The sequence below is a fragment of the Pseudomonas sp. SG-MS2 genome, assembly GCF_009933855.1.
Taxonomy (GTDB): domain Bacteria; phylum Pseudomonadota; class Gammaproteobacteria; order Pseudomonadales; family Pseudomonadaceae; genus Aquipseudomonas; species Aquipseudomonas putida_E.
Window position 1 is genome coordinate 1 of the sequence record NZ_MOMO01000162.1, and the last position, 42208, is coordinate 42208.

Consider the following 42208-nt stretch of genomic DNA (forward strand, 5'->3'; position numbering starts at 1 on the left):
CGAACACATCGTGCACCCGCCACATGGCCCACATGCCTTGGGCGAAGTGCGGATAGAAGTGGCAATGGTAGATGGCATCACCCGCCACACGGTTACGGTTGCCCGAGCCGCCGTTGGCGATCTCGTAGGTGTACCCAACACCTGGGCCTATGCCCTGGGCGTCGATGTAGTCGGAGTTGTCGTCATTGGGGTTGAACAGCCACTGGTGGCCATGCAGGTGGAAAATGTGTTGCTCATGGCCGTTGTGGGTGTTGCGGAACTTGGTGAAGTCGCCAATGTAGCTGTGGTGCACGTTGGCCGGCTCCGACGGGTACAGCGCCATGTTGGCCTTGACCCCAATGGCGCTGGCCGGCGGGGTTTCGCCTGGGCGAATGTGTTCCAGGCCGATGTTGGCCGGCACATCCACCAGGGTGCCGATATCACCCACGGTGTGTGCGCTGAGGAAGAACTCTTCATAGGCGCAGGACAAGCAATCGTGCATCGGCCCGACCCCCAGGCGGTTGGCCACGACTTCCGCGCCCATGCCCCCCGAGCCGTAGTTGATCATGAACGAGTCGCGCGTAGGCTCCAGCACATGCCCCATCACCGGGTCCGCCCAGTAGCCGGGGAAGGCCTGGGTGGCCGCCACTTCATCAGCGAACTGCGAGGCGAAATCGCGGAACGCCTCCAGGCGGTTGGGCAAGGCCGGGTTGCGCTTGTTGATGCTTTCCAGCGGGTAGGTGGAACGCGGGAAGCTGCCGTCCGGGTTGGGCCCCATGACAATGGCGTCGGTTTCACTGCTGAGGATTTCGTTGCCGTCGACCATGGCGATGATCGGCTTGCCGGCCTTGCCTTCGGCTATCCACGGCTCAACCTGTGGGTAGCGGGCCTCGTAGTCGACCACGGGCTGGCCGGTGGCGGCACGGCCGGTACTGGCCAGGCGCATTTCCTCTTCGGTCAGGGTGTTTCGATAGGTGCGCCCACCTTTGGGCACCACCACCACCTGGCCGAACAGGCCATTGGCGACGTTGCCGGCGTTACCTTGGCCGCCGAACGTGGCACCCTGGCTGGTGGCGGCGAAGGCACCTTCGCGCTCGGCGTAGAGGGTGTAGCTGCGGGTAGCGCCCGGGGCGATCAGGAAGTTGCCATTGCGGCCGGTGTTGGCGGCAATGTCGCCGATGCTGTTGACGGCCTGAAGGCCGTTGACCTGAAAGCCGACGTGGCGATCAGTGACCTGCTCGTCGGCGACGAAGTGCTCGCCCCCGTCATTCTCCACTTCTGCAGCTTCTTCGGCTTCTTCGGCTTCTTCGGCTTCATCGCCTTCTTCGGCTTCTTCTCCCTCTACACCTTCGAACTCGTTCTCATCATGGTCGATACCGTGTTTGTTGGGATTGGCCTGATAAGCCAACAGGTTGGTCAGGTTGACCGTCAGGCAATCACCGGCGGCAACCCGCAGCACGATGGGACGTGGGCGTTTGTCCGGGCGCAGGGTCACCTTGCCCGGCACTGCGGCGCCCCCCTTGCTCAAGGGTACCAGGTGCTCGTCCACCACATCCTGACGCAGGGCGAACATCATGCCGTTGGCGTTTTGCGCGCCAAGGCGGTTGAACATCAGGGGCTGGTCCAGGGCGATCACGTTGGCCACCAAGGTGCGCTGGCATTGCACAGCCGCCTCGCTGGTCGCTGTCCAGCCCAGCAGGGCCAGTACAAGTGATGTGAGGACGGGGCCTTTGTTGGGGGTCGACATGCTGCACCTCCGGGACACAGGAACTGTGCAAGAGGGTCAGCAAGGTGTATGCCAGAAGCAAATATCCTTTTTATTCAATGGTTTGGGCGATCAATCGAACCGGATTGGGGTGGATTCCCCGCTGCGCCCCCCACATCAGGGGATGGTATTCGTTGTCATTGCGGGGGGTGTGGGTCACCAGAAAATGGGGTATTCATGGTTTGCCGCAGGGGTGGGTAAACGACCTGTAAACAGGCCCCATAAAAAGTTGAACGTCCGCACTCAGTTGCTTTCCACATGCTGATCGACGTCAACTTCCAGGAGCCCCGCAACGATGAAGATGCCCGGCCGTGCCCCCAACGCCAACGTGCAACTGGACTATGTGCGCGACACGCTGTTCGGCCCGATTGCCATGAGCGTTGAATGCCAGTGCCAACTCGCTGCACTGAACGTGCAGGGGCGCCCTGCCCTGCGCCTGCACATCTGCCCGCCGCTTCCGGACAAAGTCGAGCGGGCGCACAGCGTGGCCTTCGTGTGGGATGGCCGCAGTTACCATGGTGTGGTCCGTGACCAAGGCAAGTGTGGTGATGGCGGGCTGAACCTGCTGGTGGAGCTGCAATGAGCCGATCAACGACGGCGAGGTGGGCTGACGGCAGAATATGGCGCCCGGCCAGCTTCGGCTGACCGGTGCCCCTGGGTCGTCAGGCGATCGCCTTCAGCGACGCTGGCTGGCTGTCACGCAGCGCATGCAACTGGTCAACCAGTTTCACCACGTCACGGCAACTGTTCAGGTTCTGCAATGGAACGCCTGTAAGCGTCACACCCTGCTCCATGTTTGGCCCCTGACCCAAGCGAATGGTCAGGCTTGTGCCATCCAGGCAACTCACTTCACAAAGATCAGGCAGGCAGGCCTGTTCGATCAGTTGGCGCATTTCCAGCATCGAAACACCTATCAACGACATGTTAAGACCCTCTCTTGAGTGGATGGCCTGTTTATCGGAGTACGCCTTTGGCAGGCAGGGTGCCAATTGATAATGCCCATGCCCAGGCGGCCGTCCATGCGCCGGGGCAATTGATGATGCGCAAGATCAACTAGCACCTTAGTGGAAGAACCGGCAAGCCCTCTTACCGTTCGATCCAATCGAGGCACTTCACGACAGGCGGTCAGCGCTGGCGACCGCGTGGCGGGTAGCGCATAAACAGTGCCAATGACGTCGAGCGCCCCCGCCCATGTGATCGTTGCTCAGCCTTTGAGGTGCTCCAGTACCTGTTGCGCCGCCGCGGCCGGATCCTCCTGCATGAAGCAGTGACCTCCGGCGACCTGACGAGCCTGGACCCTGGGGTTGATCGCGGCCAGCCGCTGCACCGAATGCGGCACGAAAGGATAGGTCTGTTCGCCATACAACACACGGGTGGGAACCTGGATGGCGGCGAGATGCGCCCACATGCGCGCAGGGAAGGAGCTGAAAATCTCAACTTCACGGCTGGGCCGGCACTTGAGCACCACGCCCTCACCGCAATCGCCGATGGCATGTTCGATGTAGGCCTGCAGCGCTGCATCGCTCCAGCCCTTGAAGATGCCCCGCCCCTGCAGCGAAGCCGTTGCCGCTTCGCGGTCGGGCCAATGGCTGCGGCGGTTGGCGGCCTTGCGCGCCAGGGCATGCCGGCGGTGCAGGCCCACCAGCGCAGCAGCCCCCATGACCCCGATCATGCGCCGGCTGAACAATACCGGGTCAAGCAATACGGCGCGCTCGAACAACCCAGGCCTGATGGCCAGGATCAGCCCGGTGAGCACGCCACCAAAACTGTGCCCCAGTGCATAGCGAGGTACCTCGCCATACTCGCCACGGCCCGCTTCGAACGCCTCCACTGCCAACTCAGCCGTGCGGTTCCAGCCGCGGAACACCCCGCCATGGTCACTGTCGCCGTGCCCCTGAACATCACTGAGCCACAGGTCGAACTGCTCGCCGAGGCGCGCCAGCATCGGCTGGTAGGCCAGGCAGCAAAAGCCATTGCCGTGCAAAAAATGCAGCAGCGGCTTGCCGCTGGCCGGCGAGCGCCAGCCGCGCAGGGTGAAACCTTCGGAGCATTGGTGAGACCAGGGGATCAACTGCATGGGTTTGCCGTACTCGACGCGTTACCAAAACGCCGATTCTACAAATAGCAGCGGGTAAAGCGATATCACCAGCAGCAAGGCCATCAGGACATTGAACAGCATCAGCCAGCGCGGTTTCTGCAGCAGGTTGCGCAGCGCACTGCCAAACATCACCCACACGCCGACGCTGGGCAGGTTGACCAGGGCGAACACGGCCGCGATGACGATCACGTTCAGCACATAGCCCTGGGCCGGTGTGTAGGTGGTGATCGCCCCTACCGCCATCACCCACGCTTTGGGGTTGACCCACTGGAACGCGGCTGCCCCCCAGAAGCCCAGCGGCTTGCGGGCATTGGACGAATCGGCGCTCAAAGGGCCGGAGGTGGCGATCTTCCAGGCCAGGTAGAGCAAATAGGCGGCGCCCACGTAACGCAGCACGGTGTACAACGCAGGCCAGGCCTTGAACACCTCGCCAAGGCCCAGACCAACGGCCAGCACCAGGACCATGAAACCGATGCTGATGCCCAGGGCGTGAGGGATGGAGCGACGCACGCCAAAGTTCACCCCAGAGGCCAGCAGCATGGTGTTGTTGGGGCCTGGGGTTATCGAGGAAACGAAGGCAAACAGCACAAAGGCCATCAGCAGGTCGAAAGAGGCAAGCATGGCAGGCATTCCAGAATGGTAATGAGTGCTGTCACACTACGGCAGTCGCCTTCCGTACAACCGGTACAGTTACCTTAAATTACGCAGATACACATGACTGTATCGATACGACGCATTGCTTATCAAGGAAGCCCAGCATGAGCCTTACCATTCGCCCCGCAGTACGCACTGACGCCGCACAGATTCTTGCATTCATCACCGAACTGGCCGAGTACGAGCGTGCGCGCCATGAAGTGGTCGCCACCCTTGCCGATATCGAGCACAGCCTGTTCGATGAGGGCAGCACGGTGCACAGCCTGATCTGCGAACGCGATGGCCAGGCAGTGGGGTTTGCCGTGTATTTCTACAGCTATTCGACGTGGCTGGGGCGCAACGGTATTTACCTGGAAGACCTGTATATCACGCCTGAACAGCGCGGCGGTGGCGCGGGCCGCGACCTGCTGCGGCACATTGCCCGCGAAGCCGTAGAGAACCGCTGCGGGCGGTTGGAATGGAGTGTGCTGGACTGGAATGAACCGGCGATCGGGTTCTACAAATCGCTGGGGGCCGAGCCGCAGGATGAGTGGGTGCGGTACCGGCTGGATGGGGACAGGCTGCTGCAGTTTGCCCGCGGTTGATCAGTAACCTGTGTGGGCTTGCCGGCGATGCAGGCGCTGCGGCGCAGGGCACCGGCTTTGCCGGTGATCGCCGGCAAGCCGGCTCCTACAGGTACCCCGCTGCTCTCAAGCTCAGCGCTAACCCAGTGGGAGCCGGCCGTCACGCGCCGCTGCGCACACGATGCATCACCACCCCCACCAGCACCACATTGACCAGCGCCAACAGGCACAAGGTCACCAGCACCCCCATCGCGCCAAAGTGCTCGAACAGGTAGCCCCCCACCACCGGCGTCAACGCTTGGCCGATCAGCGACGGCCGCGACATGCGCCCCATCAACAGCACGTATTGCGCAGGCGGCATCATCGCCAAGGGCAACAGCCCGCGCACGATCGCCCGCAAGCCATTGCCGCAACCGAACACCAGCAGGCCCACGGCCGTGGCCGCCGGCACCAGCGTGACCAGCAGCAGACCGACCAGCACCAGGCTGACCCAAGCCAAGGCTGTCCAGATCGGATGGCGCTGGCCGGCCAGAATCTGCAACACCCTGGAGGCCACCTGGCTGGGACCGAGCATCGCCGCCAGGCCAATTGCCACCGGCAGCGAGTGCCCAAGGCCCTGGAGCACGGCTACCAGTTGCACGGCAATTGCCGTCATGATGATCGCGCCAATAGCGAACATGCTGGTCAACAGCAGGTAAAGCTGGCGGTCGGCCCCGGTCGCGGTGCCTTGATCCTGAGCCTTGCGTACCTCAATCCGCCCTCCGGCCGGCAACACGCGCCAATACAGAGGCGCCACCACCAACAGCAACACGAGCGCATAGCAGCCGCAAGTGGTGCGCCAGCCCAGGTGTTCGATGGCCAAGGCCACGGTCGGCCAAGACAGGGTCGAGGCGAAGCCGGCGATCAGGGTGATGCCCGTGATTGCCTTGCCCGCACCCTCGCCATACAACCCGCCAAGGGTGGCGAACAGTGCCTCGTACAGCCCCATCGCCATGCCGACGCCGATCACCACCCAGGCCAGCAAAAACAGCCCCAGGCCCTGGCTGGCGGCCATGATCAGCAAGCCCACCGCGACCACGGCGCCACTGGCGGCCATCTGCGGACGGCCACCGTAGCGTGCAACAAGGCGGCTGGACAGCGGGGCAAACAGCGCCGAGACCATCAAGCTCAGCGATAGCGCACCGTACACCCACTGGCTGGGCCAGCCGGTGTCGCGGCTGATCGGCTCGGCCATCACCGCCATGAGGAAGAACGAACCGCCCCAGACCAGTATTTGCAGGATGCCCAGGCAGACGATGCCGAGGGGCCCGGGTAGTTGCGGGGAGCTGTTCACGATCGGGCCTTGGTTCACATACGGGGGAGGATCAGAGCCGGCACCCTACCATGCTCGCCATCGATGAAATATCCCGACATATCATTGGGCGTGATAATAACCTTCGCTGCGTTCGATTCGTGCGTCACGCGCAAGGCACTCACACTCCGCCCACTACTAATACTTTGGCGGAGTTCTCCATGGACCACTCACTCAAACCCTTGCGCTTCCCCCTCGCTGCCCTGGCAGTGGTGGTGCTCAGCGCTTGTGGCCGCACCCCAGATGCCGTGCAGGCTCCCGCCGCGCCCAAGGTCACCGTCGCCAAGGTGATCGAGCAGCCGATCAACGAATGGGACGAATTCACTGGCCGCCTCGAAGCCCCGGAAACCGTCGAAGTGCGCCCGCGCGTGTCCGGCCAGATCGACCTGGTGGGCTTCACCGAAGGCGCCCAGGTCAAGAAAGGCGACCTGCTGTTCCAGATCGATCCACGCCCGTTCCAGGCTGAAGTGCGCCGCCTCGAAGCCCAGTTGCAACAGGCCAAGGCCACCGCCATCCGCAGCGCCAATGAAGCTCGCCGTGGCGAGCGTCTGCGTGACAGCAACGCCATCTCCGCCGAGCTTGCCGAGTCGCGCAGCAGCGCTGCCGCCGAGGCCCGCGCCGGTGTCGATGCGATCCAGGCCCAGCTTGACCTGGCCCGCCTGAACCTCAGCTTCACCCGCGTCACCGCGCCGATCAGCGGCCGCGTCAGCCGCGCCCAGTACACCGCCGGCAACATCGTCACTGCCGATGTCACGCCACTGACCAGCGTGGTCTCCACCGACAAGGTCTATGCCTACTTCGACGCCGACGAGCGCGTGTACCTCAAGTACACCCAGCTGGCGCGTGAAGGCCAGCGCGGCCAGGCGACCCCGGTCTACCTGGGCCTGACCAACGAAACCGGCAACCCGCACCTGGGCCACATGAACTTCGTCGACAACCAGGTCAACCCGCGCACCGGCACCATCCGTGGCCGCGCCGTGTTCGACAACCGCGACGGCCAGTTCACCCCTGGCCTGTATGCCCGCCTGAAGCTGGTGGGCAGCGCCCAGTACGACGCGGTACTGATCAACGACGAAGCCGTGGGCACCGACCTTGGCAAGAAGTTCGTACTGGTCATGGACAAGGACAACAAGGCGACCTACCGCACCGTGGAACTGGGGCCCAAGCTCGAAGGCCTGCGTATCGTGCGCAGCGGCCTGGGCAAGGATGACCGCATCGTGGTCAAGGGCCTGCAGCGGGTACGCCCTGGCTCGCCAGTCACCCCGCAAGAAACACCCATGGCCAGCGAGCAGACCCTCGCCGCCCTCGCCCAGCAGCGCCAGGCTCTGGAAGCCAGCAACCCGGCGCCGAAGGTTGCCGGCACCCATGCAAAAGTCGCCAGCGCCCAAGCGCCGCGCGGTTAAGGGACAACACCGATGAACTTTTCGAAATTCTTCATTACCCGGCCGATCTTCGCCGCGGTGCTGTCGCTGGTGCTGCTGATCGCGGGTTCCATCTCGCTGTTCCAGTTGCCGATCAGTGAATACCCGGAAGTGGTGCCGCCTACCGTGGTGGTGCGCGCCAACTTCCCGGGTGCCAACCCCAAGGTGATCGGCGAAACCGTCGCCGCACCGCTGGAGCAGGCCATCACCGGTGTCGAGAACATGTTGTACATGTCCTCGCAATCCACTGCCGATGGCAAGCTCACCCTGACCATCACCTTCGCCCTGGGCACCGACCTGGACAACGCGCAGGTGCAGGTACAGAACCGTGTCACGCGCACCCAGCCCAAGCTGCCGGAAGAAGTGACCCGTATCGGTATCACCGTCGACAAGGCTTCGCCCGACCTGACCATGGTGGTGCACCTGACTTCGCCGGACAACCGCTACGACATGCTCTACCTGTCCAACTACGCCATCCTCAACATCAAGGATGAACTGGCGCGCCTGGGCGGCGTGGGTGATGTGCAACTGTTCGGCATGGGCGACTACTCGCTGCGGGTGTGGCTCGACCCGAACAAGACCGCTTCGCGCAACCTGACCGCCGGTGACGTGGTCGCGGCCATCCGCGAGCAGAACCGCCAGGTTGCCGCGGGCCAACTGGGTGCCCCGCCCGCCCCCGGCTCGACCAGCTTCCAGCTGTCGATCAACACCCAAGGCCGGCTGGTGAACGAGGAAGAGTTCGAGAACATCATCATCCGCGCCGGTGCCGATGGCGAAATCACTCGCCTGAAGGACATCGCCCGGGTCGAGCTGGGCTCCAGCCAGTACGCCCTGCGCTCGCTGCTGAACAACCAGCCGGCGGTGGCCATTCCGATCTTCCAGCGCCCCGGTTCCAACGCCATCGAGATCTCCGACGAAGTGCGGGCGAAGATGGCCGAGCTGAAGAAAGACTTCCCTGAAGGCATGGACTACAGCATCGTCTATGACCCGACCATCTTCGTGCGCGGCTCCATCGAAGCGGTGGTGCACACCCTGTTCGAAGCGCTGGTGCTGGTGGTGCTGGTGGTGATCCTGTTCCTGCAGACCTGGCGCGCCTCGATCATCCCGCTGCTGGCTGTGCCGGTATCGCTGATCGGTACCTTCGCGGTGATGCACCTGTTCGGCTTCTCGCTCAACGCCCTGTCGCTGTTCGGGCTGGTATTGGCCATCGGTATCGTGGTGGACGACGCCATCGTCGTGGTGGAGAACGTCGAACGCAACATCGGGCTGGGCCTCAAGCCGCTGGAGGCCACGCAAAAGGCAATGGGCGAAGTGACCGGGCCGATCATCGCCACCGCCCTGGTGCTGTGCGCAGTGTTCGTGCCCGCCGCGTTCATCTCCGGGCTTACCGGGCAGTTCTACAAACAGTTCGCCCTGACCATCGCCATCTCGACCGTGATTTCGGCGTTCAACTCGCTGACCCTGTCGCCGGCCCTGGCCGCCGTGCTGCTCAAGGACCACCACGCACCCAAGGACCGTTTCTCGCGGCTGCTGGAAAAACTGCTGGGCAGCTGGCTGTTCGCCCCGTTCAACCGCTTCTTCGACCGCGCCAGCCACAGTTACGTCGGTGGCGTGCGCCGGGTCATCCGCTCCAGCGGCATCGCCCTGTTCGTCTATGCCGGCCTGATGGGCCTGACCTACCTGGGTTTCTCGTCCACCCCGACCGGTTTCGTGCCAGCGCAGGACAAGCAGTACCTGGTGGCGTTCGCCCAGTTGCCTGACGCCGCCAGCCTCGACCGCACCGAGGCGGTGATCAAGCGCATGAGCGAAATCGCCCTGAAGCAACCCGGCGTGGCCGACTCGGTAGCCTTCCCAGGCCTGTCGATCAACGGTTTCACCAACAGCCCCAACAGCGGCATCGTGTTCACCCCGCTCAAGCCGTTCGATGAGCGCAAGGACCCGAGCCAGTCGGCAGCGGCCATCGCTGCGGCGTTGAACGCCCAGTTCGCCGACATCCAGGATGCCTACATCGCGATCTTCCCCCCACCGCCAGTACAAGGTCTGGGCACCATCGGCGGCTTCCGCCTGCAGATCGAAGACCGTGGCAACCTGGGCTACGAAGCGCTGTACAAGGAAACCCAGAACATCATCGCCAAGAGCCACAACGTGCCGGAGCTGGCTGGCCTGTTCACCAGTTACCAGGTGAACGTGCCGCAGGTCGATGCGGCCATCGACCGGGAAAAGGCCAAGACCCACGGCGTGGCGATCACCGACATCTTCGACACCCTGCAGGTTTACCTGGGCTCGCTGTACACCAACGACTTCAACCGCTTCGGCCGCACATACCAGGTCAACGTCCAGGCTGAGCAGCAGTTCCGCCTCGATGCCGAGCAGATCGGCCAGTTGAAGGTGCGCAACAACCTGGGCGAGATGATCCCGCTGGCGACCTTCCTGAAGGTCAGCGACACCTCCGGGCCTGATCGCGTGATGCACTACAACGGCTTTATCACCGCGGAAATCAACGGTGCGGCAGCCCCGGGGTACAGTTCCGGCCAGGCCGAAGCGGCCATCGAGAAACTGCTGAACGAGGAACTGCCCAACGGCATGACCTTCGAGTGGACCGACCTGACCTACCAGCAGATCCTCTCCGGCAACACCGCGCTGCTGGTGTTCCCGCTGTGCGTGCTGCTGGCGTTCCTGGTGCTGGCAGCCCAATACGAAAGCTGGAGCCTGCCGCTGGCGGTGATCCTGATCGTGCCGATGACCTTGCTGTCGGCGATTACCGGAGTGATCGTCTCCGGTGGCGACAACAACATCTTCACCCAGATCGGTTTGATCGTACTGGTGGGCCTGGCGTGCAAGAACGCCATCCTGATCGTCGAGTTCGCCAAGGACGAGCAAGCCAAGGGCCTCGACCCGCTGGCTGCGGTGCTGGAAGCCTGCCGCCTGCGCCTGCGGCCGATCCTGATGACCTCGATTGCGTTCATCATGGGCGTGGTACCGCTGGTGTTCTCCTCCGGTGCCGGCTCGGAAATGCGCCATGCGATGGGTGTCGCGGTGTTCTCGGGGATGATCGGCGTGACCGTGTTCGGCCTGTTCCTGACCCCGGTGTTCTTCTTCCTGATTCGCCGTTTCGTCGAACGTCGCCAGGCCCGCAAGGCCGAACGCGTTCAATCGCTGGAGAACCACGCATGAAGCTGCTCAAACCCCTGACCCCGAGCCTGCTGGCCCTGGCCCTGGCGGCCTGCGCGGTAGGCCCGGACTACAAAGCGCCGAACACTGAGCCTGCGCGTTTGGCCAGCGACGTGCAGGCCAAGGCCTTCGACCGTAGCCGCTTCGAAAGCGTGTGGTGGAAGCAGTTCGATGACCCGGTACTCAACCAGTTGGTGCAGGCTTCGCTGGACGGCAACCGCGACCTGCGCGTGGCCTTTGCACGGCTCAAGTCGGCGCGGGCGATCCGCGATGATGCCGCCAATGACCAGTTGCCGGTGGTCACCAGCCGCGCCAGCAGTGAGATCGGCAAGGGCCAGGTACCCGGCCAGACCGATCAACGGGTCAACAGCGAGCGTTACGACCTGGGCCTGGACATGGCCTGGGAGCTCGACCTGTTCGGCCGTATCCAGCGCCAGATCGAGGCCAGCGACGCTCAGGCAGCGGCCGCCCAGGCCGACCTGCAACAGCTGCAGGTCAGCCTGATCGCCGAACTGGTCGATGCCTATGGCCAACTGCGTGGTGCACAACTGCGCGAGAAGATCGCCGTGGCCAACCTCAAGACCCAGCAGGAGTCGCGCAGCATCACGGTGACCCTGCGCGACGCCGGGGTCGGCAACGAGCTCGATGTGGTGCGCGCCGACGCCCGCCTGGCCGGGGTCGAAGCCACCGTGCCACAACTGCAGGCCGAGCAGGCACGGGCTCGCCACCGGATTGCCACCCTGCTCGGCCAGCGCCCGGATGCCCTGAGCGTGGACCTCTCGCCCAAGGCCTTGCCGGCTATCGCCAAGGCCCTGCCGGTGGGCGACCCGGGTGAGCTGCTGCGCCGCCGCCCGGATATCCGCAGTGCCGAGCGCCAACTGGCCGCAGCCACCGCCAATGTGGGCGTGGCGACTGCCGACCTGTTCCCGCGGGTGAGCCTGAGCGGCTTTTTAGGCTTTACCGCCGCGCGCGGTTCGCAGATCGGTTCGTCGGCAGCCAACGCCTGGGGGCTGGGGCCAAGCATCACTTGGGCTGCGTTCGATCTGGGCAGCGTGCGGGCCCGACTGCGCGGTGCCAAAGCCGATGCCGAAGGGGCCTTGGCCAACTATGAGCAACAGGTACTGCTGGCCTTGGAAGAGTCGGCCAACGCCTTTAGCGACTATGACAAGACCCAGCAGCGGCTGCTGTCGCTGATGCGCCAGAGCGAGGCCAGCCGCAAGGCGGCTGACCTGGCTTCGGTGCGTTACCGCGAAGGTACGGTGGATTATCTGGTGCTGCTCGATGCCGAGCGTGAGCGGCTGAGCGCCGAAGATGCACAGGCGCAGGGCGAGGTTGACCTGTATCGCGGCATTGTCTCGATCTACAAGGCGCTGGGCGGTGGCTGGCAGCCGGACTCGGTGGCCAGCGTGCGCTGAGTTCCCACTTTTTAAACGACTCCTTTGGTTGGCTCCTCCCCCAACCGTTTGCCCCGCTGGCCTTGGCTTGCGGGGCTTTTTTTGGTTTGTTTACAGGTCGCTGATGGTGCGGCCGGGCACATGCCTTGATTGCTGTGCTGCCCTTGCAGCCCACGCCAATCTGCCCCAAGCTTCCACTTCCCCCGCCATGGCCCCCTCCGATGCCCACACGCCACCGCTACCTGATCGCTGCTTTACTGCTGATTCTGGTATCAGTCGGCATCGCCTACCTGCGCCGCGATACCCCGCCAGCACAACCGACACTACCCCCGCACAGCTACGCCAAAGCCCTGCGCCAGGCGCATGAAGGCCAACCGGGCGCCGCGCGGGTGCTCTACCAGCAACTGCAACGCAACGACCTGGCGCCGATCCGCCGCGCAGCCCTGTACGCAGAGCTGCCCAACTACCCCTCGCCACAAGCGCTGAAACTGGCCCGCATGGACCTGGAAAACGATGAGCCCTTGGTCCGTCGAGCAGCCATCGCCAGCATCCGCCGCCTGCTGCCCGCCGCACAACGCAGCCTGGTTCTTGGCCCCCTGCTCGATGATGACGAGCAAAGCGTACGCTTTGCCGCCGTCGATGCCTTGCTTGGCCTGGACCCCGACGCCATTGGCCTGTACTTCGGCCCACTGCAGGCGGCACTGGAGCAATACCAGCAAACGCTGGAAAAACAACCTGAGGATGCGGCGGCCCAGGTGCACCTGGCACGCCTGTATCTGCATGAGAATGACTACACCGAGGCCGCAGCCGCCCTGCACCGCAGCCTTGCATCAAACCCGGACAACCTCGACGCCCTGGCGACCCAGGTACGCTTGCTCGAACGTCAAGGCCACCACGACCAGTCCCGGCAGGTACTGGCCCAGGCACTGGCGCTACGGCCGGATTCGGCCTTCCTGCAACACGAACTGGGGCGCTGGCTGATCCGCCATGGCCAGCGCGAGTTCGCCCTGCTCGCGTTGTCCCGCGCGGTCGAGCTGGAGCCGGACAATGCCGACTATCGCTATAACCTGGCAGTGACCCTGCACGACCTGGAACAGTCCGATGCAGCGCAAAAGCAGCTTGAAACCCTGCTCAACCGGCAACCGGCCAATCGGCGGGCACGGGTGTTGCTGATTCGATACTGGAAAGAAACAGGTCAATTGCAGAACGTTCAGGTGCTGCTTGCCGAACTGGAGCGGCAAAACCCGGATGACCCATTTCTGCAGCAAGGACTTTAGATACGTTGAACCCTGGGGGTTTGCCTGTGGTCCAGTGGGTAACGGACCACTCACGGCTTGGCCAGGCATGGCCGCCCTTAAGGAGAATCACATTGGCCAGCTCGCTGTCGCTGGACGAACGTGCCTTGATTCTGGCACCCAGGCAACTTGCCACGCACACCTCGACGTTTCTGACGAGCGCTGGCATCGATTGCGTGTGTTCGCGCGACATCACCCACCTGCGGGGCGGGCTGGACAGAGGCGCAGGCTTGCTGGTCGTCGACGAACACACGCTCAACAGCAGCCAAAACGAACTGCTGCAGGCTTTTATCGACCAGCAACCGCCCTGGTCGGACCTCCCCATCGTGCTGCTCACGCAAACCCCACAAGCCTCAGCCAGCCCCTGTACGCCCGCGGACCATCCACTGGGTAACCTGACACTGCTGGCTATTCCGTTCGAAGATGAACAGTTGCTTGAACTGATCAAGTTGGCGCTGCGTCAGCGTCGCCGGCAATACCTGGCTCGCGACCAGTTAGTCGATCTGCAGCAACGCCTGGATGGACACAGCGAGGCACAGCACAGCACCGAGCAGGCTATGCACCAGACCCGCAAGATGGACGCCATCGGGCAATTGGCCGGGGGGGTGGCTCACGATTTCAATAATCTGCTGACCAGTATCGGGGGGAGCTTCGAACTGATCGACAGGCGGTTGAAACAAGGCAGCACCAAAGGGTTGGAAGGCCTGCTCAGCAGGGGGCAGGAGGCCGTTTCGCGTGCAGCGCGCCTCACCCATCGGCTGTTGGCGTTTTCGTCCCGACAATCGCTGCACAGCCGTCGCATCGACTTACGGGCACTGCTGCAGCCACAACGGCTGGAGGCCGTACTGCAGCATGGCGTATTACTGCAACTGCAAATACCTGAACACACCTGGCCAGTGGCCGGCGACGACACACAGTTGCAAGAAGCCGTGGACAACCTGCTGCTCAATGCCTGCGAAGCCATGCCCAACGGTGGCAAGGTGCGTGTCGAAGCCAGCAATCGAGAGGTAGCAGCGACGCAGTTCGCCGATGGCAGCCTGGCGGTGGGCGACTATACGTGCCTGAGCGTCACTGACGAAGGCCAAGGCATGTCGCAGAGCACGCTCGAACATGCCTTCGAGCCGTTCTTCAGCACAAAGCCGGTGGGCCAAGGTATCGGCCTGGGCCTTTCGATGGTCTACGGCTTCAGCAAACAGTCCCAGGGGCATGTGGTACTGCATAGCCAGATAGGCCAAGGTACCCGCGTAGATCTTTACCTGCCGCGCCACCTGGAGCAGGAGCAAACCCAGGTGCAAGCAGCCCCACCACGTTCACAGGGTGGCGGCCGCACGGTGCTGGTGGTCGAGGATGATCCGGATGTGCGCCAGTTGTTGTGCCAGACCCTGCAGGAGCAGGGTTTCCCGTGTTGCAGTGCCTGCAATGCCAGTGAGGCCCTGCAGGTATTGCGCTCATCCAAGGCAATCGACCTTTTGGTCAGCGACGTTGGCCTTCCAGGCATGAACGGGCGGCAATTGGCAGAGATCGCCCGTACCTTGCACCCGCATTTGCCCATATTGTTCATCACTGGCTACACCGAAACGGCAATGGCCCGGGAGGGTTTTCTCGGCGCCGGCATGCAACTGATGTGCAAACCATTCGAACTGGCGCAATTTCATGCCCGAGTGATGCAGATTCTCGGTGAGACCTGACGGGCTCAGTCGTCCAGCAACAGCAGCGCCTGGTTGGCCAAGGTCGACAATTCAAAGGGTTTGATCAGCAGCGCCGTGCCTGGCACTTGCAACAGGCCAGGTTCCAGCGGTTGATCGGTATAGCCGGTGATGAACAGCATCTTCTGGCAAGGGTTGACCGTACGCATGGCCTTGGCCAATTGCTGCCCACTGAAGCCTTCAGGTAGCCCGATGTCGGTGATGACCAGATCGTACGGGCCATCGTGACGAAAGCGCTCCATCGCGGTATTGGCGTCGGCCACATCAATTACCGTAAAACCTCGCTCGCGCAGATACTCGCCCATGACCGTGCGCAGGTTATGCTCGTCGTCGATCAACAACACACGCTGCCCGCTGGCCAGTGAAGCCTGGGGCATCGCCGCCGCAGGCGTTTGCGGTATCGCTTCCAGGCATCGGGGGAAGAGCATGCAGACCTTCGTACCTTGGCCCGGTGACGACTCGATCCATACGTAACCGCCAGATTGGCCGACGAAACCGTGCACCATCGCCAGCCCCATCCCTGAGCCGCGCCCAGTGGGCTTGGTGGTAAAAAATGGCTCGAAGGCCTTGGCCACATCCTTGGCCGGCATGCCATGGCCATCGTCCATGATCTGCAATCCAAGATAGTCACCTGGCGCCAGACCGCCCTCTTCAGGGAAGGCCGAGGCCAGCCTGGTGTTGATCGTGCGAATCGCAACGTTGCCGCGGCCCAGGCAGGCTTCTCGCGCATTGGCGCACAGGTTGATCAGGCTGTTATCCAATTGGCCGACATCCAGACACACGGTCCATGGGTCGACATCCAATTCCCAGGACAAACTCATTTCAGTGCCAAGTGCATGGCGCAACATCGGTTCCATGGCGGCCAGGTGGCGGTTCATGTCCAGCGGTGCCGGGGCCAAAGGCTGATGGCGGGAGAAAACCAACAGGCGGTGGGTCAGGTTCATGGCCCGCTGCACCGAGTCGCGCGCCAACGCCACGTAACTGTCAATGCGCTCCATGCGCCCCTGGCTCAAACGCCGCTGCAACAATTCAAGGCTGCCGCCAATACCCGACAACAGGTTGTTCATCTCATGGGCCATGCCCCCGGCCAGATGACCGACCACCTCCAGCCTCTGGGTGTTGCGCAGCAGGACCTGAGACTGACGCATGGCCGCCTCACGGTCGCCTGTAATGTCTCGCCCAACGGCAGTCAGCACCGAGCCGTCGAAGCTGCCACTCCAGTGGAACCAGCGGTAATGCCCGTCGACATGGCGCACACGTGTTTCGAGCTCTGCAGGCCCTCTGTCGTTGACGAAATCGATTGCAGCCGCTTCAACTTCATCCCTGTCGGCCGGATGAACCAGTTCCAGGATCGACATGCCCCGCACCTCAACCTCGCTCCAGCCCAGGGCGCGATGCCAGGCCGGGTTGGCTGCCAGCATCTTCAGGTCCAGGCTCACGGTGATCATGGCATCGCGCGACAGGCGCCACATGTAGTCGCGGTCAGCCATGTATCGCGCTATCTGACGCTCGAATGTCTGCGCCTGCTCGCGCCACTTGCCATGTGCGGTCACACCGGCGGAGCTCTGGATCACGGTGTGAAGCATACCTACAACTTCATGGTGCTCGTCACGGATTGGCGCATAACTGAAGACGTACCACGCCTGCCCCCCCGTCTTTGCGCACTTGATCTCATAAGGCTGATCATCGACAAAACTGGTACCACCCTGCAGTGCCTTGAACACCCATGGACCGATATCGTCCCAAACGTCGCTCCACAACGAATCGAAGCGCCTGCCCAGTGCCTGATCCAGGCCACCCAGCAGCGCCACATAGGAATCGTTGTGAACAACGGTCATATTGGGCCCCCAGACCACGGCACTGGGGAAAGAGGAAAGGAGCATCATGTCGATCGCAATGCGCAACGAAGGCTCCCAGTGCGGCAAGGGCCCAAGGTCCGTATGCCGCCAGTCGAACTGCACGATCCTCTCCCTCATGCCACCGTCCGACTCTTTTGTAGGGGTCAGTAACACGCCGTTCGGCGAGGGATCGTAAGGAGTGCTGTTAGCGACCAAGGTGATGGTTCCACTGTTGCTCAAGACTGACGAAGTGATCCTGCATCATCGGCTCCCCGGTTAACTGCTGCAATAGGCCATTTGCACCACGCCTGCACTCTGGCACCCAAGAGCGGGCAGTGCAAACAACATCGGCCAGCGCAGGAAGCAGCACAAGGCCACTCCCCATACGCTTGCCCGCAAACGCCAGCTATGCTCTATAGGCTTTGCGTGCCATGAGCTGACTTCCCGTTTGATTACAGGCAGGAGTGTAGTAATGAGCAAGAAAATTCTGGTGGTGCTGACCAATACCGCCAAATATCCGACCCTGAGCAGGGCAACCGGTTTATGGCTGGGTGAAGCCGTGCATTTTGTCGATGTGGTTCAGCAGGCAGGTTTCACGGTCGACTACGTCAGCCCCGGCGGCGGCTACGTGCCAATCGATCCGCACAGCCTGCAGATGGCCCCCGAGCTGGATTGGAGCTATTACAACGACAAGGCCTTCATGAACCAGCTGGGCGCCTCGCTAAGCCCCGGCCAGGTCACAGCAGACGAATACTGTGCCATCTATTACACCGGTGGCCATGGCGTTATGTGGGACTTCCCTGACAACCCGCAATTGCAGGAGCTGGCGCGCAAGATATACGAAAAGAATGGCGTTGTGGCCGCTGTCTGCCACGGGGTGGCAGGCCTGCTGAACATCAAGCTCAGTGATAACAAGTTGCTGCTCAAGGACAGCCAGGTCACCGGTTTTTCCAATACTGAAGAAAAGCTTGCCGAACTCGAGGAGGTGGTGCCGTTTCTCACCGAGAACGAACTGGGAGCACGAGGGGGTATTTACAGCAAGCATGATGATCCCTGGAAGCCTTTTGTAGTCTGTGACGGCCGCCTGATCACGGGCCAAAACCCCGCCTCTACGCGTTTACTGGCAGAGAAGGTAATTCAGACGCTCAATGGGTAATCCTTCTTACGTCTCGACAATGCAAATCCTCAGTCAGACACGGTTGCGGATTACAGTAGGGGCACCCCTGAATACATAGGCTCTTCGGTCAACTGTCCATCCCGGACAACTCGGATCAGGAGGGCTTCAGTCCCATGTCAAAATTCAGGGTTCTCGGTCGAAGCATGATGGCGCTGCTGCTGACACTGGCGATCAGTTCGATACCTGTTGCGTCAGGCTTGATGGTGATGATCTATCAGCACGATAACAAGCTCAAGGAGACGGCTCGCGTATCGTTGAAGGAAGCCGTCTTTTCCATTGATATGTCCCTTAACCGCTTGCACGACGCCGCTTTGGTGGCAATGCCGCTGGCTGGCAGCGCTTGCGAAACGGCCAAGGCGCACCTGTTGAAACAGGTTCAAGACGTCCGTTACCTGCGAGCGCTGGCATTGACCGCCGATGGCCGTATCTACTGTGACACCCTGGTTCCTCCCCGTGCGAAAAACAGGTTTGCGACTGGCTCCGAGGCACAGGTACAACTGATCTTCGATTCTCCTGCAGCGCCCAATGCAGTGCTTGTCGCCTACCAGCTTCGCCGCGAAAATCTGGGTGTGATAGCGTCAACCTACGGCATGGAGCTGCGCAACGAACTGCGTGCATTTCAAACCGGGCTGGTGTTGCTGCTGGAGTTCCAAGATTTTTACATCTGGGCAGATGGCGACAGCCGAGACCCTGCCCGCCCCTCTCAATCCGAGTTCTTCATGACCGGGAAATCGGACAAGTACGGCTACACCGTAAAGGTCGGCTATCCCGACGGCTTTGCCGCTGATGAAAGGCGCCAGATGCTGATGCAGATCCTGCCGTCACTTGCGTTGATCGGCATCATCACAGGTTCGATCTTCTACTGGGGGCTGTTCAGGCAATGGGGTAAGCGTGACTGTACCGCCGCCCGAAAAGCATGACGGCGGTACACTTCACTTATTGAACGTCGAGCACGCCTCGGCGAACCTGGTCGCGTTCGATCGACTCGAACAGCGCCTTGAAGTTGCCTTCGCCAAAGCCGTCATCGCCTTTGCGCTGGATGAACTCGAAGAATACCGGCCCGAGCAGGGTTTCAGAGAAAATCTGCAGCAGCAGGCGCTTGTCGCCTGCCTCGGAAGCGCCGTCCAGGAGAATGCCGCGAGCCTGCAATTGGTCGACCGGCTCACCGTGCCCTGGCAGGCGCTCTTCGAGCATTTCGTAATAGGTCTGCGGCGGCGCAGTCATGAAGCGCATGCCGTAGCCCTTGAGCGCATCCCAGGTCTTGAGCAGGTCATCGGTGAGGAAGGCCACATGCTGGATGCCCTCACCGTTGAACTGCATCAGGAACTCTTCGATCTGCCCCGCCCCTTTGGACGACTCTTCATTGAGCGGGATGCGGATCATGCCATCCGGAGCGGTCATGGCCTTGGAGGTCAGGCCGGTGTACTCGCCCTTGATGTCGAAGTAACGAATCTCGCGGAAGTTGAAGAGTTTTTCGTAGAAGCCGGCCCAGTAAGCCATACGGCCGCGATACACGTTGTGGGTAAGGTGATCGATGATCTTCAGGCCTGCGCCCGCCGGGTGGCGGTCGACGCCTTCGATGAAGTTGAAATCGATGTCGTAGATCGAGCTGCCTTCTTCGAAGCGGTCGATCAGGTACAGCGGAGCGCCGCCAATGCCTTTGATCGCCGGCAGGCGCAGTTCCATCGGGCCGGTTTCGATCTCGACTGGCTGGGCGCCCAACTCCAGGGCACGGGCATAGGCTTCATGAGCGTTGCGTACCCGGAACGCCATACCGCACACCGACGGGCCATGCTCGGCTGCAAAGTAGGAGGCGATGCTTTTCGGCTCGTTATTGAGAATAAGGTTGATGCCACCTTGACGATAAAGGTGCACGTCCTTGGAGCGGTGTGTCGCCACCTTGGTGAAACCGAGCATCTGGAACACCGGCTCCAGAACGCCAGGGGTTGGCGAAGCCAGTTCAATGAATTCAAAGCCCATCAGGCCCATAGGATTGTCGAAGATATCAGCCATGTTCGTGTCCTCATCTGCAGCGAAAATTATTGAGTGCGTGGGATGTGGTACGAAAATGGCGGCGAGCAGGGGATGCCGCGCACGCTTCTGGCGAGGAAGTCACCAATGATCAGCTTGAACCCTTGGTTTGTCATATAGTCCCATTCTCGGTGGGGTTGATCCTTCAATGAAGAAAGACCTTATTGTTGTAATCGTAAACCGATTCTACAGTGCGTAAATTTCTTTGTCGCGCATTAGTTCTCCGCCCGCGCCGACAAACGGCTATCCTCAGTCATTTCATGTAAAGATTACGCCAACATGCCCCTGCGCAGTAAAAGTCCCGCCCGCTGGAGCTGGCGCACCCTTCTCCCCTGGGGCGTTGGCATCTTGCCTCTGGCGTTCGGTCTGATCGTGATGAACTGGCAAATCGAGCGCGAACTGCGCGCCAGCAGCCAGGCCACCACGCGGCAAGTGGTCGAACAGGTCGAGCATATTCTCGACAGCCTTTCCGGTGCCGCTCAGGCCCTGCTGCCGTTGGCTGGCAGCCCGTGCGGGCAAGTCGAACTGGCCTTGCGTGGGCAAGTGACGCGCAACGCATTTGTGCGTTCGACCAACCTGTTCCGGCAAGACACGCTGTACTGCACCTCTCTGTTCGGCGAGTTCGACGAGCCGGTAGACGCCGGCGACTACACCGATGGCAAGCTGTGGCTGATGGACGGCAATTCGGTGACACCCGGGCACCCGTTGCTGGTGTATCGGGCCAGTGACGGCGACCGAGGCGCCATCACCACCGTGGATGGCGACCATTTGCTGACCGCACTGCGCCTTATCGGCCCCAGCGAGGCGCTGCAATTGCGTGTCGGCACGGCGTGGATGGGCAAGGATGGCGTGGTGCATCAAGGCCTACCGCCCACCGCGGCCATTGGCGACGTGACACTCGGATCGACGCACTACCCTTTCAGCGTTCACGGCGGTTATGCCGCCGACAAGCGGGGCGAAGTGCTGCGCAGCCGCTACCCGGCACTGCTCAGCTTGCTGCTGTTGCTCGGTGTTGCAGCAGGTTGCACTTGTCGCTGGCAAATCCGCCGCGCCAACTCTCCACGCGCCGAACTGCGCCGTGCGCTGGAAGCTGACGAGTTCCTGCCGTACTTCCAGCCGGTGGTGCGCAAAGGCGATTATCGCTGGGCTGGCGCCGAAGTGCTGATGCGCTGGAACCACCCGCACGAGGGCCTGGTGCGCCCCGACCTGTTCATTCCCTATGCCGAACACAGCGGCCAGATCGTCGACATGACCCGTGCGTTGATGCAGCACACGGCGCACAGCCTGGCGCCTTACGCTGCGTTGCTGGAAGACGGCTTCCATATCGGCATCAACATTACGGCCGATCACTGCCGCGACCTCGCCCTGATCGACGACTGCCGCACATTCCTCGAGCACTTCCCCCCCGGGCGGGTGGTGCTGACGCTGGAGCTGACGGAACGCAAACTGATCGAGGCCACCGGGGTAACCCTCGAACTGTTCGAAAAGCTCCACGAAATGGGCGTGATGATCGCACTGGATGACTTCGGCACCGGCCAGTCCAGCCTCAGTTATCTGCGCCAGTTCAAGGTCGACTACCTGAAAATCGACCAGAGCTTCGTGGCAATGATCGGAGGTGATGCACTGTCGCAACACATCCTTGACAGCATCATCGAGCTGTCGGCGAAGCTAGGCCTGGGCATCGTCGCCGAAGGCGTGGAAAGCGAAGTGCAGCGCGACTATCTGGCCCGTTATGGCGTAGACTTTCAGCAGGGCTATCTGTTCGCCAGGCCAATGCCGGCCGCGCAATTTCTTCAGGCACTGGCCACGCGCCCCGGCGTGAGACAGTTGCCGCATGACGCGGCCCCTGAGATCATGCGCGGCTGATCCAGCCGCCCATCCCGCTATTCGAGGCATTCGTGTCAAAAGGCATTCTCTGTTCGGTCATGGCCTCCTGCCTGTTCGCCGTGATGTACTTCTATACCTCCCTGCTCACCCCGCTCGATGGCGAAGAGATCTTCGGCTGGCGCACGCTGCTGACGCTGCCCTGCCTGACGCTGTTCATGCTGGCCAGCAAAGACTGGAAACGGGTCGGTGACTTGCTGGCGCGCGTGCGCCAGACCCCAGTGCTGCTGCTGGGCATGGTCGGCACCTCTTGGCTGATGGGCGTGCAACTGTGGCTGTTCCTTTGGGCGCCCCTGCACGGGCGCAGCCTCGAGGTCTCGATGGGCTACTTCCTGCTGCCGCTGGCGATGGTGCTGACGGGCCGCCTGGCTTACGGCGAACGCCTGTCACGCCTGCAAAAAGTGGCAGTGGCCTGCGCTGCGCTGGGCGTGGCGCATGAGCTTTACCAGCACGGCAGCTTTGCCTGGGAAACCATGCTGGTGATGGTCGGCTACCCCGTCTACTTCGTGCTGCGCCGACGCTGCCGCACCGACCACCTGGGCGGTTTGTGGTGCGACATGTGCCTGTTGCTGCCCTGGGCCCTGTACTTCGTCATCCAGGGGCCGTTGTCCAGCGCTGACCTGCTCACGCACCCAGGCCTTTACGGCCTGATTCCGCTGCTGGGTGCGATCAGCGCGTCAGCCCTGATCGCCTACGTGCTGGCCAGCCGACTGCTGCCGTTCAGCCTGTTCGGCCTGCTCAGTTATGTTGAACCGGTGCTGCTGGTGGGCGTGGCGCTGCTGCTGGGCGAAACCATCGGCCCGGATCAGTGGCTGACTTACCTGCCGATCTGGGCCGCGGTCCTGGTGCTGGTGCTTGAGGGTTTCAGGCACCTGCTGCGCCAACGTCGCCGTTCGGTTTGAGCCGCACCTGGCGCACCCGCCGTTCCTCCACCGCCACCACAGTCATGCTCCAGCCGTTCCAGGCCAGGTGGTCACCGACCACCGGCAGGCGGTCGAGCAGGCTCATCACCAGGCCTGCAAGGGTCTGATAGTCTTCGGTGGCACGCGCGCTGAAGCCGGTGCGCGCCTGCACCTGGCTGAGGTTCAGCGCACCGCTGACGACGAAGCCATCACCGTCCTCGATGATCGCCGGGCCTTCCACCTCGCTGGCATCAGGCAGCTCACCGGCGATCGACTCGAGGATATCGGTCATGGTCAGCAGGCCGGTGAAGTCACCGAACTCGTTCACCACGAAGGCGATGTGCGTCGACTGCCCGCGCATCTGCTCCAGCGCATTGAGAATGCTGAAGCTCTCCAGCAGGTTCAGCGGTGCCCGGGCCATGCGCTCCAGGTCCGGCTGGTTGCCCGAGAGCAGCTCCTTGAGCAGCTCCTTCTTGTGCACGAAGCCCAGCGGCTCATCGATGCGGCCGTCACGAATCAGCGGCAGGCGCGAGTAAGGTGAGTTGGCCAACGCCTCGGTAATGGTTGCAGCAGGCTGCGCCAGGTCGAGGACGTCGACTTCGGTACGGGCAGTCATTACCGTGCGGATCGGCCGCTCGGCCAGGTTCAGCACCCCACTGATCATCACCCGTTCGCGGCGGTCGAACAGCACATGTTCTTCACCACCGGCGACCAGTTCAGCGATCTCCTCGCCGACCTCGTCAGCCTCCACCCTGCGCCCGCCGAGCAAGCGCAGCACGGCGTGCGCGGTACGCTCACGCAATGGCCGATGCTGCTGCAGGCTTTGCTTGCGGCGGGCACGGGCGAGCTGGTTGAACAGCTCGATGAGGATCGAGAAACCAATGGCCGCATACAGATAGCCTTTGGGGATATGGAAGCCCAGGCCTTCGGCGGTCAGGCTGAAGCCGATCATCATCAAAAAGCCCAGGCACAGCATGATGACCGTCGGGTGGGCATTGACGAAGCGGGTCAGCGGCTTGCTGGCGACGATCATGATACCGATCGAGAAGATCACTGCGATCATCATCACCGACAGGTGTTCGACCATGCCGACTGCGGTAATCACCGCATCCAGCGAGAATACGGCGTCGAGCACCACGATCTGCGCCACGATGGGCCAGAACGCGGCATGGCGCACCGCGCCACTGGCCTGCGTGACATGGCCTTCGAGGCGTTCATGCAATTCCATGGTGGCCTTGAACAGCAGGAACACACCGCCGAACAGCATGATCAGGTCGCGGCCGGAGAAGCTCTTGCCGAACACCTCTAACAACGGCGCGGTCAGGGTGACCATCCACGAGATACTCGCCAGCAAGCCCAGGCGCATGATCAGCGCCAGGCTCAGACCGATCACACGCGCGCGATCACGCTGATGCGGCGGCAGTTTGTCGGCCAGGATGGCGATGAACACCAGGTTGTCGATACCCAGTACCAGCTCGAGGACGATAAGCGTCAACAGGCCCAGCCAGGCCGTAGGGTCGGCTAGCCATTCCATTAGCGGGTACTCACGAAGCAAGCGTCACGAAGACGGGGAAAGGATGGCCAGGACGGCCGAAAACTGGGGGGTTCCGCGAAGGTGCTCATGGGGACCTGGATAGAAAATAGGGAAAATGATCCTACAAGAGCAGAACAATATTCTGATAGCGCCAAACTATTACAAAACCTGTACGCAGTTTTGAGGGACTTTTCTTCAATATCTTGGTTTGGCTTCTGGGCAGCATGGCAAACACCCCTTCACACGGACATTCCCGATGAGCCTGTACCTCTCAATGGCTGCGTTTGCGCTGGCAGCATCGATATCCCCCGGCCCTGTAAACATCGTCGCCCTTGGCAGCGGCGCACGTCACGGCCTGCGCGCCAGCCTCGCGCATGTTGCCGGGGCGACCTTGGGCTTTTGCCTGCTGCTGGTGCTGGTGGGCCTGGGCTTGCACGCCCTGTTGTTGCGCTGGCCGTTGCTGGGCGTGGCGCTGCACTGGGGCGGCGTGGCGTTTCTGCTGTACCTGGCGTGGAAGCTGGCCAGTGATGACGGCCAGTTGGGTGGTGAGCAGCAGCAACGTGCACCTTCGGCCTGGGAGGGCGCAGCCATGCAGTGGCTGAACCCCAAGGCCTGGCTGGCGGCGGTGGCGGGCGTGGCTGCCTATACCGGTGGCGAGCAGCAGATGCTGTGGCTGTTCACCTGGATCTATGGGCCGATCTGTTTTGTTTCGGTGGCCAGCTGGGCTTGGGCAGGCAGCATGATTCAGCAGTACTTGCGCAAGCCGCGCTACCTGCAGATGTTCAACCGAGGCTTGGCGTTACTGCTGGTGATCAGTGCGCTGTATCTGCTCGCTTGATGCTCGCTGAGCCGGGCCTTCAGGCCTTGCGATAATGCCCGGGTGTCGCCGCCAGATGTTGCTTGAACGCACGCTGCAGATGCGCCTGGTCGGCAAACCCTGCCTCCAGTGCCACCTCGGCAATCGCCCGCCCCGTGCGCAGTTGCGCGCGGGCATACTGCACGCGCTGATCCAGCAGGTAGCCATGCGGCGTCAAGCCGAAACGCTGGGCAAAGGCACGGATCAGATAAGAGCGGGACAACCCGCTGGCAGCACAGATGTCTTGCAGCGTCAGCGGGTCGGTGCGGTGGGCCCGGATGAACGCAGCTGCCGCCTCCAGCTGCGGGTGATGGGCTTGCGTCTTACCGGTAGCAGCCTGCAGGTAGTCTGGCAGTGCATTGAAAAAACACGCCAGCCGGGCTTCTCGGTCATCCAGGTTGCCGTCGAACAGGTCGGCAAACACTTGCAGCACGGCACTGTACAGTGCCGGCGAGGTACTGCAGGTTTGCGCCGGCAAGTTGAAACCGAGCGCCTTCAGCCACGGCATGTCGACGAACAGCATCAGGTACGACCACCCCTGCCCTGCAATCGGATTGCACGTGTGGACCACACCGGGGTTCATGAGCACCGTGGTACCAGCGCCCACTTCGACTTGGCTGGTCCCACTCAGGTAGGTGCTGCGCCCCCCGGTGATCACGCCGAGCGAAAAGCTCTCATGGGAATGGGCGGCATAGCACACCTGACGCCCATCCCCAACGCGCCTCGCTTCTACAAAAGGCAACGCCGAATCCCGCCAGAACCGCGACACCTCGATCATCGCCCTGCCCTCACCTGCTGCTGTAGCCGGGCCTGTGCTCAGACGCTAACGCCTGCGCGACAAGAGCCACGCTTCGTACCCGGCTCGCCATCATACACACCCGTAAAAGGTGTGTTCAGCCGCGCCTTCTATGAAAGTTCAGCTCAAGGCATCACCGGCGGCACGTACTGCAAGGTCGTACCCAACGCCCACAGCAGCACCAGCACCAGCGGCACATGCACCAGCAGTTGCACGAACGAAAAGCCGATCAGGTCACGCGCCTTCAGGCCCAGCACCCCCAGCAGCGGCAGCATGTAGAACGGGTTGATCAGGTTCGGCAGCGCTTCGGCGGCGTTGTAGATCTGCACTGCCCAGCCCAGGTGGTACTGCAGGTCGTTGGCCACCAGCATCACGTAGGGCGCCTCGATGATCCACTTGCCACCGCCCGAAGGGATGAAGAAACCCAGCACCGCCGAGTACACGCCCATGAGCACGGCATAGGTGTCATGGGTGGCGATCTGGGTGAAGAAAAGCGAAATGTGGTGGGCCAGGGTCTGCTCGTCGACCCCCTTCACCTGGGTGAGGATGGCGGCGATCGAGCCATACAGCGGGAACTGGATCAACACCCCGGTGGTGGTCGGCACCGCACGCGCCACGGCATCGAGGAAGCTGCGTGGGCGCCAGTGCAGCAAGGCACCGAGCATGATGAACAGCAAGTTGTAGGTATTGAGCCCGGAGATTGCAGTAATGGCCGGTTTGGTGGCGAACTCCTGGTACAGCCAGCCGCCGGCCAGCGCCACCATCAGCAGGATCAGGATCGGGCTGTATTCCAGCCACTCACCCGGACGAGTGCGCTGGGGTGCGGGCGGCGCGGTAAAGCTGGGGTCGACACCGCAGTCTTCGGCACTGCGCGCACTGTTCGGGCCGGGTGCTGTCGCGTAGGCGATCACCAGCGAGACGATGACCAGCGCGGCCAGCAACACCCCGGACTGCCAGAGGAAGATGGTCTCGGTGAACGGAATCACGCCGGTTATCGACAGAATGGACGGCGGCAGGCTGGCCGGGTTGGCCTGCAACTGCGCCGCTGAAGACGACAGGCCCAGGGCCCAGACCGCACCCAGGCCCAGGTAAGCAGCGGCACCGGCGGCGCGGTAGTCCATCTTCAGGTCACTGCGCCGTGCCAGCGCGCGCACCAGCAGGCCACCGAACACCAGGGACAGGCCCCAGTTGAGCAAGGATGCCAGCATCGAGATCAGCGCCACCCAGCACACCGCCGAACGGCCGTTCTTCGGCACCCGCGCCAGGCGGTCGATCAGCCGTGCGGCAGGGGGTGAGCTGGCCACCACGTAGCCGCCGATGACCACGAAGGCCATTTGCATGGTGAACGGGATCAGGCTCCAGAAGCCGTCGCCAAAGGCCTTGGCGGTATCGGTAGGTTTGGCGCCCATGACCATGGCGCCGAGGCATACCAGCACCACTGCCAGGGCAGCGAACACCCAGGAATCAGGGAACCAGCGCTCGGCCCAGTTGGAGCAACGCAGGGCAAAGCGGGCGGAGCGGCTGTCTTGGATTTCAGCGGCCACGGTAACTTCCTTTTATTGGTTTTATGGGGGCTACGTTTCAGGCACAACGCACAAAACCCTGTGGCAACGACGGCTCCGGCGAAAGCGTTGGTGCATTGACCATCGCATTCGCAGCTGCCGCCGCTGCCACAGGGCTGGGGGGGTGTATCAGAAGGTCATTTCCTTCACATCATCCGGCACGATCAGCTTGCCGGCGGTTTTCGCGATGATTTCTTCAACACTCACCCCGGGCGCGGTTTCGCGCAGGATGAAGGCGCCGTTGTCGATTTCCAGGTAGGCCAGGTCGGTGAGCACCTTGCGGATGCAGCCGGCACCGGTCAGCGGCAGGCTGCAGCGCGGCAGCAGCTTGGACTCGCCATCCTTAGAGGCGTGGGTCATGGTGACGATGATGTTCTCGGCCCCGGCTACCAGGTCCATGGCGCCGCCCATGCCCTTGACCAGCTTGCCCGGGATCATCCACGAGGCGATGTTGCCCTCGACGTCCACTTCGAAGGCCCCAAGCACTGTGAGGTCGACATGGCCGCCACGGATCATGGCGAACGATTGTGCCGAATCGAAGATCGAGGCGCCGCGGCGGGCGGTGACGGTCTGCTTGCCGGCGTTGATCATGTCGGCGTCGATCGTGCTCTCGGTGGGGAATTCGCCCATGCCCAGCAGGCCATTTTCCGACTGCAGCATCACATCCATGTCAGCAGGGACGTAGTTGGCCACCAGGGTGGGGATGCCGATGCCGAGGTTGACGTAAAAGCCGTCCTTCAGTTCACGTGCGACGCGTTGTGCCATCTGTTCGCGGGTCAGTGCCATGGTGAGAATCTCTTTGTTGTTCTGGAGGACGGCGCTCAGGCCTTGACGGTGCGCTTTTCGATGCGTTTTTCGAAGGTACCCACAATGACCCGGTCGACGAAGATGCCGGGGGTGTGGATCTCGCTGGGCAGCAGCACGCCTGGCTCGACGATCTCTTCCACTTCGACCACGGTGATCTTGCCGGCGGTGGCGGCCAGCGGGTTGAAGTTTTGAGCAGTGTTGCGGTAAACCACGTTGCCGTAGTGGTCAGCCTTCCAGCCTTTGACGATGGCGAAGTCACCGGTGATCGATTCTTCCAGGATGTATTTGCGGCCCTTGAACTCGCGCACTTCCTTGCCTTCGGCAACTGGCGTGCCATAGCCGGTGGCGGTATAGAAGGCCGGAATGCCGGCGCCGCCGGCGCGCATTTTTTCGGCAAGGGTGCCTTGCGGGGTCAGTTCCACTTCCAGCTCGCCACTGAGCAACTGGCGCTCGAACTCGGCATTCTCGCCTACGTAGGAGGCAATCATCTTGCGGATCTGCCGCTCTTCCAGCAGTACGCCCAGGCCGAAGCCATCGACGCCGCAGTTGTTGGAAACCACGGTGAGGCCCTTGACGCCACGGCGCTTGATTTCGGCGATGAGGTTTTCCGGGATGCCGCACAGGCCGAAGCCGCCGGCCAGTACCGTCATGTTGTCGGTCAGGCCTTCAAGGGCCTGTTCATAGGTTGCTACGCGCTTGTCCAGTCCGGCCATGCTGATCCGCCTTTTGTAGTTGTTGACCGACGAGGCTGTCGGTGAGCGTGTGCAGGCATCTTCACCGTTGGCGACTGATTTGTTAATTTTGTTTTCGTCATCGATTGATAACTTTTTCAAAACAACCTGTGAGCCCGCCATGAACGTCAAGCAACTACGCGCCTTCGTCGCCGTGGCCAAGTACCAGAGTTTTGCCCAGGCCGGCGAACACCTGCATGTCTCGCAACCGGCATTGAGCCTGACCATCAAGGCGCTGGAGGACAACCTTGGCGGCGCCCTGCTCACCCGTACCACACGCAGCGTCAGCCTGACGGCCGAAGGTGAGGTACTGCTGCCACTGGCCCGGCGGCTGCTGGCCGACTGGGACGACACCGAGGAGATGCTGCGCCAGCGTTTCACCCTGCAATTGGGGCGGGTGTCGGTGGCGGCCATGCCGGCTTTTGCCGGCAACCTGCTGCCCCACTCACTCAAGGTGTTTCGCCAACGCTACCCGAAGGTCAACGTCACGGTGCACGACGTGATCAACGAGCAGGTACTGGAACTGGTGCGCCACCGCCGCGTCGAACTGGGCATCGGCTTCGAACCGGAAAACACCGACGGCCTGCGCTTCCACCCGCTGTACCTGGACCGTTTCGTTGCCGTGGTGCCCACCGACTCCCCGTTGGCCGAGCTGGCCGAAGTCAGCTGGGCGCAGTTGCTGGCCGAGGATTTCATCGCCCTGCAGCGCCCTTCGGCCGTGCGCCTGCTGCTGGAGCAGAACGTGGCGGCACTGCACGGCAAGCTGGCGGTGGCGTTCGAAAGCCACCAGCTATCGACCATTGGCCGCATGGTCGCCAGCGGGCTGGGCGTGAGTGCGGTGCCGGCGCTGTGCATCAACCAGATGCAGGAGCTTGGCGCGCGTTGCATTACCCTGGTAGCGCCCACCGTCGAACGGCGGATCGGCGTAATCGCCTTGAGCGACCATAAACTTTCCACTGCAGCGCAGGCGCTGCTCGAGGTACTGCTTTCCCACACACAGACTCCGGAGGTGACATGCGTTACATGAAACTGGCAGGTTGCAATGTGCCGGCCATTGGCCAGGGCACCTGGTACATGGGCGAAGACCCGGCACGCAGGGCTGACGAGGTGGCCGCCCTGCAACAAGGCATCGACCTGGGCATGAACCTGATCGATACCGCCGAGATGTATGCCGAAGGTGGCGCCGAGGAAGTGGTCGGGCAGGCCATTGCCGGGCGGCGCGATCAGGTCTTTCTGGTCAGCAAGGTGTACCCGCACAATGCCAGCCGGCGCGGCGTACCCGCTGCCTGTGACCGCAGCCTCACTCGCTTGGGCACCGATGTCATCGACTTGTACCTGCTGCACTGGCGCGGCCAATACCCGCTGGAAGAAACCGTCGAGGCGTTCGAGCGCTTGCGCGAACAGGGCAAGATTCGCCACTGGGGTGTTTCCAACTTCGATGTCGACGACCTGCGCGAGCTGGACAACCCTGATTGCGCCACCAACCAGGTGCTGTACAACCCGGTGCAGCGTGGCATCGAGTTCGACCTGCTGCCCTGGAGCCGGCAACGCGGGTTGCCGACCATGGCTTATTGCCCGTTGGCCCAGGCCGGGCAGCTGCTGCAGCATCCGCTATTGCACGAGATTGCAGAGCGCCATGGGGCCACCCCGGCGCAGGTCTGCCTGGCCTGGGTGACGCGCGAAGACGGGGTCATAGCGATTCCCAAGGCGGTGTCGCCGGAGCACGTACGGTTGAATGCGGCCGCCGCAGGCTTGACTTTGACCAGTGAGGACTTGCGGGCCATTGACAGGGCATTCCCGGCGCCAACACGCAAACAGCACCTGGCAATGGTCTGACCACTCGGCCAACAACGGCGACTGCGGCTGCTTTGCAGCCCGTTCGCCGGCCAAATCAATGGAAGTCCCGGCTCCTCACATCCAGCCCCTGCAGCAACACACTGACATCCTCCAACCGCCGTGCAATCAGGTGCCGCACCCCGTTCGCCTGTTCCAGGCGGCCACTCACCTTGAGCAATTGAGACCCCACCAGCGCGCGCCGCTGCCGCTCGGCCAGCTCGCGCCAAACCACCACATTGACCATGCCGAATTCATCCTCAAGGGTCACGAACGTCACCCCGCTGGCGGTCTGTGGCCGTTGCCGCCCCACCACCAGCCCAGCCACGGCGACTGCATCGCCATGCTCAACGCCCGCCAGTTCCTGAGAGCTGCGACAGCCCAGCACCCGAAGGCGCTGGCGCAGCAACGTCAGCGGGTGGGGCCCCAGCGTGGTGCCCAAGGTGGCGTAGTCGGCCACCAGGTCTTCGCCGGCAGTAGGCACAGGCAATGCCACCGCGGCTTCGGGCGTTGCCTGCAGTTCGGCGAACAGGGGCAGTTGCGGCTGCACCGCCGCGACCTGCCAGCGTGCCTGGTGGCGGTCATGTGCCAGGGCGCGCAACGCACCGGCATCGGCCAGCCGGGCGCGGGCTTTGCTGTCGAGGCCGGCACGCAAGCACAGGTCCTCGACATCGCGCCACGGCCTGACCGCCCTCGCCGCTTCGAGCCGCCGAGCATCGGCTTCGGCGAAACCGCGGATCTGCCGCAACCCCAGGCGGATGGCCAAGGCACCCTCGGCAACTGGCTCCAGTGTGCAATCCCACTGGCTGTGGCCTACATCCACCGGCCGTACCTCGATCCCCTGGCGGCGAGCCTCCTGCAACAGTTGGTCGGGGCTGTAGAAGCCCATCGGCCAGCTATTGACCAGCGCACAGGTGAATATCGCCGGCTCATGGCATTTGAGCCAACTGCTGGCATAGCACAGCAAGGCGAAACTGGCCGCGTGCGATTCCGGGAAGCCATAACTGCCAAAGCCCTTGATCTGCTCGAATATGCGCTCGGCAAACGCAAGGTCGTAGCCGTTGCGCAGCATGCCCTGCACCAGCCGTTCGCGGTGTGGCTCCAGGCCGCCATGGCGCTTCCAGGCGGCCATGCTGCGGCGTAACTGGTCGGCCTCGCCGGGGCTGTAGTCTGCCGCCACCATGGCCAGTTCCATGACCTGCTCCTGGAACAGCGGCACGCCCAAGGTGCGCTCGAAGACTTCCTTGAGCTTGAGCGATGGGTAGGTCACCGGCTCCTGCTTCAAGCGCCTGCGCAAGTAGGGGTGGACCATGTCGCCCTGAATCGGCCCCGGGCGCACGATCGCGACTTCGATTACCAGGTCATAGAAGGTGGTGGGCTTGAGCCGCGGCAGCATGGCCATCTGAGCGCGTGATTCGATCTGGAACACGCCCATGGTCTCAGCGCGGCTGATCATCGCGTAGGTGGCCGGGTCTTCGGGGGGGATCGTCGCCAGGGTCAGGTGCCGACCCCGGTGCTGCTGCAGCAGGTCGAAACAGCGGCGCAAGGCACTGAGCATACCCAGGGCGAGTACGTCGACCTTGAGCAGGCCGACCATGTCCAGGTCGTCCTTGTCCCACTGGATGACCGTGCGTTCAGCCATGGCGGCGTTTTCGACCGGCACCAGGTGGTCCAGCGGTTGCTCGGAAATGACGAAGCCGCCTGGGTGCTGAGACAGATGACGTGGAAAACCTATCAGCTGCGCGGCCAGCACCAGAATGCGCCGCAACGAAGGGCTGCCGGGCTCGAAGCCGGCCTCGGCCAGGCGTTGCTCGTCCGGGATGCGATCGCTCCAGCGGCCACAGCACTTGGCCAGGGCATCGACCTGATCGGCAGGCAAACCCAGCACACGGGCGACATCACGCACCGCGCCAGCGGCGTGATAGGTGTTGACCACAGCGGTGAGCGCTGCGCGGTGCCGGCCATAACGCCGGAACACGTACTGGATCACTTCTTCGCGACGATCGTGCTCGAAGTCGACGTCGATGTCCGGTGGCTCGTTGCGCTCGCGGGACAGGAAACGCTCGAACAGCAGCCGATGCTCCATCGGGTCGAGCTCGGTGATACCCAGCACGAAGCACACCACCGAGTTGGCTGCCGAACCGCGGCCCTGGCAAAGGATGTGCTGGCTGCGAGCAAAAGCGACGATATCGTGCACGGTCAAAAAGTAGCTTTCGTAGCCAAGCTCTGCGATCAAGGCCAGCTCCTTGGCCAGCACCTCGCGCACCTTGTCGCTCGGCCCCGACGGCCAGCGATGCGCCAGGCCACGCTCGCACAGCTGGCGCAACCAACTGGCCGGGGTTTGCCCCTCGGGCACCAGTTCACGCGGATACTGGTAGCGCAATTCACCGAGGTCGAACTGACAGCGTTCGGCAATGCAGAGTGTTTCGCTCAGCAGGTCGGGCGGATAAAGCTCGGCCAGTTGCTCCAGCGTACGCAGGTGACGCTCGCCATTGGCGAAGAGAAACCGACCTGCCTCGGCGACGCTGCAATGCTGGCCGATAGCGGTCATGCAATCCTGCAAGGCCCGCCGGCCGCGTACGTGCATGTGTACGTCACCGCAGGCCACGGCGCGAATGCCCAATTGCCCAGCCAGGCCGCGCAGCCGGGCCAGGCGGGCCTGGTCATCGCTGCCCCGATGCAGGTGCACACCCAGCCACAAGCGTTCGCCGAACAGGGCATGCAGCCACTGGCCGGTGACCAGGTCGCTGGAGTCCTCGGCAAGCCATAACGCCAGCAGCCCTTGGTGCAGTTCGCGCAGGTCGTCACGGAACAATTGGTAGCTGCCCTTCTCCGCTCGCCGACGGGCGCGGGTAATCAAGGCGCACAGGTTCTGGTAACCACTAAGGTCCTGTACCAGCAACACAAGCTTCGGGCCGTCGTGCAGGCGCACTTCACTGCCGACGATCAAGCGTATCTGCTGCGCTTTGGCAGCCTGCCAGGCACGCACGATGCCGGCCAGGGTGCACTCATCGGTAATCGCCAGGGCTTGGTAACCCTGTTCCCGAGCCCGGCGCAGCAGCTCTTCGGCGCTGGATGCACCGCGCTGGAAGCTGAAGTTGGACAGGCAATGCAGTTCGGCGTAGCCCGGTGCGCTCATGCGAACCAGCCCTGCAGCCACAAGGGGCCGGGCTGGGCCAGGTCGCGATAGGCCCAGCCGCGCAGGCCTTCTCGGGTTTCGATGCGGTAATAGTCGCGGCGCACATCACCGCCATCCCACCAGCCCGACTCGATACGCTCGGCCTGCCCCAGCAACCTGTGAGCGCTGCCATCCAGTGCCAGTGGCTGGGGCAACAACCAGCCCGGGCGGCTCCCGGGCAAGGCGGGCAGGCTGCCCTGCCCGCCTTGCTCGGCGGACTGCCAGGCACATTCGGGGCGGTGGTCGGCTTCAGCGCGCAGGCCCTTGACCGCTTCGTCGCCCAGGCGGGCACGCAAGCGCTCGCGCAGTTGCTCCCAGGGTTGGGCCTGGTGGGCGCGTGGGTCGAACAGCGCGTGGTGCTGGGGCACGAAAGCCGGCAAGTCATCGGCCACCAGGCGCAGTTTACGCACCGGTGCCGGAATGCGCAGAGGCTCCAGGCGCCCGCGCGCCAGCTCGAAGAGCATTGCCGCATCACGTTCTGCAGCCAGTAAGCCGACCTGCAGTTGCGTGTCCGGCCCCTCGGCGTGCTCCAGGTACAGGCAAAACCGCTGTACACCGCAGTCTCGCCCGGCGAGGAAAGCGGCCAGGTCGTTGAGCATGCGCCGCAACGGGAACAGCAACGCCTGGTGCGATTCGACGTCGAAGTTGAGCTCCAGTCGCGTTTCGAAACGGTCCGGCGGCTGATAGAAAGCCAAGCCAAGCGTACGCAGGCCCAGCAACTGGTCCAGGTGCAACTGGACCTGGGCACTGAAGCGCCTGGCCAATGCATCACGCGGCAAGGCCAGTACCTGGCCGAGCTGATGCAGCCCCATGCGGGCGAACGCTTCGGCGGCGTCCTGCGGTAAACCCACCCGCGCAATGGGCATGCGCGCAAGCGCCGCCCGGGTTTCTTGCGGGCAGCTCAATGCCAGCCCGTCATGGCCGTTGGCAAGCATGCGCGCCGCCACCGGGTTGGTGGCCAGGACAATCCGCTGACGCAGCCCCAGGGCTGCGAGTTCCCCGCGCAGGCGCGCCTCGAATACCGGCCAGGGGCCGAACAGTTGCAGGCTGGAGCCCACTTCCAGCAACAAGGCACGCGGGTAGTGCAGGCTGACCTGGGCACTGAAGCGGTAGGCCCAGGCCGCCAGCAATTGCTGCAGTTGCTCGATGCGCGCCGGGTCTGCTTCAACACAGGTGAAACCGTCGGCCAAGGCGCGGGCGGCCGTCAGGGTTAGCCCAGCGCGCAGACCGAGCGCCGCCGCAGCGGGGTTTACGGCTTGCACCACACGCCGCTGCACAGGCCCGCCAATCAGCACCAGTGGCGCATCGGCGTCATCGCGTTCACGCAGGATCGAGTCCAGCGCCAACTGTGGCAATAAGATGCAGGCCCAGAGCATGTTGCATCAACCCTGCCCGGCACAGGCTATGGCTGCAGCCGGCGGTAAACCGCCCCGGCACTTGAGCACACGCCATTGTGCGGGCCGCGCGTCGATGGCGATGCGCACCGCGGCCGGTGATGGATTGTGCGCGGCCTGTTGCGGCCTGCAGGCAAAAGCCAGCGCCTGCCCGGTTTCTGCCGCCACCTGCAAGCGCCGCAGCGCACGGTCATCGGCACGCTCCGGCCAGCACAGCACGGCGGCGCAACTGCCAGAGCGCAGACACTGCTCGGCAGCCCAGAGCGCGTCGGCCTGTTCGGCATCGACCTGGACCAGCCAGCGCAAGTCCACCCCGGCCGCTTGCCAGGCCGGTGCGTAGGGAATGAAAGGGGGCGCCACCAGCACCACTCGCCCGCTATCAGCGGTCAGCCGGGCCAACGAGGGCCACAGCAGTTGCAGTTCGCCACACCCGGGGCTGGCCAGCAGCAACTCGCTCAGCGCAGCCGCGGGCCAGCCACCCTCCGGCAACCGTTGATCAAGCGCCGCATGGCCAGTGGGCTGCAACCCGGTCGGCCGTACCCGGGCCTGCCGGCCGCGCCAGACCTGGCGCTGGTCCAGCAACCGGTCAAGATCGACCACCGCGCCCATCAGTCGCGCCTCAACAGGCCGCAGAACACGCCTTCGATGAAGAATTCGCGCTCAGGCCCCACATCGATCGGCGCATAGGCAGGGTTGCGTGGCAGCAGCCGGTAGCCGCCCGCTTGGCGTTGCAGGCGTTTGATGGTGACCTCACCGTCGAGGCGGGCGACCACGATCTGGCCATCACGGGCCTCGCCTTGCTGGCGGATGCCCACCAGGTCACCGTCGAAGATACCGTCATCGATCATGGAGTCGCCGCGCACCTTGAGCAGGTAGTCCGGTGTGCGTCGGAACAGGCTGGGGTCAATCAGCAACTGCTCGTGAATGCCCAGGTCGGGGCCAATCGGCGCGCCTGCAGCCACCTGGCCCAACACGGGCACTTCGAGAATTTCCGGGCGGCGCAAGGGTGCGGCCAGGCGGATGCCCCGTGCCTGGTTGGGCGTGACGTCGATGTAGCCGGCCTGACACAGGGCAGTGATGTGCTTGCGCGCAACGCTGCGTGAGGCAAAGCCGAAGCGGATGGCGATGTCGGCAAGGCTCGGCGGCTGGCCATGATCGGTGATGCGTTCACGGATGAAGTCGAGGATTGCGCGGCGTTTGGGGGTGAGATTGTCCATGGAGCACATTTGTACTCTTTTCGTCGAAGGCTGAACAGCCCCCTTCGTCGCCAGGTTTGGTTATCATCCCCTGACATGAGTTTTCTACTGCCTGGATGCCTGATGCTGACTGCACTGCTGTTCGATCTCGACGGGACCCTTACCGACACCGACACCCTGCATTTGCAGGCCTTCCGTCAGTTGTTGCGCGACCATGACGGCCGTGAGCTGACCCAGGCCCAGTTCGATTCGCAGATCAGTGGCCGGGCCAATGGGCCATTGTTTGCCGAGCTGTTTCCAAACGCCGGCGCGCATGAATGCCTGGCGCTGGCTGATCGCAAGGAAGCACTGTTCCGCGAGCTGGCCCCTGCCCTTGAACCCATGCCGGGCTTGCTGCGCCTGCTGCACTATGCCCAGGCGAGCCGTATCGACATGTGCGTGGTGACCAATGCACCCCGGCTCAATGCCGAGCACATGCTCAATGCAATGGGCCTTGGCGCACACTTCGAGCATGTACTGGTGGCCGAAGAGCTGGAACGGCCCAAGCCTGACCCGCTGCCGTACCTGACCGGCCTGCAGCGCCTGGGGGCAACGGCCGAGCAAGCGCTGGCGTTCGAGGATTCGTTGCCGGGCGTGAACGCGGCGAGCGGTGCCGGGATCTTCACCGTGGGGGTGGCGACTACACAGACGGCAGAACGGCTGATGGCTGCGGGGGCCAGGCTGGTGGTGGATGATTTTGACGATCCACGGTTGTGGGAGGTCATTGAAGCGATGCAGTGTGGCGATTGAGCCTCATGGTGTGACTGGGGTGGCGCGGCGCACAACCATTCGTCGCAGCAACAGGGCCTGCTGTCGATCTCACCCCGCCCCGCTCGACCACACTTGAACCCCCGTGCGGAGTCATCCTCATGAACCCTCAAAAGCCCGACATCGTCTCGCGCAGCCAATGGCTGGCCGCCCGCCGTCAGCTATGGCTGCATGAAAAGGCCTTCACCCACCAGCGCGACGAGCTGGCCGCCGCCCGCCGCGCCCTGCCCTGGGTCAAGCTGGAACAGCCCTACCGTTTTCAAGGCCCGGACGGCCAGCTGAGCCTCGCCGACCTGTTCGCCGGGCGCAGCCAATTGCTGGTCTACCACTTCATGTTCGCCGAAGGCTGGAGCGAAGGTTGCCCAGGCTGCTCGTTCCTCGCCGACCATTTCGACGGTGCCAACCTGCACCTGGCGCATCACGATGTTTCGCTGGTCGCCGTTTCGCGTGCCCCCCACGCTGAGTTCCAGGCATTTCGCCAGCGCATGGGCTGGCGTTTTCCCTGGTACTCGTCAAACGGCAGCAGTTTCAATGAAGATTTCGGCGTCAGTGTCGCCACTGAAGGCAACAGCCAATACAACTACGAACCCTATACCGGCAACGAAAGCGAGCTGCCTGGGTTGAGCGCCTTCTACCGGGACCCGGGCGGCACAATCTTTCACACCTACTCCACCTATGCCCGCGGGCTCGACATCCTGGTCAATACCTACAATTTCCTCGACATCGCGCCATTGGGGCGCAACGAGGCAGGCACCATGGATTGGGTGCGGCATCACGATCGCTACGAAGGCCAGCCCGGCAAACCTCATTGCTGCCATGACTGAACACGCCACAGTGCCGCCTGTGCCATGGCTGAACAGCCCAGGCGGCACAATGGCTGCAGTTCGGCAGAATACGGCCATACTTGAGCCCGTCGCCCTTGCATTACAGGCCCCCCATGCTCAAGCGCTTGCCCATGTTCCACCTACGAACCCTGGTTGTCGGCATTGTCGTGCTGGCGTGCCTGGCAACCCTGTGCAACACCCTCGCTGTCGCCTACCGGGTGCAGCACCGCGCCTTGGTAGACCTTGAGCTGAAGGCCAACCAAGCCTATGCGAGCAAACTGGCATCGGATATCAACGAGTTCCTGCGCTCGGCACACAACCACCTGTCCTACACCGCCGGGCAACTGGACGGTGGCCTGGACGACATGACCATGCTGAAAAAGGAAGCCAAGCGCCTGCAGGTGCAGGACAAGGACTTCAACTCCATCGTCATCGTCAACGCCCAAGGTCAGGTGCTGGTGGCTTATCCGAACATTGAACAGGTCACCAGCCACCACCAGCACTCCGGTGAAATCCGCCAAGCCGTGCAAGCCCGTCAGCCGTGGGTCAGTTCCGCCTACACCTCGCGGGGGGGCGAACTGGTGATATTCGTTTCGCAGCCGGTCTTTGCCGCCGATGGCCGTTACCTGGGCATTGTCGGCGGTTCGGTGTTCCTCAAGAAAGAAAGCGCACTGCATACGTTGATTGGCCTGCACTACCAGCAGGACGGTACCTTCGCTTTCGTCGCCGACGCCAATCGACGCCTGCTGCACCACCCCGACCATGCGCGCATTGGCACCCAGGTCAGCAGCAGCCCGACGATCAGCGCGGCCTTGCGTGGCGAGGCAGGCACCCTTGAAGTGCCCAACTATATCGGCGTTCCCATGCTCGCAGGCTTTGCCCCGGTGCCTGAAGCGCACTGGGCAGTGGTGGTCCAGACACCGCGGGATCTGGCCTTGGCACCACTGGGCGAAATGACCCGCAAGGTGCTGCTTTATATCCTGCCGGTCAGCATTATCGGCTTGCTGTTGATGCTATGGATGACCTACCGCCTGACCTTGCCGTTACGCCAACTGGCACACAGCGCCAGTCACCTGTCCGCCACCCAGACCGGCGAACAGCTGCGCCGTATCGACGCGTGGTACGTAGAGGTCGCAGCCATCCGCCGCGCCTTGCTGACAGGCGAGCAATTGCTGCAGGAAAAATTCGGCAAGCTGCGCCAGCAGGCTCAGAGTGATGCCCTCACCGGCCTTGCCAACCGGCGTGCCATGCAGCTGGCGCTGGATGCCTTGATGCAAAGCTCTAGAGCATTCGCCGTGCTGGCCCTGGACATCGACCACTTCAAACGGGTCAACGACACCTTTGGCCACGATGCTGGCGACGAGGTGCTCAAGCACCTCGCCGAGCTGCTGCGTCACAATTCACGCCAGGATGATCTGCCCTGCCGGGTCGGCGGCGAGGAATTCACCATGCTGCTGCCGGACACTGGCCTGGCCGATGCCCGGCGCATTGCCGAACGGATCCGCAGCGCAGTCGAACAGGCTGACTCACCCCATGTGGGCAAGCTTAGCGTGTCGATTGGCGTAGCCTGCCGCCGGCCCGATACACAACAGGCCGACAGCGTGCTCAAGCAAGCCGACGAGCAGCTATACAAGGCCAAGCACAGCGGCCGCAACCGCGTCGAAGTGCTTGACCTCAGCCCCTCACCCCCAGCATCCCCCGCTCCACGATGAAATCGATCACCGCCTGCAGGCCCTCGCCTTTCTTCAGGTTGCTGAAAGTCCAAGGGCGCTCCGGGCGCATACGCTGTGTATCGCGCTCCATCACCTCCAGCGAGGCGCCGACGTAGGGCGCAAGGTCGGTCTTGTTGATCACCAGGAAATCGGACTTGGTGATGCCGGGGCCGCCCTTGCGCGGGATCTTCTCGCCTTCGGCGACATCGATCACGTAGATGGTCAGGTCGGCCAGCTCCGGGCTGAAGGTAGCACTAAGGTTATCGCCACCGCTCTCCACGAAAATCACTTCAAGGTTGCCGAACTTGCGTGCCAGCGCCTCCACTGCTGCAAGGTTCATCGAGGCATCCTCGCGGATGGCGGTGTGCGGGCAGCCACCGGTTTCGACGCCAACGATGCGCTCGGGCTCCAGGGCGCCAGCCTCGGTGAGGATGCGCTGGTCTTCCTTGGTGTAGATGTCGTTGGTGACCACGGCGATCTGGTAGTGATCACGCATGGCTTTGCACAGGCATTCGAGCAGCGCGGTCTTGCCGGAGCCGACCGGGCCGCCGACGCCGACGCGCAGGGGTTGCTGATAGCTTTGCATTAAGGCAGTCCTCAGGAACGGAACAAACGGGTGTATTGGGTTTCGTGACGCGATGATGCAATGGCCAATAGCGGCAGGCCGCCACCGAGCTGGTCGTCGCCAAGCGCCAGGGCCTGGTCGATGACGCCGGGCAGTATCTCGCCCAGGTCGCGCAGCAGGGTCTGGGCCGCCTGCTGGCCGAAGGGCACCAGTTTGACCCCAGCCATGACCGCGCCCTCCAGCCAGGCGAAGGCATGCCCGAGGGCAAGCTGGCGCAACGGGATCGACCAGTGCACGGCCAGCCAGGCCATGCCGCCCAACTGGCTGAGCTCAAGGCTTGGGCGCCAGGCCGGGGCCTGGCCCAGCTGCCAGCCATCGAGCAAGCGTGCCAGGGCCGCGCCACGCTGCTGCTCTTCCAGGCGCAGCTCGGCGGTTTCGCGGTTGGCCAGCAGAAAGCGGCTCCAGCGCGCAAACGCGTCGGCATCATCGGCCTTGCACGCGTGGTACAGGCGCGCCAGCACCGGCCAGTCCAGGTAAGCGAGGGTGTCGTGCATCTGCTCGCGCTGCCAGGCACTGAAGCTTTTGATGTCACGCACCCAGCCCGCCTCGACGGCCCATTCAAGGCCTTGCGAGTAGGTAAAGCCACCCACCGGCAAGCCGGGGCTGGCCAGCTGCAACAAGCGCAGCAGTGCCAGATCGCTGTTCATCAACCGGCCAGCACAACAGCGGCGCCGGCAAGCATGCCGCCGCCAAAGGCTTTCTGCAGGGCGCTATGGCGGCGCAGCAGGCAACCGACAGCGAAGCCCACTACCAGCAGCAAGCCGCTCACGGTGACGAAACCGGCGCTGAACAGCCAGAAGGCGCTGGGAGTGGCTTCCACGCCGTGGGCCCAGCCATGGAACAGGGCAAACACCGGCATGGCCAGCGCCAGCAGCAACTGCCGGCTAGGCAGCAGTACGGCAACGCCAGCCACCAGCACCGACACGGCGATCATGGTTTCCATGCCCAGCACATCACCGAACAGGTGGCCGCATAGCGCACCAGCGAACATTGCTGCCAGGGTTGCCAGCGGCAAGGCCAGGTTGCGCCGGGTCAAGGCCGCCAGCACGCCAGTCCCCAACAGCATCAACAAGTGGTCAAGGCCGGTCAGCGGATGCAGCAGGCCATCGTGCAGCGGGTTGCTG

The 42208-nt window shown here is 63.0% G+C and carries 35 protein-coding genes and 1 pseudogene; 17 read left to right on the top strand and 19 right to left on the bottom strand.

Features of this window, described 5'->3' with window-relative positions:
- A pseudogene (locus BLX42_RS13550) lies at positions 1–1726 on the bottom strand (hypothetical protein); the annotation flags it as partial.
- A 313-nt stretch (positions 1727–2039) separates the two neighbouring features.
- Between BLX42_RS13550 and BLX42_RS13555 the strand changes: the two are divergent.
- Positions 2040–2327, top strand: coding sequence for a hypothetical protein (locus tag BLX42_RS13555; RefSeq protein WP_161871970.1), 288 nt, complete (start codon positions 2040–2042; stop codon positions 2325–2327).
- 79 nt (positions 2328–2406) lie between these two features.
- On the opposite strand, the gene BLX42_RS13560 is transcribed toward BLX42_RS13555, so the two are convergent.
- From BLX42_RS13560 to BLX42_RS13570, 3 genes are all read right to left on the bottom strand, one after another.
- On the bottom strand, positions 2407–2667 hold the full coding sequence (locus BLX42_RS13560) for a DUF1652 domain-containing protein (protein WP_046787672.1): 261 nt from the start codon (positions 2665–2667) through the stop codon (positions 2407–2409).
- Between the two features lie 281 nt (positions 2668–2948).
- Positions 2949–3821 (bottom strand): alpha/beta fold hydrolase, encoded by an 873-nt coding sequence (locus BLX42_RS13565; RefSeq protein WP_161871971.1) that lies wholly within the window; start codon positions 3819–3821, stop codon positions 2949–2951.
- 21 nt (positions 3822–3842) lie between these two features.
- Positions 3843–4472: a LysE family translocator gene (locus tag BLX42_RS13570; protein WP_177010263.1), complete on the bottom strand. Its 630-nt coding sequence runs from the start codon at positions 4470–4472 to the stop codon at positions 3843–3845.
- A 128-nt stretch (positions 4473–4600) separates the two neighbouring features.
- Between BLX42_RS13570 and BLX42_RS13575 the strand changes: the two genes are divergently transcribed.
- Positions 4601–5080 carry a GNAT family N-acetyltransferase gene (locus tag BLX42_RS13575; RefSeq protein WP_046787675.1) on the top strand — a complete coding sequence of 160 codons (480 nt, stop codon included), beginning with the start codon at positions 4601–4603 and terminating at the stop codon, positions 5078–5080.
- Positions 5081–5219: 139 nt separating this feature from the next.
- On the opposite strand, the gene BLX42_RS13580 is transcribed toward BLX42_RS13575, so the two are convergent.
- Positions 5220–6341: an MFS transporter gene (locus BLX42_RS13580; protein WP_161871987.1), complete on the bottom strand. Its 1122-nt coding sequence runs from the start codon at positions 6339–6341 to the stop codon at positions 5220–5222.
- Between the two features lie 230 nt (positions 6342–6571).
- Here BLX42_RS13580 and mexE point away from each other — a divergent pair, with 230 nt between their 5' ends.
- The 5 genes from mexE (at position 6572) to BLX42_RS13605 (ending at position 15379) form a co-directional block, all read left to right on the top strand.
- Positions 6572–7813, top strand: coding sequence for a multidrug efflux RND transporter periplasmic adaptor subunit MexE (gene mexE / locus BLX42_RS13585; protein WP_161871973.1), 1242 nt, complete (start codon positions 6572–6574; stop codon positions 7811–7813).
- 12 nt (positions 7814–7825) lie between these two features.
- A complete protein-coding gene (locus BLX42_RS13590; RefSeq protein WP_012314307.1) occupies positions 7826–11005 on the top strand; it encodes an efflux RND transporter permease subunit in 3180 nt (1059 codons plus the stop codon).
- A complete protein-coding gene (locus BLX42_RS13595; protein ID WP_161871974.1) occupies positions 11002–12417 on the top strand; it encodes an efflux transporter outer membrane subunit in 1416 nt (471 codons plus the stop codon). The genes BLX42_RS13590 and BLX42_RS13595 overlap by 4 nt, the downstream gene beginning before the upstream one ends.
- A 200-nt stretch (positions 12418–12617) precedes the next feature.
- On the top strand, positions 12618–13673 hold the full coding sequence (locus BLX42_RS13600; protein WP_161871975.1) for a tetratricopeptide repeat protein: 1056 nt from the start codon (positions 12618–12620) through the stop codon (positions 13671–13673).
- A 92-nt stretch (positions 13674–13765) separates the two neighbouring features.
- Complete coding sequence (locus BLX42_RS13605; protein WP_161871976.1) at positions 13766–15379, top strand: response regulator; 1614 nt, start codon at positions 13766–13768, stop codon at positions 15377–15379.
- Between the two features lie 5 nt (positions 15380–15384).
- Here the strand turns inward: BLX42_RS13605 and BLX42_RS13610 are convergent, their stop codons facing one another.
- Positions 15385–17373, bottom strand: a complete 1989-nt coding sequence (locus BLX42_RS13610; protein ID WP_161871977.1) for a PAS domain-containing sensor histidine kinase — start codon at positions 17371–17373, stop codon at positions 15385–15387.
- Positions 17374–17707: 334 nt separating this feature from the next.
- On the opposite strand from BLX42_RS13610, the gene BLX42_RS13615 reads away from it, so the two are divergent.
- Positions 17708–18391, top strand: coding sequence for a type 1 glutamine amidotransferase domain-containing protein (locus BLX42_RS13615; protein ID WP_161871978.1), 684 nt, complete (start codon positions 17708–17710; stop codon positions 18389–18391).
- 164 nt (positions 18392–18555) lie between these two features.
- On the top strand, positions 18556–19332 hold the full coding sequence (locus BLX42_RS13620) for a CSS-motif domain-containing protein (protein ID WP_218580312.1): 777 nt from the start codon (positions 18556–18558) through the stop codon (positions 19330–19332).
- Between the two features lie 16 nt (positions 19333–19348).
- Here BLX42_RS13620 and hppD read toward each other — a convergent pair whose 3' ends face one another.
- Positions 19349–20425: a 4-hydroxyphenylpyruvate dioxygenase gene (gene hppD, locus BLX42_RS13625; protein ID WP_046787683.1), complete on the bottom strand. Its 1077-nt coding sequence runs from the start codon at positions 20423–20425 to the stop codon at positions 19349–19351.
- A 297-nt stretch (positions 20426–20722) separates the two neighbouring features.
- Between hppD and BLX42_RS13630 the strand changes: the two genes are divergently transcribed.
- Positions 20723–22309 carry an EAL domain-containing protein gene (locus BLX42_RS13630; protein WP_161871980.1) on the top strand — a complete coding sequence of 529 codons (1587 nt, stop codon included), beginning with the start codon at positions 20723–20725 and terminating at the stop codon, positions 22307–22309.
- Positions 22310–22341: 32 nt separating this feature from the next.
- On the top strand, positions 22342–23229 hold the full coding sequence (gene rarD, locus BLX42_RS13635) for an EamA family transporter RarD (protein WP_125923051.1): 888 nt from the start codon (positions 22342–22344) through the stop codon (positions 23227–23229).
- On the opposite strand, the gene BLX42_RS13640 is transcribed toward rarD, so the two are convergent.
- A complete protein-coding gene (locus BLX42_RS13640; protein WP_161871981.1) occupies positions 23192–24763 on the bottom strand; it encodes a TerC family protein in 1572 nt (523 codons plus the stop codon). The genes rarD and BLX42_RS13640 overlap by 38 nt on opposite strands.
- A 256-nt stretch (positions 24764–25019) precedes the next feature.
- On the opposite strand from BLX42_RS13640, the gene BLX42_RS13645 reads away from it, so the two are divergent.
- Positions 25020–25601 carry a LysE family translocator gene (locus tag BLX42_RS13645; RefSeq protein ID WP_125923049.1) on the top strand — a complete coding sequence of 194 codons (582 nt, stop codon included), beginning with the start codon at positions 25020–25022 and terminating at the stop codon, positions 25599–25601.
- Between the two features lie 19 nt (positions 25602–25620).
- On the opposite strand, the gene BLX42_RS13650 is transcribed toward BLX42_RS13645, so the two are convergent.
- The 4 genes from BLX42_RS13650 to BLX42_RS13665 all read right to left on the bottom strand — a co-directional run bounded on the left by BLX42_RS13650 (position 25621) and on the right by BLX42_RS13665 (position 29497).
- The gene (locus BLX42_RS13650) at positions 25621–26397 is read right to left on the bottom strand and encodes an AraC family transcriptional regulator (RefSeq protein WP_046787688.1); all 777 of its coding nucleotides are present in this window, start codon (positions 26395–26397) and stop codon (positions 25621–25623) included.
- Positions 26398–26540: 143 nt separating this feature from the next.
- Positions 26541–27959 carry a short-chain fatty acid transporter gene (locus BLX42_RS13655; protein ID WP_012314293.1) on the bottom strand — a complete coding sequence of 473 codons (1419 nt, stop codon included), beginning with the start codon at positions 27957–27959 and terminating at the stop codon, positions 26541–26543.
- A gap of 147 nt (positions 27960–28106) precedes the next feature.
- Positions 28107–28763, bottom strand: coding sequence for a CoA transferase subunit B (locus BLX42_RS13660; protein WP_046787689.1), 657 nt, complete (start codon positions 28761–28763; stop codon positions 28107–28109).
- Positions 28764–28798: 35 nt separating this feature from the next.
- Positions 28799–29497 (bottom strand): CoA transferase subunit A, encoded by a 699-nt coding sequence (locus BLX42_RS13665; RefSeq protein WP_046787715.1) that lies wholly within the window; start codon positions 29495–29497, stop codon positions 28799–28801.
- A 139-nt stretch (positions 29498–29636) separates the two neighbouring features.
- Between BLX42_RS13665 and BLX42_RS13670 the strand changes: the two genes are divergently transcribed.
- Both BLX42_RS13670 and BLX42_RS13675 read left to right on the top strand, forming a co-directional pair.
- Positions 29637–30542 carry a LysR family transcriptional regulator gene (locus BLX42_RS13670; protein WP_046787690.1) on the top strand — a complete coding sequence of 302 codons (906 nt, stop codon included), beginning with the start codon at positions 29637–29639 and terminating at the stop codon, positions 30540–30542.
- A complete protein-coding gene (locus tag BLX42_RS13675) occupies positions 30530–31351 on the top strand; it encodes an aldo/keto reductase (RefSeq protein ID WP_115275012.1) in 822 nt (273 codons plus the stop codon). The genes BLX42_RS13670 and BLX42_RS13675 overlap by 13 nt, the downstream gene beginning before the upstream one ends.
- A 55-nt stretch (positions 31352–31406) precedes the next feature.
- On the opposite strand, the gene BLX42_RS13680 is transcribed toward BLX42_RS13675, so the two are convergent.
- The 4 genes from BLX42_RS13680 to lexA are packed head-to-tail and all read right to left on the bottom strand — an operon-like array spanning position 31407 to position 37146.
- The gene (locus BLX42_RS13680) at positions 31407–34487 is read right to left on the bottom strand and encodes an error-prone DNA polymerase (RefSeq protein WP_161871982.1); all 3081 of its coding nucleotides are present in this window, start codon (positions 34485–34487) and stop codon (positions 31407–31409) included.
- Positions 34484–35902 (bottom strand): DNA polymerase Y family protein, encoded by a 1419-nt coding sequence (locus tag BLX42_RS13685; protein ID WP_161871983.1) that lies wholly within the window; start codon positions 35900–35902, stop codon positions 34484–34486. The genes BLX42_RS13680 and BLX42_RS13685 overlap by 4 nt, the downstream gene beginning before the upstream one ends.
- 6 nt (positions 35903–35908) lie before the next feature.
- Complete coding sequence (imuA, locus tag BLX42_RS13690; RefSeq protein ID WP_046787694.1) at positions 35909–36529, bottom strand: translesion DNA synthesis-associated protein ImuA; 621 nt, start codon at positions 36527–36529, stop codon at positions 35909–35911.
- Entirely contained in the window at positions 36529–37146 is a 618-nt protein-coding gene (lexA, locus tag BLX42_RS13695) for a transcriptional repressor LexA (RefSeq protein ID WP_174141489.1), read from the bottom strand. Before lexA ends, imuA begins: the two co-directional genes overlap by 1 nt.
- A 93-nt stretch (positions 37147–37239) precedes the next feature.
- Between lexA and BLX42_RS13700 the strand changes: the two genes are divergently transcribed.
- The 3 genes from BLX42_RS13700 to BLX42_RS13710 all read left to right on the top strand — a co-directional run bounded on the left by BLX42_RS13700 (position 37240) and on the right by BLX42_RS13710 (position 40459).
- Positions 37240–37905: an HAD family phosphatase gene (locus BLX42_RS13700; RefSeq protein WP_115275015.1), complete on the top strand. Its 666-nt coding sequence runs from the start codon at positions 37240–37242 to the stop codon at positions 37903–37905.
- Positions 37906–38024: 119 nt separating this feature from the next.
- A complete protein-coding gene (locus BLX42_RS13705) occupies positions 38025–38747 on the top strand; it encodes a thioredoxin family protein (protein ID WP_161871984.1) in 723 nt (240 codons plus the stop codon).
- 131 nt (positions 38748–38878) lie between these two features.
- Entirely contained in the window at positions 38879–40459 is a 1581-nt protein-coding gene (locus BLX42_RS13710) for a sensor domain-containing diguanylate cyclase (RefSeq protein WP_237858316.1), read from the top strand.
- On the opposite strand, the gene ureG is transcribed toward BLX42_RS13710, so the two are convergent.
- The 3 genes from ureG to BLX42_RS13725 all read right to left on the bottom strand — a co-directional run.
- Positions 40422–41045, bottom strand: a complete 624-nt coding sequence (gene ureG / locus BLX42_RS13715; protein ID WP_119688944.1) for an urease accessory protein UreG — start codon at positions 41043–41045, stop codon at positions 40422–40424. The two genes, BLX42_RS13710 and ureG, sit on opposite strands and share 38 nt — an antisense overlap.
- Before the next feature lie 11 nt (positions 41046–41056).
- A complete protein-coding gene (locus BLX42_RS13720) occupies positions 41057–41731 on the bottom strand; it encodes an urease accessory protein UreF (RefSeq protein ID WP_046787699.1) in 675 nt (224 codons plus the stop codon).
- A partial coding sequence (locus tag BLX42_RS13725; RefSeq protein ID WP_161871986.1) for a HupE/UreJ family protein occupies positions 41731–42208 on the bottom strand: 478 nt, incomplete at its 5' end. The genes BLX42_RS13725 and BLX42_RS13720, both read right to left, overlap by 1 nt.

Coding starts and splice junctions, on each gene's coding strand:
- BLX42_RS13555 (WP_161871970.1), top strand. CDS start 2,040: ATGAAGATGCCCGGCCGTGCCCCCAACGCCAACGTGCAACTGGACTAT.
- BLX42_RS13560 (WP_046787672.1), bottom strand. CDS start 2,667: ATGTCGTTGATAGGTGTTTCGATGCTGGAAATGCGCCAACTGATCGAA.
- BLX42_RS13565 (WP_161871971.1), bottom strand. CDS start 3,821: ATGCAGTTGATCCCCTGGTCTCACCAATGCTCCGAAGGTTTCACCCTG.
- BLX42_RS13570 (WP_177010263.1), bottom strand. CDS start 4,472: ATGCCTGCCATGCTTGCCTCTTTCGACCTGCTGATGGCCTTTGTGCTG.
- BLX42_RS13575 (WP_046787675.1), top strand. CDS start 4,601: ATGAGCCTTACCATTCGCCCCGCAGTACGCACTGACGCCGCACAGATT.
- mexE (WP_161871973.1), top strand. CDS start 6,572: ATGGACCACTCACTCAAACCCTTGCGCTTCCCCCTCGCTGCCCTGGCA.
- BLX42_RS13590 (WP_012314307.1), top strand. CDS start 7,826: ATGAACTTTTCGAAATTCTTCATTACCCGGCCGATCTTCGCCGCGGTG.
- BLX42_RS13595 (WP_161871974.1), top strand. CDS start 11,002: ATGAAGCTGCTCAAACCCCTGACCCCGAGCCTGCTGGCCCTGGCCCTG.
- BLX42_RS13600 (WP_161871975.1), top strand. CDS start 12,618: ATGCCCACACGCCACCGCTACCTGATCGCTGCTTTACTGCTGATTCTG.
- BLX42_RS13610 (WP_161871977.1), bottom strand. CDS start 17,373: ATGAGGGAGAGGATCGTGCAGTTCGACTGGCGGCATACGGACCTTGGG.
- BLX42_RS13615 (WP_161871978.1), top strand. CDS start 17,708: ATGAGCAAGAAAATTCTGGTGGTGCTGACCAATACCGCCAAATATCCG.
- BLX42_RS13620 (WP_218580312.1), top strand. CDS start 18,556: ATGATGGCGCTGCTGCTGACACTGGCGATCAGTTCGATACCTGTTGCG.
- hppD (WP_046787683.1), bottom strand. CDS start 20,425: ATGGCTGATATCTTCGACAATCCTATGGGCCTGATGGGCTTTGAATTC.
- BLX42_RS13630 (WP_161871980.1), top strand. CDS start 20,723: ATGCCCCTGCGCAGTAAAAGTCCCGCCCGCTGGAGCTGGCGCACCCTT.
- BLX42_RS13640 (WP_161871981.1), bottom strand. CDS start 24,763: ATGGAATGGCTAGCCGACCCTACGGCCTGGCTGGGCCTGTTGACGCTT.
- BLX42_RS13645 (WP_125923049.1), top strand. CDS start 25,020: ATGAGCCTGTACCTCTCAATGGCTGCGTTTGCGCTGGCAGCATCGATA.
- BLX42_RS13650 (WP_046787688.1), bottom strand. CDS start 26,397: ATGATCGAGGTGTCGCGGTTCTGGCGGGATTCGGCGTTGCCTTTTGTA.
- BLX42_RS13660 (WP_046787689.1), bottom strand. CDS start 28,763: ATGGCACTGACCCGCGAACAGATGGCACAACGCGTCGCACGTGAACTG.
- BLX42_RS13665 (WP_046787715.1), bottom strand. CDS start 29,497: ATGGCCGGACTGGACAAGCGCGTAGCAACCTATGAACAGGCCCTTGAA.
- BLX42_RS13670 (WP_046787690.1), top strand. CDS start 29,637: ATGAACGTCAAGCAACTACGCGCCTTCGTCGCCGTGGCCAAGTACCAG.
- BLX42_RS13675 (WP_115275012.1), top strand. CDS start 30,530: ATGCGTTACATGAAACTGGCAGGTTGCAATGTGCCGGCCATTGGCCAG.
- BLX42_RS13680 (WP_161871982.1), bottom strand. CDS start 34,487: ATGAGCGCACCGGGCTACGCCGAACTGCATTGCCTGTCCAACTTCAGC.
- BLX42_RS13685 (WP_161871983.1), bottom strand. CDS start 35,902: ATGCTCTGGGCCTGCATCTTATTGCCACAGTTGGCGCTGGACTCGATC.
- imuA (WP_046787694.1), bottom strand. CDS start 36,529: ATGGGCGCGGTGGTCGATCTTGACCGGTTGCTGGACCAGCGCCAGGTC.
- lexA (WP_174141489.1), bottom strand. CDS start 37,146: ATGTGCTCCATGGACAATCTCACCCCCAAACGCCGCGCAATCCTCGAC.
- BLX42_RS13700 (WP_115275015.1), top strand. CDS start 37,240: ATGCTGACTGCACTGCTGTTCGATCTCGACGGGACCCTTACCGACACC.
- BLX42_RS13705 (WP_161871984.1), top strand. CDS start 38,025: ATGAACCCTCAAAAGCCCGACATCGTCTCGCGCAGCCAATGGCTGGCC.
- BLX42_RS13710 (WP_237858316.1), top strand. CDS start 38,879: ATGTTCCACCTACGAACCCTGGTTGTCGGCATTGTCGTGCTGGCGTGC.
- ureG (WP_119688944.1), bottom strand. CDS start 41,045: ATGCAAAGCTATCAGCAACCCCTGCGCGTCGGCGTCGGCGGCCCGGTC.
- BLX42_RS13720 (WP_046787699.1), bottom strand. CDS start 41,731: ATGAACAGCGATCTGGCACTGCTGCGCTTGTTGCAGCTGGCCAGCCCC.